The sequence below is a fragment of the Vibrio sp. 10N.261.52.C2 genome (assembly GCF_041471425.1).
GTDB lineage: Bacteria > Pseudomonadota > Gammaproteobacteria > Enterobacterales > Vibrionaceae > Vibrio > Vibrio crassostreae_C.
Window position 1 is genome coordinate 57,672 of record NZ_JBFROH010000012.1, and the last position, 57,671, is coordinate 115,342.

The 57,671-nt window shown below is 46.3% G+C and carries 52 protein-coding genes and 1 riboswitch (2 of these 53 cut by a window edge); of the genes, 25 read left to right on the forward strand and 27 right to left on the reverse strand.

The features are described from left to right. Positions 1 to 465 carry the 5' portion of a RadC family protein gene (gene radC / locus AB4307_RS04285; protein ID WP_048607667.1) on the reverse strand. 210 nt of this gene lie to the left of the window's left edge, so only the first 465 of its 675 coding nucleotides appear in the window; its start codon is at positions 463 to 465; its stop codon lies beyond the left edge, outside the window. A 224-nt stretch (positions 466 to 689) separates the two neighbouring features. Here radC and coaBC point away from each other — a divergent pair, with 224 nt between their 5' ends. The 3 genes from coaBC (at position 690) to lpxL (ending at position 3,681) form a co-directional block, all read left to right on the forward strand. Further along, a complete protein-coding gene (gene coaBC, locus AB4307_RS04290; protein WP_065584549.1) occupies positions 690 to 1,931 on the forward strand; it encodes a bifunctional phosphopantothenoylcysteine decarboxylase/phosphopantothenate--cysteine ligase CoaBC in 1,242 nt (413 codons plus the stop codon). Positions 1,932 to 2,070: 139 nt separating this feature from the next. After that, positions 2,071 to 2,661 carry a nucleoid occlusion factor SlmA gene (gene slmA, locus AB4307_RS04295; protein ID WP_004741428.1) on the forward strand — a complete coding sequence of 197 codons (591 nt, stop codon included), beginning with the start codon at positions 2,071 to 2,073 and terminating at the stop codon, positions 2,659 to 2,661. A gap of 39 nt (positions 2,662 to 2,700) precedes the next feature. Then, a complete protein-coding gene (gene lpxL, locus AB4307_RS04300) occupies positions 2,701 to 3,681 on the forward strand; it encodes an LpxL/LpxP family Kdo(2)-lipid IV(A) lauroyl/palmitoleoyl acyltransferase (protein ID WP_371725378.1) in 981 nt (326 codons plus the stop codon). Between the two features lie 77 nt (positions 3,682 to 3,758). Here the strand turns inward: lpxL and pyrE are convergent, their stop codons facing one another. Then, positions 3,759 to 4,400: an orotate phosphoribosyltransferase gene (gene pyrE / locus AB4307_RS04305; RefSeq protein WP_017059267.1), complete on the reverse strand. Its 642-nt coding sequence runs from the start codon at positions 4,398 to 4,400 to the stop codon at positions 3,759 to 3,761. 107 nt (positions 4,401 to 4,507) lie between these two features. Further along, entirely contained in the window at positions 4,508 to 5,224 is a 717-nt protein-coding gene (rph, locus tag AB4307_RS04310; RefSeq protein WP_009847983.1) for a ribonuclease PH, read from the reverse strand. Between the two features lie 248 nt (positions 5,225 to 5,472). Here rph and AB4307_RS04315 point away from each other — a divergent pair, with 248 nt between their 5' ends. Then, the gene (locus tag AB4307_RS04315; protein ID WP_017059268.1) at positions 5,473 to 6,339 is read left to right on the forward strand and encodes a YicC/YloC family endoribonuclease; all 867 of its coding nucleotides are present in this window, start codon (positions 5,473 to 5,475) and stop codon (positions 6,337 to 6,339) included. Between the two features lie 404 nt (positions 6,340 to 6,743). On the opposite strand, the gene cspE is transcribed toward AB4307_RS04315, so the two are convergent. The 3 genes from cspE to AB4307_RS04330 form a co-directional block, all read right to left on the reverse strand. Beyond that, entirely contained in the window at positions 6,744 to 6,956 is a 213-nt protein-coding gene (gene cspE, locus AB4307_RS04320; RefSeq protein WP_004735656.1) for a transcription antiterminator/RNA stability regulator CspE, read from the reverse strand. A 310-nt stretch (positions 6,957 to 7,266) separates the two neighbouring features. Continuing rightward, positions 7,267 to 7,692: a phosphate-starvation-inducible protein PsiE gene (locus AB4307_RS04325; RefSeq protein ID WP_017062464.1), complete on the reverse strand. Its 426-nt coding sequence runs from the start codon at positions 7,690 to 7,692 to the stop codon at positions 7,267 to 7,269. A gap of 221 nt (positions 7,693 to 7,913) precedes the next feature. Then, complete coding sequence (locus AB4307_RS04330; RefSeq protein ID WP_372131247.1) at positions 7,914 to 9,284, reverse strand: NCS2 family permease; 1,371 nt, start codon at positions 9,282 to 9,284, stop codon at positions 7,914 to 7,916. Positions 9,285 to 9,342: 58 nt separating this feature from the next. Continuing rightward, positions 9,343 to 9,442: riboswitch (purine riboswitch) on the reverse strand. Between the two features lie 348 nt (positions 9,443 to 9,790). Between AB4307_RS04330 and gmk the strand changes: the two genes are divergently transcribed. From gmk to recG, 4 genes are all read left to right on the forward strand, one after another. After that, positions 9,791 to 10,414, forward strand: a complete 624-nt coding sequence (gene gmk, locus AB4307_RS04335; RefSeq protein WP_017062466.1) for a guanylate kinase — start codon at positions 9,791 to 9,793, stop codon at positions 10,412 to 10,414. Between the two features lie 119 nt (positions 10,415 to 10,533). Further along, complete coding sequence (gene rpoZ, locus AB4307_RS04340; RefSeq protein WP_009848003.1) at positions 10,534 to 10,806, forward strand: DNA-directed RNA polymerase subunit omega; 273 nt, start codon at positions 10,534 to 10,536, stop codon at positions 10,804 to 10,806. A gap of 39 nt (positions 10,807 to 10,845) precedes the next feature. Continuing rightward, on the forward strand, positions 10,846 to 12,972 hold the full coding sequence (gene spoT / locus AB4307_RS04345) for a bifunctional GTP diphosphokinase/guanosine-3',5'-bis pyrophosphate 3'-pyrophosphohydrolase (RefSeq protein WP_017062467.1): 2,127 nt from the start codon (positions 10,846 to 10,848) through the stop codon (positions 12,970 to 12,972). A gap of 177 nt (positions 12,973 to 13,149) precedes the next feature. Beyond that, positions 13,150 to 15,228, forward strand: a complete 2,079-nt coding sequence (recG, locus tag AB4307_RS04350; RefSeq protein WP_017066313.1) for an ATP-dependent DNA helicase RecG — start codon at positions 13,150 to 13,152, stop codon at positions 15,226 to 15,228. A 276-nt stretch (positions 15,229 to 15,504) separates the two neighbouring features. Here the strand turns inward: recG and envZ are convergent, their stop codons facing one another. Both envZ and ompR read right to left on the reverse strand, forming a co-directional pair. Continuing rightward, entirely contained in the window at positions 15,505 to 16,800 is a 1,296-nt protein-coding gene (envZ, locus tag AB4307_RS04355) for a two-component system sensor histidine kinase EnvZ (RefSeq protein WP_102398527.1), read from the reverse strand. A gap of 142 nt (positions 16,801 to 16,942) precedes the next feature. Next, positions 16,943 to 17,662 carry an osmolarity response regulator transcription factor OmpR gene (gene ompR, locus AB4307_RS04360; RefSeq protein WP_008218409.1) on the reverse strand — a complete coding sequence of 240 codons (720 nt, stop codon included), beginning with the start codon at positions 17,660 to 17,662 and terminating at the stop codon, positions 16,943 to 16,945. A 178-nt stretch (positions 17,663 to 17,840) separates the two neighbouring features. Here ompR and greB point away from each other — a divergent pair, with 178 nt between their 5' ends. Both greB and AB4307_RS04370 read left to right on the forward strand, forming a co-directional pair. Then, a complete protein-coding gene (greB, locus tag AB4307_RS04365) occupies positions 17,841 to 18,323 on the forward strand; it encodes a transcription elongation factor GreB (protein WP_017062470.1) in 483 nt (160 codons plus the stop codon). Between the two features lie 663 nt (positions 18,324 to 18,986). Then, on the forward strand, positions 18,987 to 21,317 hold the full coding sequence (locus tag AB4307_RS04370; RefSeq protein ID WP_372131249.1) for a Tex family protein: 2,331 nt from the start codon (positions 18,987 to 18,989) through the stop codon (positions 21,315 to 21,317). A 126-nt stretch (positions 21,318 to 21,443) separates the two neighbouring features. Here AB4307_RS04370 and AB4307_RS04375 read toward each other — a convergent pair whose 3' ends face one another. Together AB4307_RS04375 and bioH are read right to left on the reverse strand one after the other, a co-directional pair. Continuing rightward, the gene (locus AB4307_RS04375; protein WP_017066129.1) at positions 21,444 to 21,917 is read right to left on the reverse strand and encodes a hypothetical protein; all 474 of its coding nucleotides are present in this window, start codon (positions 21,915 to 21,917) and stop codon (positions 21,444 to 21,446) included. A 353-nt stretch (positions 21,918 to 22,270) separates the two neighbouring features. Continuing rightward, positions 22,271 to 23,047 carry a pimeloyl-ACP methyl ester esterase BioH gene (gene bioH / locus AB4307_RS04380; protein WP_017063077.1) on the reverse strand — a complete coding sequence of 259 codons (777 nt, stop codon included), beginning with the start codon at positions 23,045 to 23,047 and terminating at the stop codon, positions 22,271 to 22,273. Between the two features lie 93 nt (positions 23,048 to 23,140). Between bioH and AB4307_RS04385 the strand changes: the two genes are divergently transcribed. The 4 genes from AB4307_RS04385 to cysQ all read left to right on the forward strand — a co-directional run bounded on the left by AB4307_RS04385 (position 23,141) and on the right by cysQ (position 26,253). Continuing rightward, a complete protein-coding gene (locus AB4307_RS04385) occupies positions 23,141 to 23,854 on the forward strand; it encodes a ComF family protein (protein WP_372131251.1) in 714 nt (237 codons plus the stop codon). Positions 23,855 to 23,963: 109 nt separating this feature from the next. Further along, complete coding sequence (nfuA, locus tag AB4307_RS04390) at positions 23,964 to 24,548, forward strand: Fe-S biogenesis protein NfuA (protein WP_004741449.1); 585 nt, start codon at positions 23,964 to 23,966, stop codon at positions 24,546 to 24,548. 289 nt (positions 24,549 to 24,837) lie between these two features. Then, positions 24,838 to 25,389 (forward strand): ADP compounds hydrolase NudE, encoded by a 552-nt coding sequence (gene nudE / locus AB4307_RS04395; RefSeq protein WP_017062476.1) that lies wholly within the window; start codon positions 24,838 to 24,840, stop codon positions 25,387 to 25,389. Positions 25,390 to 25,425: 36 nt separating this feature from the next. Further along, positions 25,426 to 26,253: a 3'(2'),5'-bisphosphate nucleotidase CysQ gene (gene cysQ, locus AB4307_RS04400; protein ID WP_017062477.1), complete on the forward strand. Its 828-nt coding sequence runs from the start codon at positions 25,426 to 25,428 to the stop codon at positions 26,251 to 26,253. A 119-nt stretch (positions 26,254 to 26,372) separates the two neighbouring features. On the opposite strand, the gene gspN is transcribed toward cysQ, so the two are convergent. The 12 genes from gspN to gspC form a co-directional block, all read right to left on the reverse strand. Continuing rightward, positions 26,373 to 27,152, reverse strand: coding sequence for a type II secretion system protein N (gene gspN / locus AB4307_RS04405; RefSeq protein WP_372131253.1), 780 nt, complete (start codon positions 27,150 to 27,152; stop codon positions 26,373 to 26,375). A gap of 1 nt (position 27,153) precedes the next feature. Continuing rightward, a complete protein-coding gene (locus tag AB4307_RS04410) occupies positions 27,154 to 27,642 on the reverse strand; it encodes a type II secretion system protein M (RefSeq protein ID WP_017062479.1) in 489 nt (162 codons plus the stop codon). A gap of 20 nt (positions 27,643 to 27,662) precedes the next feature. Further along, complete coding sequence (gene gspL, locus AB4307_RS04415) at positions 27,663 to 28,892, reverse strand: type II secretion system protein GspL (RefSeq protein ID WP_372131255.1); 1,230 nt, start codon at positions 28,890 to 28,892, stop codon at positions 27,663 to 27,665. Then, the gene (gspK, locus tag AB4307_RS04420) at positions 28,861 to 29,910 is read right to left on the reverse strand and encodes a type II secretion system minor pseudopilin GspK (protein ID WP_017062481.1); all 1,050 of its coding nucleotides are present in this window, start codon (positions 29,908 to 29,910) and stop codon (positions 28,861 to 28,863) included. The genes gspL and gspK overlap by 32 nt, the downstream gene beginning before the upstream one ends. Beyond that, the gene (gene gspJ, locus AB4307_RS04425) at positions 29,894 to 30,661 is read right to left on the reverse strand and encodes a type II secretion system minor pseudopilin GspJ (protein WP_017063073.1); all 768 of its coding nucleotides are present in this window, start codon (positions 30,659 to 30,661) and stop codon (positions 29,894 to 29,896) included. The genes gspK and gspJ overlap by 17 nt, the downstream gene beginning before the upstream one ends. Then, positions 30,648 to 31,043 (reverse strand): type II secretion system minor pseudopilin GspI, encoded by a 396-nt coding sequence (gene gspI / locus AB4307_RS04430; RefSeq protein ID WP_017070114.1) that lies wholly within the window; start codon positions 31,041 to 31,043, stop codon positions 30,648 to 30,650. The genes gspJ and gspI overlap by 14 nt, the downstream gene beginning before the upstream one ends. After that, a complete protein-coding gene (gspH, locus tag AB4307_RS04435; RefSeq protein WP_372112718.1) occupies positions 31,030 to 31,623 on the reverse strand; it encodes a type II secretion system minor pseudopilin GspH in 594 nt (197 codons plus the stop codon). The genes gspI and gspH overlap by 14 nt, the downstream gene beginning before the upstream one ends. Positions 31,624 to 31,702: 79 nt before the next feature. Beyond that, complete coding sequence (gene gspG, locus AB4307_RS04440) at positions 31,703 to 32,146, reverse strand: type II secretion system major pseudopilin GspG (RefSeq protein WP_017062485.1); 444 nt, start codon at positions 32,144 to 32,146, stop codon at positions 31,703 to 31,705. A gap of 88 nt (positions 32,147 to 32,234) precedes the next feature. Next, complete coding sequence (gene gspF, locus AB4307_RS04445; protein ID WP_102320993.1) at positions 32,235 to 33,455, reverse strand: type II secretion system inner membrane protein GspF; 1,221 nt, start codon at positions 33,453 to 33,455, stop codon at positions 32,235 to 32,237. Position 33,456: 1 nt separating this feature from the next. Next, positions 33,457 to 34,959: a type II secretion system ATPase GspE gene (gene gspE, locus AB4307_RS04450; protein WP_017070112.1), complete on the reverse strand. Its 1,503-nt coding sequence runs from the start codon at positions 34,957 to 34,959 to the stop codon at positions 33,457 to 33,459. Further along, the gene (gene gspD / locus AB4307_RS04455; protein WP_372131257.1) at positions 34,959 to 36,983 is read right to left on the reverse strand and encodes a type II secretion system secretin GspD; all 2,025 of its coding nucleotides are present in this window, start codon (positions 36,981 to 36,983) and stop codon (positions 34,959 to 34,961) included. The genes gspE and gspD overlap by 1 nt, the downstream gene beginning before the upstream one ends. Positions 36,984 to 37,024: 41 nt before the next feature. Further along, positions 37,025 to 37,906: a type II secretion system protein GspC gene (gene gspC / locus AB4307_RS04460; RefSeq protein WP_017062489.1), complete on the reverse strand. Its 882-nt coding sequence runs from the start codon at positions 37,904 to 37,906 to the stop codon at positions 37,025 to 37,027. A gap of 331 nt (positions 37,907 to 38,237) precedes the next feature. Between gspC and hslR the strand changes: the two genes are divergently transcribed. From hslR to AB4307_RS04480, 4 genes are all read left to right on the forward strand, one after another. Then, positions 38,238 to 38,624, forward strand: a complete 387-nt coding sequence (hslR, locus tag AB4307_RS04465; RefSeq protein WP_372131259.1) for a ribosome-associated heat shock protein Hsp15 — start codon at positions 38,238 to 38,240, stop codon at positions 38,622 to 38,624. Positions 38,625 to 38,642: 18 nt separating this feature from the next. Continuing rightward, complete coding sequence (gene hslO, locus AB4307_RS04470; protein ID WP_017063067.1) at positions 38,643 to 39,536, forward strand: Hsp33 family molecular chaperone HslO; 894 nt, start codon at positions 38,643 to 38,645, stop codon at positions 39,534 to 39,536. Between the two features lie 337 nt (positions 39,537 to 39,873). Then, on the forward strand, positions 39,874 to 41,499 hold the full coding sequence (gene pckA / locus AB4307_RS04475) for a phosphoenolpyruvate carboxykinase (ATP) (protein ID WP_017062492.1): 1,626 nt from the start codon (positions 39,874 to 39,876) through the stop codon (positions 41,497 to 41,499). A gap of 154 nt (positions 41,500 to 41,653) precedes the next feature. Then, positions 41,654 to 43,624, forward strand: coding sequence for an AsmA family protein (locus tag AB4307_RS04480; protein ID WP_372131261.1), 1,971 nt, complete (start codon positions 41,654 to 41,656; stop codon positions 43,622 to 43,624). A 44-nt stretch (positions 43,625 to 43,668) separates the two neighbouring features. Here the strand turns inward: AB4307_RS04480 and AB4307_RS04485 are convergent, their stop codons facing one another. Genes AB4307_RS04485 through AB4307_RS04495 form a run of 3 tightly spaced genes read right to left on the reverse strand, consistent with a single transcriptional unit; the run spans position 43,669 to position 45,968 of the window. Continuing rightward, positions 43,669 to 44,604 carry a bifunctional GNAT family N-acetyltransferase/hotdog fold thioesterase gene (locus tag AB4307_RS04485; RefSeq protein WP_372131263.1) on the reverse strand — a complete coding sequence of 312 codons (936 nt, stop codon included), beginning with the start codon at positions 44,602 to 44,604 and terminating at the stop codon, positions 43,669 to 43,671. Between the two features lie 16 nt (positions 44,605 to 44,620). Further along, complete coding sequence (dtd, locus tag AB4307_RS04490) at positions 44,621 to 45,055, reverse strand: D-aminoacyl-tRNA deacylase (RefSeq protein ID WP_010433531.1); 435 nt, start codon at positions 45,053 to 45,055, stop codon at positions 44,621 to 44,623. Further along, complete coding sequence (locus AB4307_RS04495) at positions 45,027 to 45,968, reverse strand: virulence factor BrkB family protein (protein WP_372131265.1); 942 nt, start codon at positions 45,966 to 45,968, stop codon at positions 45,027 to 45,029. Before AB4307_RS04495 ends, dtd begins: the two co-directional genes overlap by 29 nt. Before the next feature lie 42 nt (positions 45,969 to 46,010). On the opposite strand from AB4307_RS04495, the gene AB4307_RS04500 reads away from it, so the two are divergent. Then, on the forward strand, positions 46,011 to 46,652 hold the full coding sequence (locus AB4307_RS04500; protein WP_029235101.1) for a DUF2959 domain-containing protein: 642 nt from the start codon (positions 46,011 to 46,013) through the stop codon (positions 46,650 to 46,652). A gap of 31 nt (positions 46,653 to 46,683) precedes the next feature. Further along, positions 46,684 to 47,214, forward strand: a complete 531-nt coding sequence (locus AB4307_RS04505; RefSeq protein WP_171732302.1) for an AAA family ATPase — start codon at positions 46,684 to 46,686, stop codon at positions 47,212 to 47,214. 144 nt (positions 47,215 to 47,358) lie between these two features. Here the strand turns inward: AB4307_RS04505 and typA are convergent, their stop codons facing one another. Further along, complete coding sequence (typA, locus tag AB4307_RS04510) at positions 47,359 to 49,194, reverse strand: translational GTPase TypA (RefSeq protein WP_372055335.1); 1,836 nt, start codon at positions 49,192 to 49,194, stop codon at positions 47,359 to 47,361. 562 nt (positions 49,195 to 49,756) lie between these two features. Between typA and glnA the strand changes: the two genes are divergently transcribed. The 5 genes from glnA to gepA all read left to right on the forward strand — a co-directional run bounded on the left by glnA (position 49,757) and on the right by gepA (position 57,411). Next, entirely contained in the window at positions 49,757 to 51,166 is a 1,410-nt protein-coding gene (gene glnA / locus AB4307_RS04515) for a glutamate--ammonia ligase (protein WP_017059221.1), read from the forward strand. A 214-nt stretch (positions 51,167 to 51,380) separates the two neighbouring features. After that, on the forward strand, positions 51,381 to 51,950 hold the full coding sequence (locus tag AB4307_RS04520) for a DUF4124 domain-containing protein (RefSeq protein ID WP_372104542.1): 570 nt from the start codon (positions 51,381 to 51,383) through the stop codon (positions 51,948 to 51,950). 168 nt (positions 51,951 to 52,118) lie between these two features. Next, the gene (gene glnL / locus AB4307_RS04525) at positions 52,119 to 53,195 is read left to right on the forward strand and encodes a nitrogen regulation protein NR(II) (protein ID WP_372131267.1); all 1,077 of its coding nucleotides are present in this window, start codon (positions 52,119 to 52,121) and stop codon (positions 53,193 to 53,195) included. Between the two features lie 121 nt (positions 53,196 to 53,316). After that, positions 53,317 to 54,720, forward strand: coding sequence for a nitrogen regulation protein NR(I) (glnG, locus tag AB4307_RS04530; protein ID WP_372131269.1), 1,404 nt, complete (start codon positions 53,317 to 53,319; stop codon positions 54,718 to 54,720). 108 nt (positions 54,721 to 54,828) lie between these two features. Next, positions 54,829 to 57,411, forward strand: a complete 2,583-nt coding sequence (gene gepA, locus AB4307_RS04535; RefSeq protein WP_372131271.1) for a phosphodiesterase GepA — start codon at positions 54,829 to 54,831, stop codon at positions 57,409 to 57,411. An 83-nt stretch (positions 57,412 to 57,494) separates the two neighbouring features. Here gepA and hemN read toward each other — a convergent pair whose 3' ends face one another. Then, positions 57,495 to 57,671, reverse strand: the end of a protein-coding gene (gene hemN, locus AB4307_RS04540; RefSeq protein ID WP_372131273.1) for an oxygen-independent coproporphyrinogen III oxidase. Its footprint extends 1,215 nt past the window's final position; the window shows 177 of its 1,392 coding nt (coding positions 1,216-1,392); its start codon lies beyond the right edge, outside the window; it ends in the stop codon at positions 57,495 to 57,497.

Here is a 57,671-nt window from a genome sequence, read left to right on the forward strand (position 1 = left end):
CCGCGGGTAAACCGATGCGGCATCGATGGTTCCTTCAAACATCACCTCGTCCTTTATTACCCTATTTTGGTTATCGAGGAACAATATATAGAAGGCTTCTCGCTGGCGATCACGCAACATGCTCGAAAGATAAAGCTTGGTATGACTTGGGCTAGTGAGTGCATCCCCACGAGATAATGTCTCTGCTAGATAGCGCTGTGTCATCTCTAACACGGCCTGCAATTGAACATATTTGGCCTGCCCCATCCCTTTATGAGCACAAAACTCTTCCTGTGTTGCTGAAAAAAGATGACGGAGCGAGCCAAAGTCTTTGATCAACTTGTCAGCAAGTTCCAACACGTTCATTCCTTGTGTCCCAGTTCGCAGAAATATCGCGAGCAGTTCCGCATCACTCAAGGAATCAGGCCCTCGACTCAATAACTTTTCTCTCGGCATCGATTCAGCAGGCATTTTATCTATTGGCATATAAAAGCTAATCACTTGTCATGAACACGACCCACCACCTTAATGAGATTGAAATCAGAGATCCTTTGATAGAGATAAAAGGAAACGAGTCACTAGCAAAACCATGTAATTGATAAGTTTGATAACACCAATTTGATGAGCGTCAAATCTGTTCTAATTCTGCTTCTAGGCACTAATCCTTTGTTCTGATATCGTAAGTCCCAGAGAAATTAAGGAACAGAATCATGCAAACATTGGTTAATCAACTGGATAACGCTGACCTACAAGGCCTGGCTGGGAAAAAAATCCTACTTGGCATTAGTGGTGGTATCGCTGCGTATAAATGTGCCGAACTGACTCGACGCCTAATTGAACGTGGAGCACAAGTACAAGTCGTGATGACGAATGCAGCCAAGGAGTTCATTACTCCTCTCACCATGCAAGCCGTCTCTGGAAGGCCAGTGTCTGATAGTTTGCTTGATCCTGCTGCTGAGGCTTCCATGGGGCACATTGAGCTCGCAAAATGGGCTGATTTGGTATTACTAGCGCCAGCAACCGCTGATCTGATTGCGCGCATGACAGCGGGCATGGGTAACGACCTACTGACCACTTTGGTTTTAGCAACCGATGCGCCAGTTGCGGTATCTCCGGCAATGAACCAACAAATGTACAGCCACCCTGCGACTCAAGAGAACATTGCGACACTAAAACGTCGTGGTTGTGAAGTTTGGGGGCCAGCGGCTGGCGAGCAAGCGTGTGGTGATGTCGGTATGGGTCGTATGTTAGAGCCAATGCAGCTCGTGCACCGCTGTGAAGACTTCTTCCAACCTAAGCCACTTGCTGGCCGTTCTGTGCTTATTACTGCAGGCCCGACTCGTGAAGCGATTGACCCGGTGCGTTACATTACCAACCACAGCTCGGGCAAGATGGGCTATGCACTGGCTGAAGCAGCCGCGAAACAAGGCGCAACAGTGACTCTAATCAGCGGTCCTGTTTCATTAGCAACGCCAAATAAAGTTAATCGTATTGATGTCGACAGCGCACAACAGATGTTTGATGCCGTTACTGCTAACGCTTCTCAACACGATATTTTCATCAGCTGCGCCGCAGTTGCCGATTACCGCCCTGAGACCATTGCAGACCAAAAGCTTAAAAAGGTCGACGGTAAAGACGACATGACCATTCAAATGGTTAAAAACCCAGATATTGTCGCTTCTGTCGCTTCAATGACCGAAGGTCGCCCATTTACTGTCGGCTTCGCAGCAGAAACTCAAGATGTTGAGAAGTACGCACGCGGTAAACTGGAAAGAAAGAACCTCGATATGATCTGCGCCAACGACGTCTCAGTTGAAGGCCAAGGCTTCAATAGCAGTAGCAATGAGCTGCACCTTTATTGGAAAGGCGGCGATAAATCTCTGCCACTGGAAAGCAAAGACACACTTGGTTTCCAGATCCTCGATCAGATCCAACAGCTTATTAATGTATAAACGCACAAATTTGCTCTGATAATCTGCTGACACCTCTCGATTCTGTTGACCTAGGGCTTACAAAACTAGGAAACAGAATTGAATGGTGTTTATAATCCTTCTTCACTCAATCCTCATCTTTAGGAAAGGAAGTAAATAGATGGCTGGTACTCGAAAATCAAACCGTCGTGAAGAAATCCTACAAGCTCTCGCACAAATGTTGGAATCGACCGAAGGTGCTTCTCGTATCACAACGGTAAAGTTGGCCAAGCAAGTGGGTGTTTCTGAGGCTGCGTTATACCGCCACTTCCCTAGCAAAGCTCGTATGTTTGAAGGCCTGATCGAGTTCATTGAAGAAGCGTTGATGTCTCGAATCAACCGTATTCTGGATGAAGAGAAAGACACGCTAGAGCGCATACGCCTAGTGCTACAACTTATCTTAGTTTTCTCAGAACGTAACCCAGGCCTGACTCGAATTTTGTCTGGTCATGCTCTAATGTTTGAAAATGAACGCCTGCGTGATCGCATCAACCAACTTTTCGAACGCATTGAGACGCAACTTCGCCAGATCCTGCGTGAAAGAAAGCTTCGTGAAGGGAAATCATTCCCGGTTGATGAGAAAATCTTAGCCGCTCAACTGCTCGGTCAAGTTGAAGGCAGCTTGAATCGATTTGTTCGCTCAGACTTCAAATATCAACCAACAGAAAACTTTGATGCTTATTGGGCACTGCTAAGCGCTCAGATTAAGTAGCAATCAAATTAAGTGGCAATCAAATCTTAAGTGATGGTTATGACGACGAAAACTTCTTCAGCAAACGGCACAGCACAACACGTGATTACTAAGCCGCCTTTTACTCTAGCTCTACTTCACCCTAAATATTGGGGTGTATGGTTTGGTTTTGGGTTATTGGCGCTTATTGTTAACGTTCTCCCTTATCGCCTCTTACTGCTGTTAGGCCGATCGTTAGGCTCTTTGGGTGCTCGCTATGGTAAAAAGCGCGTCGCGGTAGCAACACGTAACTTGGAGCTCGCCTTCCCAGACAAGCCAGCAGATGAAGTCGCGGCAATGGTCAGTGAGAACTTTAAGAACACAGGTATGGCACTCATCGAAACCGGCATTACCTGGTTTTGGCCGACGTGGCGCTTCAAGCGAATCTTAGTAGATAAAGACACTCAAATGCTGCGTACACATAAAGCTAACGGCAAAGGTGTTCTGCTGTGTTGTGTGCATGCCTTGAACCTAGAGATCACTGCGCGAGCAATGGCTGTTCTCGGTATTTCAGGTTTAGGTGTTTATCGCCCGCACAACAATCCGGCTTATGAATTCATTCAATACCGTGGTCGTACTCAAAACGGCAACCGCCTGATTCACCGTAAAGACGTGAAGCGTATGATTCGAATCCTGCGTCAGGGTGAGATCCTTTTCTACCTTCCGGATCATGATTACGGCCGTAACAAAGCAGTGTTTGTGCCTTTCTTCGCGGTAGAAGATGCATGTACTACAACAGGCACTAGTATTCTGGCTTATACGAGCCGATGCGCACTTGTTCCGGGTTCTGGTTTTAGAAATGCCGATGGCAAGTATGAGATCATGGCCGATGAATCGATCGAAGATGACTATCCACAGAAAGATGAGAAAGCGGCTGCCGCCTACATGAACCGCTACCTTGAGAAGATTATCTTAAGAGCACCAGAACAGTGGATGTGGCTGCACAAGCGCTTTAAGACCATGGAAGACCCAGAAGTGGAGCGCGGCATTCGTTATAAATAATGAATACTGAACCAAAAGAAAAGGGGCTGATGAATCATCAGCCCCTTGTGCATTCTATAGTCTAATTACGAGTAGTATTAGATGCCGTATTGAGCGCGGTACGCTTTTACTGACTCTAGATGTGCTGCGTCTGTGCCTTTCTCTTCAAGGAAAGTCACCAAGTCAGTCAGGCTAACGATTGAGATAATCGCACAACCGAAGTCACGCTCAACTTCTTGAATCGCAGACAGTTCGCCTTTGCCCTTCTCTTGACGGTCGATAGCAACAAGCACGCCCGCTAAATCAGCGCCATTTGCTTGGATGATTTCCATCGACTCACGAATCGCAGTACCTGCAGTGATCACGTCGTCCACTAACATGATGCGACCTTCAAGCGCGCTACCGACAAGGTTGCCACCTTCACCGTGGTTTTTCGCTTCTTTACGGTTGAAGCAGTAAGGCGTGTCTACATCGTGGTGATCCGCTAGTGCAACCGCTGTCGTCGTTGCAATTGGGATACCTTTGTATGCAGGACCAAATAGTACATCAAACTCAATGCCAGAATCAGCCAATGCTGCTGCGTAGAAGCGACCTAAGCGCGCTAGGTCACGACCTGTATTAAACAATCCAGCATTGAAGAAGTAAGGGCTCTTGCGGCCAGACTTTAAAGTAAACTCACCAAACTTAAGTACTTCTTTCTCTAGTGCAAATTCAATAAATTCACGTTGATATGCTTTCATGCTCATCCTCTATGTTTACTCAATAAAACTTAACTTACGCCCTGTACCACCCTTTCAGGTTTTACAGACAAAAAAATAGCCCCCAAATTGGGAGCTATTAAAAATGACTAGTCGGCCAACGCAGCTTTCTGCGCTTCGACGATATCGGCAATGCCCTTATTAGCCAGGGCTAAAAGCTGCATCAGCTCTTCGTGGCTGAACGGTTCGCCTTCTGCTGTGCCTTGAATCTCAATCATCTTACCGTCTTCCGTCATTACAACGTTCATGTCGGTATCGGCTGCTGAGTCTTCAACGTACTCAAGGTCACACAGTGCTTGTGCACCAACGATGCCCACTGAAACTGCCGCTACGTGGCCTTTCATTGGGTTCTTTTTCAGTTTGCCGCTTGCTAGTAGGCTGTTGATAGCATCAGCCATTGCAACGCTTGCACCTGAGATAGAAGCAGTACGAGTACCGCCGTCTGCTTGGATAACATCACAATCGACAGTGATCATAATTTCACCCATTACTTTCAGGTCAACAACAGCACGTAGGCTACGAGCGATCAGACGTTGGATTTCCATCGTACGACCACCTTGCTTGCCGCTCGCCGCTTCACGACGGTTACGAGTGTGCGTTGCACGTGGCAGCATGCCGTATTCAGCCGTTACCCAACCCTTTCCTTGGCCTTTTAACCAACGCGGTACGTTTTCTTCTACCGTCGCATTACATAGAACTTTAGTGTTGCCGAACTCAACTAATACAGAACCTTCAGCATAAGCTGTGTAGTTACGAGTAATTTTAATTGGACGAATTTGATCTACAGCGCGGTCATTTGGACGCATTGGTATCTACCTTATTAACAGTCTGAAGTGATTTACTATCGAAAGAGTGCATCACCTAAGAAAGGGGTGAGACAGTTTTGATTGGGGCAAGATTATATAGCAGTTTATCGTGCAAATCTATTTACCGTTCAAAGCTATTTATCACGAAAGGCTATTTACAGTGAAAAGCGACAGGCTTCGAGAGCACACCATATCGTGATACTATGCGTGCGCGTTATTTTCAGAATGATAAAAGACAGGAAAATTCGATGATTTATAGTATGACCGCGTACGCACGCAAAGAAGTAAAAGGCGATTGGGGCAGCGCAGTATGGGAAATCCGTAGTGTAAACCAACGCTACCTAGAAACTTACTTCCGTATGCCTGAACAGTTCCGTGGTTTAGAGCCAATCTTGCGTGAGCGTTTCCGTAAGCGTCTTGCACGCGGTAAGGTTGAATGTAACCTACGCTTTGAAGCAAACCCTGCTGCAAAGGGCGAACTAAGCATTAACGAAGGTTTGGCTCAGCAAGTAATCAATGCTGCGAACCAAGTAATGACGATGACAGGTGAAGACAGCCGTTTGAACCCATTCCAAGTCATGAATTGGCCTGGTGTGATGGAAACGCCAGAGCAAGACATGGATGCCATCAACAAAGACCTACTTGAAGCATTCAACGATGCTATCGCAGAGTTCATTGATGCTCGTGCTCGTGAAGGTGAGAACATGAAGGCGCTAATCGTACAGCGCTTAGATGCAATCACTGAAGAAGTAGTGAAAGTTCGTGCACGCATGCCTGAGATCCTAGAGTGGCAACGTGAGCGTCTTCTTACCAAATTTGAAGATGCGAAAATCGAACTTGAAGGTTCTCGTGTTGAGCAAGAGCTTATCCTACTTGCGCAGAAGTCAGACGTAGCAGAAGAGCTAGACCGTCTAGATTCTCACGTGAAAGAAGCAAATGCAGTACTGAAGAAAGGTGGCGCTTGTGGCCGTAAGCTAGACTTCATGATGCAAGAGTTCAACCGTGAGTCAAACACGCTAGCGTCTAAGTCTATCAGCACAGACATCACAGCATCAGGCGTAGAGCTTAAGGTTCTTATCGAACAGATGCGTGAGCAAATTCAGAATATTGAATAACAGTTTGTCAGTAACACGCTGAATAGCCATTAACTGAATCAGTGTTGATTAACTAACAGTGTTGATTAGATCAAGATAAGCTCCTAGTTTTAGGGGCTTTTTTTGTGGATACAATAATGCCAATCACCGTAAGTAAATGAGCAAAAATCGGAGATCAGAGAGTTGAACCGGAAAAGTAACTTAGAACGAAGTATAGATTGTGGATTGCGATAAGGGGGTAACGAAGTAGTGGGTATAACGAAATAATGGGATAACGAGAGTAAAAAGGTATTAAGGGTATTTCAGAGGGAAATAAAAATTTCTAAACAGGAGATAATAAGTTAAAGCAGAAGAGGTATAGAAAGTGAAGATTAAGCTGGGAAAGTGGCGCAAGTTGCTATTGCAACTTGCGCCGACTTAAAATCTTATAGAGCTACAACGTTTGCAGCTTGAAGACCTTTTTGGCCTTGCTCTACTTCGAAAGACACTTGTTGGCCTTCTTTAAGAGTCTTGAAACCTTCAGAAGCGATTGCACGGAAGTGTACGAATACGTCAGCGCCGCCGTTGTCTTGAGTTAGGAAACCGAAACCTTTCTCTTCGTTAAACCATTTTACTACGCCGTTTGTTTTGTTAGACATGATGTGTCCCTTATATAAAAATAAAAAATTAATCGCCAAAAGTGCGATGCGCTGAAAGCTTGAATTATTTAATGTATCTATGAAGCCAAGGGAAACACTGAGAATAACAATGAAGCAATACTAAGGGTTTTACTTTACAACTGATGTTTCATTTAATAACTCTGAAAACAGAGCGAGGCCATTCTTGGTGATCTGGGTCGGGTTGTAAAGCTTTATTTGAAAATAATTGATGTTTTTTTGTTCGGTTGGCTTGAATTCAAGCCCAGCTAGGTCGCCGGGCTTGATTTGTAAGACTTTGATCTCAAAAAATTTACTCGTCCGGCTGCTTAGTTCTGAGATCGACATATGGCCAGTAATGGTGACCGACTCGAATCAACAGAGTTGCTGCTGCTAAGATAAATGCCGCTAAAGATAACCAAACGATCAATACCGCATCGAGTTCTTTCATGCCCAAAGTGATGTAACGAGCAATCGCCATCATCGCGATATAGATTGGGTATCGCACTGGGATCTTACCGTTCATCACAAACTGCTGAACCATCGCCAACACTTCTAAATAGATAAACATCAGCAGAATGTCGGTCAATTGCACTCGGCGTTCAGCGAAGACATGCATGAACTCTTCGACCATCGCAAACAAGGTCGCGAGCGTGATCGCCACCAGCAATACCGCTTCCATAATGTGGAATACTTTTAAAAACGGCTTACTAAAAGATTTAGGTAAGTGAGAAGGCATAGTCACTCTTCAAAAAATAATTAATCCAGTCTCTACAATAGCATGCATCAATATAAGTCGCGTACTGTCAAAGCACCGACTTTAGGCTAACGCCATTAACTCATCGGTAACCAACATTAAGAAGCAACGGTAAAAAGCAACAAATACAAAAATGGCCCCGCATTCACTGCAGAGCCATCTGTTTGTCTTTTACTTAGCGACTTCTTAGTGACTAATTAGCCTTAAAGCAGAATCAGGTAAGTTAAGAACACCACACACAGTCCGTAGATAAGCGGGTGTACTTCTTTGCGCTTACCTGCCACAACCATTGTGAATGCGTAGCTGATGAAGCCCATCGCCATACCGTTCGCTGGAGAGAAGCTTAGCACTGTGAACATGATGGTAAAGAAGGCTGCAATGCGTGACTCTTTCTTTTCCCAGTTGATCTGACCAAGACGACCTACCATGTAGATGCCGACTACTACCATCGCCGGTGCAACCATTGCAGCCGAGAAGATAGAGAAGATTGGGTATAGGAATAGCGAGATTAGGAACAGACCAGCCACCATGACTGCTGCCAAGCCCGTTTTCGCACCTTGAGAAGAAGCGATGCCAGACTCAGAGAATGCGGTAATTGATGTGGTACCAAGAATAGAGCCAATCACAGTACCGCCCGCATCTGCTACTAGAGCCGATTTCGCGTTTGGCACCTTACCGTCTTTATCGATGATGCCCGCATCACGGCCAACGCCGACAATGGTGCTCAAGCCATCAAAGAAATCGACAATCAAGAATATAAGTACGATGAACAGTAGGTCGAACATTTTCTCTGGCGTGAAAGCAGAGAAATCAAAGATAGCGCCGAAGCTGCCAGCCATGCTTGGTGGCATAGCAATCAACTGCTCTGGGATTGGTGCGTTTGAAGTGCCCATGAAGACGTCAGCAAGAATCGTCAACACGATAGCAGAAACGAATGAGATGAACGTTGCTAGCTTGATGTCACGAACCATACAACCCAGTGCGATGAAGATGCTCACGTAAGCGATGATCACTTTTGGATCAGAAATGTCGCCTAAGCCTACCAATACGAATGGGTTAGAAACGATGATGCCCGCATTCTTAAGACCTAAGAAAGCAATGAACAGTCCGAGAGACACGGTAATCGCCAACTTCAAATCTTCAGGAATCGATTCAATCATCGATTTACGAATATTGGTCAATGAGAACGCAAGGTACAAAATACCAGATAGGAAGATACCGAACAGCGCTTCATTCCAAAGCACGGCAACAGATCCACTTAACAGCAGACCTTTGAAAAAGCCGTTCATACTCATGCCCGGCGCTAGCATTACAGGGTAGTTGCCCCAAATGCCCATAATTAGGGTTGCGATTGCCGCAGACAGAGCCGTTGCAGTAAACACGGCACCTTTGTCCATGCCTGGAATATCACCCAAAATTGCTGGGTTAACCGCCAGAATGTAACTCATCGCCAAGAAAGTAATGAAACCCGCATACAGCTCAGTGCCAATCGTGGTTTTTCTTTCAGTGATTTTAAACATCGAATCAAGCGAGCCAGAGGTGTTCTGGGCTTTCAGGGTGGAATCGGTACTCACAACAAAACCTTTGCAATAAATTAAGAATTTGGTGATTCAAATGCTGTGAGAATAGAGAGGTCTCTACACTAAAAACTGTAGTCACCAAGGTAGGCTCGGTAGTAGAAACATCTAGTCCATATCACTAGATATATACAGCATTTAATCGTTTGCGCGGATTGTAAGGATTGAGATTAAAACTTCAACAAATTTTGTCCAGATCACATAAAAAAGTACCGATGACGAGTCATTACATTTATACAAAGATCTTTGAGAAGATCATTTGCTGATAAATAACGATCAAGCCAGTTGTTCTCAATCATCTAAATATGCTACTCTTCGCCTCCATTTTTCTGACCTAATTTTCACCAGTTGCTTCTATTAGTTTTACTCGTTATCTCTTTATAGACGTAACCAACGGCACAATTAGTAGATGCGCCATCGGAACAAAAATTAGAGTCAGTGCTATCTTTTAAAGTGTAGGTTTATTGCCTTCACTCAATCCAACCAACAGTGGAAATATACAGATGGGCAAAGGTACTCTTTACATCGTATCTGCACCTAGTGGCGCAGGTAAGTCGAGCTTGATCTCAGCAATGCTAGAAACCAATCCAACCTACGCAATGAAGGTATCTGTTTCACACACCACTCGCGGTATGCGCCCTGGTGAAGAAAATGGTGTTCACTACCACTTCGTAGAGAAGCATCATTTTGAAGACCTTATTACTAAAGGTGAATTCCTAGAGTACGCTGAAGTGTTCGGCAACTACTACGGTACTTCACGCGTTTGGATTGAAGAAAACCTAAACCGCGGTATCGATGTATTCCTAGATATCGACTGGCAAGGTGCTCGTCAGATCCGTGAACAAATGCCTCAAGCGAAGAGTGTATTCATTCTTCCACCATCAAATGGTGAGCTAGAGCGTCGTTTGAATGTTCGCGGTCAAGACAGCGACGAAGTTATTGCGAAACGCATGAGCGAAGCAAAATCAGAGATTTCTCACTATGCAGAATATGATTATGTGATCGTGAATGACGACTTTGATGCAGCCCTAATGGACTTCAGAGCTATCATTCGTGCGGAGCGCTTAAAAGAAGATAAGCAAGCAGCGAAATACAGCGGCATGCTTACTGCTTTATTAGCGGAATAATCTAGATCCCCTAGATTTTCTATTGAGATAAGTATACGGTGATCTAGAAAGTATCTAGTTAAACTTGTATACTTTCTCGTCATCAAAAATTTATTAGTTAATTACTATTTGGAGTCCTCATGGCACGCGTAACTGTTCAAGACGCTGTTGAAAAAGTTGGCAACCGTTTCGACCTAGTTCTTATTGCGGCTCGCCGCGCACGTCAAATGCAAACTGGCGGTAAAGATTCACTAGTGCCTGAAGAAAACGATAAGCCAACGGTTATCGCTCTTCGCGAAATCGAAGAAGGTCTTATCACTAAAGACGTACTAGATGCTCGTGAGCGTCAAGAGCAACAAGAGCAAGAAGCAGCTGAACTTGCAGCAGTAAGCAGCATCGCTCACACTCGTTAAGAACGTCATTCGAACTAATTAACCTTCCGGGCCTTTAATTTGTATCTATTCGATAGCCTCAAAGACGTTGCCCAAGAATACCTAACAGAGCCTCAAATTGAGGCTCTGCGTCAATCTTATGTGGTAGCGAGAGACGCCCATGAAGGGCAAACCCGCTCAAGCGGTGAACCATACATTATCCACCCTGTAGCTGTTTCAAGAATCCTGGCAGAAATGCGTCTGGATATCGAAACCCTGCAAGCTGCTCTGCTTCATGATGTCATCGAAGACTGTGATGTCACTAAAGAAGATCTAGAGGAAAAATTTGGCAATACCGTTGCTGAATTGGTTGATGGTGTATCTAAGCTGGATAAGCTTAAATTTCGTGATCGCAAAGAAGCGCAAGCAGAGAACTTCCGCAAGATGGTTCTCGCCATGGTGCAAGACATCCGCGTTATCTTGATCAAATTAGCTGACCGTACTCACAACATGCGCACGCTTGGGGCACTTCGTCCTGACAAAAAGCGTCGTATTGCTCGTGAAACCCTAGAGATTTATTCTCCACTAGCTCACCGTCTTGGTATTCATAACATCAAGACCGAACTAGAAGAGCTGGGCTTTGAAGCCCTCTATCCTAACCGTTATCGCGTACTTAAAAACGTAGTGAAAGCTGCGCGTGGTAACCGTAAGGAAATGATCCAACGTATCCATAGCGAAATTGAAGGCCGCCTTGAAGAGGTCGGTTTGCCTGCTCGCGTACTTGGTCGTGAAAAAAACCTGTTCTCCATCTACAACAAGATGAAAACTAAAGAGCAGCGCTTCCACACCATTATGGACATCTACGCTTTCCGCGTCGTGGTTGATACCCCAGATACTTGTTATCGCGTACTTGGTCAGGCTCACAGCCTGTACAAGCCTCGCCCTGGCCGCATGAAAGATTACATTGCGGTACCAAAAGCCAACGGCTACCAATCTCTGCACACGTCAATGATCGGCCCTCACGGGGTGCCAGTTGAGGTTCAGATCCGTACTGAAGATATGGATCAAATGGCAGACAAAGGTGTCGCAGCGCACTGGTCTTACAAAGGCAACGGCTCACGCAGCAGTAATGGCACAACCGCACAGGTTAAAGCACAACGTTGGATGCAGAGCTTACTTGAGCTGCAACAAAGCGCGGGTAACTCATTCGAATTCATTGAAAACGTTAAGTCTGATCTGTTCCCAGATGAGATCTTCGTGTTCACGCCGAAGGGTCGCATTGTCGAGCTTCCGGCAGGCGCAACAGCGGTCGATTTTGCTTACGCGGTGCATACCGATGTCGGCAACATGTGTGTAGGTGCTCGTGTAGACATGAACCCTTACCCACTCAGCAAATCGCTGAAGAACGGTCAAACTATTGAGATCATCAGTGCTCCGGGCGCACGTCCGAATGCAGCATGGCTCAACTACGTAGTGACCTCACGCGCACGTACAAAGATCCGTCAGGTTCTGAAAACCATGCGTCGTGAAGAGTCGATCACGCTAGGCCGTCGTTTACTGAATCATGCACTTGGCGAACACTCTATTGGCGATATCGGCCAAGAGAATATCGACCACGTATTGTCTGATCTTCGCCTAGACAATGTTGAAGACTTACTGGCATCGATTGGTCTTGGTGAGCTGATGAGTATCGTTATTGCTCGTCGTCTACTGGGTGATGCTGACGAACTGACTGAAGTGGAAAACAACAGCGACACACCAAGGAAGAAATTGGCTATCCGTGGTGCTGAAGGTCTACTACTGACGTTCGCTAACTGTTGTCACCCAATTCCAGATGATCACATCATTGCCCATGTATCGCCAGGTCGTGGCCTTGTGGTTCACCGTGAAACGTGTCCAAACGTTCGTGGTTACCAGAAAGAACCAGACAAATACATGGCGGTTGAATGGTCTGACGATTACGACCAAGAGTTCACTGCTGAACTTCAGGTTGATCTGCAGAATCACCAAGGTGCACTGGCTGAGTTAACTAACGTTATCTCGAAAACAGGCTCGAACATTCACGGTATTTCAACTGAAGAACGTGATGGACGCCTGTACACAGTGACTATCTTGCTGACCACCAAAGATCGTGTTCATCTTGCAAGTATTATGAAAAAGCTACGTGTGATGCCACACGCGCTGAAAGTAAGACGTCGTAAGAACTAACGTTTAAACTTGATAATAGTTTTGCCAAGAATTTAAATCCCCTTAATGCTTTATCGCTTAAGGGGATTTTTATAACCGTAATCCTAGTATTTACCGCGCTCCCTCCCATTCCTGCCTGTACAAAAATCCAGTAAAATGCTTGAATAGATCATCTCTCTTACGTTTATGAGCCTTGTTATGTCACAGCTTTTATCTGCTATCCCTCTCAACTCTTTATCTGGAGTCGGCGCTAAAGTCGCAGAGAAACTGGAAAAGGTTGGGCTTAACAACGTACAAGATCTGCTTTTTCACCTCCCTTTGCGCTATGAAGATAGAACACGTATCTACCCCATCGTAAAACTGCACGCGGGCTTATGGGCTGCAGTGCAAGGCAAGGTCATGCATGTCGATACCATTTTCGGTAAACGTAAGATGTTGGCGGTAAAGATCAGCGATGGTAACGGCACCATTACCCTACGCTTTTTCAACTTCACCGCAGGTATGAAGAACAACTTTGCTGAAGGCAAACAAGTGCATGCCTACGGTGAGATCAAGCGCGGTAACATGGGGCTGGAGATTGTCCATCCCGACTACAAATTCTTTGCGCCTAGGCAACAGCCAGATGTTGAAGCCAATCTGACTCCGGTGTACCCAACCACCGAAGGGCTAAGACAAGTCACGCTGCGTAATCTTACCGATCAAGCCTTAGAGCTAATCGACAAGGCCGCAGTTAACGAGCTTCTCCCATCAGGTTTATACGACCACCAAATTACCCTCGCACAAGCACTGCATACCATTCACAGGCCGCCCCCGGGCATTGACCTAGAGCTGTTTGATGAAGGCAAGCACCCTGCGCAACTGCGCCTAATTATGGAAGAGTTACTGGCTCAAAACCTGTCTATGTTGTCTGTTCGTAGCAAAGGGCAGCAAGACAAGGCAATGCCTTTTCCTCCAGTAAACACCCTTAAAGATAAGCTACTGGCTCAGCTGCCGTTTTCACCAACCAATGCCCAAGCACGAGTGACCAAAGAGATCGAAGCTGACCTTGAAAAGCCGCACCCAATGATGCGTTTAGTGCAGGGCGATGTAGGCTCAGGTAAAACTTTGGTCGCTGCGCTTGCGGCTGTTCGCGCATTGGAACACGGTCAACAAGTAGCACTTATGGCACCCACTGAACTACTCGCAGAACAACACGCGATTAACTTTGCCAACTGGTTTGAGGCAATGGGTATTCAAGTTGGATGGCTAGCAGGTAAGCTCAAAGGCAAAGCTCGTGAAACTGAACTAACACGTATTGCCAGTGGCGAAGCGCAAATGGTGGTCGGTACTCATGCCCTGTTCCAAGAGCATGTCGAGTTCAAAAACCTTGGTTTAGTGATCATTGATGAGCAACACCGATTTGGTGTCCACCAGCGATTAGAGCTACGTGAGAAAGGCGCAAAGCAAGGCTACTACCCCCATCAGTTGGTCATGACCGCTACCCCAATCCCACGAACGTTAGCAATGACGGCCTATGCCGACCTCGAAACTTCGATTATTGATGAACTGCCACCGGGACGAACCCCAATTCAAACCGTGGCAATTCCTGATACCAAGCGCGATGACATTGTTGAACGTGTGAAAAATGCGTGTCTCAATGAAGGCAAACAAGCCTACTGGGTATGTACGCTAATTGATGAATCCGAAGTATTAGAAGCGCAAGCCGCGGCCGACACTGCAGAAGAGCTGCAACGCAAACTACCAGATGTAAAAATTGGCTTGGTGCACGGCCGAATGAAACCCGCCGAGAAACAGGCGGTGATGAGAGAGTTCAAAGAGAACAAGCTGCATCTATTGGTTGCGACAACCGTGATTGAAGTGGGCGTGGATGTTCCGAATTCGAGCTTAATGATCATCGAGAACCCAGAACGTCTTGGCCTAGCGCAACTGCACCAACTGCGTGGCCGTGTCGGCCGAGGTTCGGTCGCAAGTCATTGTGTATTGTTGTATCACTCTCCGCTGTCTAAAACCGCTCAGAAACGCCTAGGTGTGCTACGTGAAAGTAACGATGGCTTTGTGATTGCACAGCGCGACTTAGAAATCCGTGGCCCCGGTGAATTGCTCGGTACCAAACAAACTGGCTTGGCTGATTTCAAGATCGCCGATCTAATTCGTGACCAACGTTTGATACCTGAAGTGCAGCGTATTGCGCGTCATATTCACGATAGCTACCCAGACAATGCTAAGGCGATCATCAACCGTTGGTTGGGTGAACGCGATGTTTACTCTAAGGCGTAGTTAACACTAAGGCGTAGTTAACACTGAGACCGTGTTCAAACGTAAAAAAGGCTTCCTCAAGGAAGCCTTTTTAGTGTGCGTTACTTTCATCAAGCAAGAGCGAGATTCCCTATTCGCTCGTTCCTCACGATAGGGAATGACGATCAAAGTAAACTTTCATCATCAAAGTCCATGGTTAGCAATTCGTCATCCTCGGAGAGGGAAGAATGACCGAGTCGGGGATCTCTTAACCGTTCCCCGAACCGAACTTATCGTCATCAAACGGACCGATGATAACTAGGGCTTAACCGGGAAACTGATCTGCGCTTTTAAGCCACCTTCACTGCGGTTATTGACCACAACAGCACCTTGATGCTGGCTAACGATACGTTTCACAATTGCTAAGCCCAAGCCCGTTCCTTCGCTACCACGAGCCGTGTCACCACGCGTGAAAGGTTCAAACAGCTTTCCGATCTGGTCTTGTGGAATACCCGGCCCGTTATCTTCTACCGTCACCCAAGCAAGCTTGTTATCCGCCGTCATACCAGTTGATACCTTGACCCAACCATTACCGTAACGCAGCGCATTCACCACCAAGTTGCTCACAGCACGCTTCATCGCGATCGGATTACCTAGCGCTGGCTTCATCGATTCTGGAATATCGGTTTCAATCTGAACCTCGTAGCCACCCTCAGAGCTCGATACCTCACGAGCAATATCATCGACAAACACCGCTTGGAATGAATCTCGGTCGACAGGCTTTAGGTAATCCATGAACTGGCTGATGATTTCATTACACTCTTCGGTATCACTGATAATCCCCTCAGCTAAGTAGGCATCCTCTGGTGACATCATCTCAGTCGCTAAGCGAATACGCGTTAACGGAGTACGTAAATCATGGCTGATACCCGCCATCAACAAGGCGCGGTCTTCTTCTAGCTCTTGGATGCCTTTCGACATCTGGTTAAAGGCTCGAGTTACCGAGCGAATCTCTTGTGCGCCTTGAACTGGCAATGGCGGTGGAATATCACCTCGCCCGACACCTTGCGCCGCTTTCTCTAGCGCTATCAACGGACGGTTTTGCAATCGGATAAACAGCCAACCACCTGCGACAATCAACAGCGCCATGATCAGACTGTTACGAAACAGTGGTGCAAAATCCTCTTCTTGCAGCTCTGATAACGGAATACGAATTAAAGAGTTGGGTAACTGCGCAATGTCCATCCAAAGCACATAGCTCTCTTTACCCAAGATCAGCCGCACTTCAGTTTCAGAACCCAGCTCCTTGGTCATCTCCTCACTCATCAGGTCGATTGCGACCGCATGGTAATACTCACCCGCCGCTTCGCTGCCCTTGGCGTGAACGGTTACCCCGAGCTGTTCAAGCACACGCTGACGCAATGGCGCATCGATCTCGATATCACTGCCTTGGTCCAATACCAGGTTTAGCTCGTGAGCCAAAATCTTATTAAACTGCTGCAAACTTGGCATCAACGCATAGTTAAACACCGCGTAATAAGAAAAAATTTGGCTAGCGACCAATAGCGTTAAGAAAAGCACTATCGACTGAGTAAAGGAGCTACGTATACGCATGGGGTACCCGAATAAAGAAAGTGTTATATGACTATAACTCTAAACCATTGTGCTGAATAGAAAACGGGCCATCGCATATTAATGAGATGACCCGTAAGATTCACAGAATCGATAAAGCTACTGTAGAGCTTATTAAGCTGAATTACACAGCTTTGCCATCTGGAACGAATACATAACCCAAGCCCCACACCGTTTGGATGTAGCGAGGTTTGCTTGGATCTTCTTCAACTAGACGACGCAGACGTGAAATCTGAACATCGATAGAACGTTCCATTGCTGAATACTCACGGCCACGAGCCATGTTCATCAGCTTATCGCGAGACATTGGCTCACGAGCATTCGTTACCAAGGACTTAAGAACCGCAAATTCTCCCGAAGTAAGCGGCATTGGCTCTTCACCGCGGAACATTTCGCGAGTACCTAGGTTCAAACGGAATTCACCAAATTCAACCACAGACTCTTCTGTACTTGGTGCGCCCGGCGCTTCAATGACTTGGCGACGCAGTACCGCTTTAATACGAGCAAGCAGTTCACGTGGGTTAAATGGTTTTGGCAGGTAATCATCAGCACCCACTTCCAAGCCCACAATGCGATCCACTTCATCACCCTTTGCTGTAAGCATCAGGATTGGTAGCGAGTTGTTTGCGTTTCGTAAACGACGACAGATCGATAGACCATCTTCGCCCGGCAACATTAAATCCAATACCATCAAGTGAAAATTTTCACGGGTTAACAGGCGGTCCATCTGCTCACTGTTTGCCACGCTACGCACTTGAAAGCCCTGCTCTGACAGATAGCGTTCTAACAGTGCACGTAAACGAGCATCGTCATCGACCACTAAAATTTTGTAGTTTTCTTGCATGTAATGGTTCCACCTATTAAAGCTTAAACCTAAGGTTAAGCATTCTTGGTAAATTGTATATTGGTATAAGACATTAAAAATGTAACATTATTGGAGAAAAAGTCGCCTAAATAATTGTTAACGTATGTTGCCTTTCTATATATTCTATCTTAGATCATCATTTCATTAAGTCAGATTTATGAAAACCAAACTTATCACCCGAGAAGGTTATAACAAACTCAAAGCAGAACATGACCACTTATGGCACGAGAAGCGTCCAGAGATCACCAAAATAGTCACTTGGGCTGCAAGCCTAGGAGATCGTTCAGAAAACGCAGATTACACCTTCAATAAGCGTTTGCTTCGTCAGATTGATCGCCGAGTGCGTTTCTTAAGAAAGTTCCTACCTGATGTCACGATCGTGGATTACTCACCTCAACAAGAAGGTAAGGTCTTTTTCGGTGCTTGGGTCGAAATTGAGAATGATGATGGGGAAATTAAGAAGTTTCGAATTGTCGGCCCAGAAGAGATCTACGGCGATGCTAAAGGCTATATATCTATCGACTCACCAATGGCTAGAGCTCTGCTCAAGAAAGAAGTAGATGACGAGTTTACGGTAAAAACACCGGAAGGCGACAAAGAGTGGTTCATTAACTCGATTCGCTACGCAGACAACGAATAACCAAACTTAATAAACACTTAGCGATAAACTGAGTGTTCAGCAAACCCAAACTCCAGATAAAAGAAAACCCCGCAAGGCTTTCGCCTAGCGGGGTTAAGTCTCTATCGCAGCAATCCGGCTACTGTTTATCTCTTCGAGATAAGGTGCTCCCTGCATCTTTCCTTGATAGTGGCTAAATCCTTTAACCAATTTCCTTTTTGTTCATCGCCATCCTAGCGGTGTCCATTCTAGCCTGTCATCCTGACTGGCGAATCTCATCCAGAGATTATCACTTCCTTGCTGACCACTCATCCTAAGTAATCAAATCTTCATCCTGAAGATACCTAGTCCATTAGGCTTTTTCCTGTTCCTGCCAACTCCCTGTCGACAAGTTAAATATTACGGCAAATGGCCGTGTTTCCTAGATAGTCTTAAAAAACATTTCAGGTGAGAAATACGCCCACAAACACACAATCAAATAAAATCAGCAACTTAGTGTAACATCAAGACGATTTCATCGGTCTAAAGCGACTTAGTCTCACATCACTTGTAAGAGATCTCGCACAAAGCGGGTATCACAAACGGAAATTCGACTTCTGACAGGATAATTACACAGTCATAGCTAGAAAAAGCGTACGCTCACCCCCATGTATTTGTCACGATATTAAATAAGAGATTCATCGGATGAGCCAAGCTATCTGTCGACTGATTGCTGAAGAACTGAATGTTCGTTCAGAGCAAGTCACTGCCGCAGTAAACCTAATTGACGACGGTAACACCGTTCCCTTTATTGCCCGCTACCGTAAAGAAGTTACGGGTGGCTTAGACGATACCCAACTACGTAACCTTGATAGCCGCCTTTCATACCTTCGCGAGCTAGACGATCGTCGCCAAACGATTCTTAAGTCGATTCAAGACCAAGGAAAACTCACGCCAGAACTCGAGCGTGATATCACTCAAGCAGACAGCAAGACTCGCCTAGAAGATTTATACCTACCATACAAACCAAAGCGCCGTACCAAAGGTCAGATCGCGATTGAGGCAGGTTTAGAGCCACTTGCCGATACGTTATGGAATGCACCACAGCACGATCCGGAAACGGAAGCCGCTAACTTCATCAGCAGCGATAAAGGCATTGCCGATACCAAAGCTGCACTCGATGGCGCACGCGCGATCATCATGGAGCGCATTGCGGAAGACGCAAACCTGCTTGAAAAGATTCGCCAACACCTAAATCGTAATGCAGAGCTTGGTGCTCGTGTTGTGGCTGGCAAAGAGAACGAAGGTGAGAAGTTCAAAGACTACTTCGAGCATAACGAAGCTCTGAGCAAAGTACCGTCTCACCGTGCACTTGCCATGTTACGTGGCCGCAATGAAGGCTTCCTAACACTGGCAATGAACGCAGACCCAGAGCAAGAAGAAGGTGTACGTGGTTCATACTGTGAGAACATTATCTCTGATCACTACGGCATTACTCTGAGCAGTGCTCCTGCGGATGCTTGGCGTAAGCAAGTGATTAGCTGGGCATGGCGCATCAAGGTTTCTATGCACATGGAAACTGAATTGATGGGCGCAATGAAAGAGCGTGCAGAGATCGAAGCGATTGAAGTATTCGCAACCAACCTAAAAGACCTACTCATGGCAGCGCCAGCTGGTCCTCGAGCAACCTTAGGCTTGGACCCAGGTTTACGCACCGGTTCGAAAATCGCTGTCGTGGATTCAACCGGTAAGGTTTTGGCAACAGAAACTATTTACCCTCACCCACCTCAAAAGCAATACGACAAATCGGCACACGTGGTTGAGCAGATGGTTCGTCAATTCAATGTTGATTTGATTGCGATTGGTAACGGTACGGCTTCACGCGAAACCGACAGCTTTGTGGCTGACGTAATTAAACGCGGCAACCTAAAAGCGCAAAAGATCATTGTTAGCGAAGCGGGCGCATCGGTTTATTCCGCGTCTGAGTTAGCTGCAAAAGAATTCCCGAACATGGATGTATCAATTCGTGGTGCGGTGTCTATTGCTCGTCGTCTGCAAGATCCACTGGCAGAGCTAGTGAAGATTGACCCTAAATCGATCGGTGTGGGCCAATACCAACACGATGTGAGCCAAACTATGCTCGCTAAGCGCCTAGATGCGATTGTCGAAGACTGTGTAAACGCCGTAGGCGTTGATGTGAATACAGCGTCTGCCGCGCTACTTACTCGCGTAGCCGGCCTTTCTAGCACCATCGCTCAGAACATCGTGGATTTCCGTGATGAGAATGGTCGCTTCGAAGCACGTACTACGCTAAAGAAAGTCGCTCGCTTAGGGCCAAAAGCCTTTGAACAGTGTGCTGGTTTCCTACGTATTATGGATGGCAAAAACCCACTGGATGCATCATCGGTTCACCCAGAAGCTTACCCAGTAGTGAAAAGCATCGCTGAGAAAAACCACAAAGACATCAAATCTCTGGTGGGTAACACCGACTTCTTACGTGGTTTGCACGCGGTTGATTACACCAATGAAAACTTTGGTGTTCCAACGGTCACCGACATCATCAAGGAGCTGGATAAGCCGGGACGCGACCCTCGCCCTGAGTTCAAGACTGCAACCTTCGCCGATGGCGTAAACAGCGTTTCAGACCTAGAACCAGGCATGATTCTAGAAGGTGTGGTATCGAACGTGGCTAACTTTGGTGCCTTCGTTGATATTGGTGTTCACCAAGATGGCTTAGTTCATATTTCAGCACTCACCGATCGCTTTGTCTCTGACCCACGTGAAGTGGTTAAAGCGGGCGACATCGTGAAAGTGAAGGTGATGGAAGTGGATGTTCAGCGTAAACGTATTGCACTGAGCATGCGTATGAAGGACGAGCCTGGACAAGACAACCGTGCTCAACGTTCAAGTGCACCTCGTACACAAAACCGCTCGAATCAAAACTCGCAAGTTGGCCAACGCCGTCGTGAAGAGCCGCAACAAAACGCTGCAATGGGTGGAGCATTCGCTGCCGCTTTTGCTAAAGCGAAAAAGTAATCCATTAGCTCATCTAAAAAGCTGATGTGCTTAAAACAGAAAACCTGCATCCCTTAGGGTATGCAGGTTTTTTTATTATGTGTTCAAAAAAGACATCGAAGCTTGGTTGACTCGTAAACTTTTGATTTATAAGACCACCAACATCTCTGATGGAGCATGAGGCGCAACAGCATGACCATAATGATACTTTATGACCTTACGTCGTTTCTCCATCTGTCCTTCCTGAATCGCCGCATCTAAAACATGCTTTGGCAGGCGGAAACGCATGGTATAACCTTTGCCTTGATCAGCACTGTATGTTTTCAGTGCCAATAAGCTGAACAGCCGATCAAAAGGGTCTTGTGGCTCTTCTTGGCTAACCGAATTGGCCTCTGACTCGTTCTCCATTTCATAACCTGGATGGTCTGAAGGATCCCAAGCCGACTGCTGCCTTCGTTTATCGTCTGATTTTACCTTACGCTCTGCATTGGTTCTCGCCAATGCTACTGCGGGAGCAATAGGTTCTCGGACTCTATTATCACGCGCAACTTGCTCTGTTTGCACATTAACGGACGGGGCGATTAGTGGCACACTCACTGCAGTTGCAGGTGACACAATCATCGCGAACTCTCCTCAAGAATCGCCCATCAATATTGCCATAACACTGTTGTACCGAGAACGCACAACAGGCATAGCCCAACTTAGCGCAATCAGCTCTGGAGAGAGTTAGGTCTGAGTATCATGCAACACGTTGGTGTTATACCAATCGTAGTAAATAACTGATCATCCTAGCTTGTTAAAATGCTCGATAACGGCGTTAGATTTTTTGATTGTAGAATAACTACTTATCGAAACTACTTGTCAAAAAAAAGCTGCCTTGTTCTCAAGCCTTTTACCTACGCTATTTTTGAACACTTACTTACTGTGATTGGTATTAGCTTATATATCGACCAAGCCGGATATATATTTAGCAATTATTTTTGTGCGAAGCTGACAAGCTCACTGCAAAAGGCATCCGCTTCGGTCATAAACGGTGCATGCGAAGACTGGGTAAATATGTATTGCTCGGTATGAGGCAAGGCTGTGCCTAAGTCTTTCGCAACCTTGATTGGCACCAATCCATCTAATCGACCATACAAGCGTAGCATTGGTACTGAAATCTCAGGCAGTTGTTCACGCAGATCGACATCCGACAACATCTTTAATCCTGCCAATAATGAGTCAGGGTTCGGCAACGGGCGAGACAGCACCGCTTGCTTGAGTTGTTTTACATCTTGCCTTGCTGAAGGGCTGCCCATGGCTTGCAATGCCATAAAGCGTTCGATGGTGGTTTGGAAATCTTCAACCAGTTGCTCGGTGAATGCGCTTAATACGTTGGGCTGAATGCCTCGCCATAACACGGGCTCTTTTGCAGCGGCGAATTTGGGAGAACTGGCGACAGTCACCAGCTTGCTCACGTAATCTGAGTGATGGAGAGCCATGTGCGTTGCGACCAAGCCTCCAAGTGACCAACCCACCCAAATCGCTTGCTTTGGTGCTTCGGCCAAAAGCTGCTGAGCAATCTCTTCAAGATCTTGAGCGTGGCAGTGCGCGCTGTGTCCATACCCTGGTAAATCGACAACATGCACTCGAAAATCAGCTTGTAATGCATTAACGGTTTGTTGCCATACCGCACCGTTCATTCCCCAGCCGTGAACCAGTACTAAATCAGGCCCTTGCCCAGAAACATGCCAATATAACGCGTCACTCATTCTCAATATTCCCTACTTTTTCCATCAGCGATAATCCGCGCTTTTCAGTATGGTGAGCAAAAGGAACACCATAACCCAAAAGCATCACGAGCTATGTTATCCGATTGGCTACAAAAACACACACCACGTCTGGTCACACCTCAATGCCACCTGTGCAAACTTGATAAACTGCCCAGTGATACACATCCTCGATGGTGCAATTCTTGTCTCAAACTCTTTCAGCCAGTACCACGCTGCCAACGATGTGGTTTAAAAACACTGCTCACAGTAGAGCAGTGCGGACAGTGCTTATCTCAACCTCCACCTTGGCATCGCCTCTACTGTGTCGGCGATTACACCTTCCCTACAGCAGGTTACATTCAGCAAATGAAGTACGCTGATAAGTTTTGGTTTGCACGTGATCTATCTAAGCTATTGGCATCACGTATCGAATATCCTGCTCCGCTGATCACCAGCGTGCCGCTGCATTGGCGTCGATATACTCATCGCGGCTTTAATCAAAGTAAGCTGCTAGCCGACCACACGGCTCAAGAGCTTGGCGTTGAAAGTGATGTGCTCTTTCGTCGAATTCGCTCAACGGCTTCCCAGCAGGGGCTGACTAAATCCGCACGATTACACAATCTAAAGAGCGCTTTTGCGCTGCGAAAACAAGACGTTCAAGGAACTATCCCCTCTCACGTCGCGATAATTGATGATGTTGTAACCACCGGCAGTACTGTGTATCAATTATGCCAATTACTACTTGAAGTGGACGTTAAAAGGATTGATATTTACTGCATCTGCCGCACTCCTGAGCCCTCTGGATAAAAGCTGTGAATCACTACTTGTACAGCAATCCAACAAAAAAGGGCTGAATTACAAATCTGACAGGAGTAGAATGGCGCTAATAACCTACAAATCTACTCAGGTATTCGTCGTGTCAAATATTACTATTACAGAAACAGCTCAAACTCACTTTGCCAATCTGCTGTCACAGCAGCCTGAAGGTACAAACATTCGTGTGTTCGTGGTAAACCCAGGCACACAAAACGCTGAGTGTGGTGTTTCTTACTGCCCAACAGATGCTATCGAAGCGTCTGACACAGAGCTTAAATTCGAAGCTTTCTCTGCATACGTAGATGAGCTAAGCCTACCGTTCCTAGATGAAGCTGAAATTGACTTCGTTACTGACAAAATGGGCTCTCAGCTAACGCTTAAAGCACCAAACGCTAAGATGCGTAAAGTCGCAGACGATGCACCACTTCTAGAACGTGTTGAATACGCAATTCAAACACAAGTTAACCCACAACTTGCTGGTCACGGCGGTCACGTTAGCTTGGTAGAAATCACTGAAGACGGCGCAGCTATTGTAGCATTCGGTGGTGGTTGTAACGGTTGTTCTATGGTTGATGTAACGCTAAAAGAAGGCATCGAGAAAGAACTTCTTCAACAGTTTGAAGGTGAACTGACTGCTGTTCGTGATGCAACTGAGCACGATCGTGGTGAGCACTCTTACTACTAATCACTGATTTAGTGTTAGTTGTTATTTGAAAGGTTGATGCGCAAGCATCAACCTTTTTTGTTATGTGGATAAGCAAGTTAGGACTATCGCGTTCTCTCTATACTCTTTTGCTATACAACCATATTTTCACCTCGTTACCATCTTGAGTAAGGTATTCAAGTGATCGTAATCGATTCCTGCTTCAATAATTTTCGGATATGAAAACTCGGATCTAGGAACTCAAGGTCATTTCCCCTATATTAGAATGACTTTATAAGAAAGAATTCCAATGAGCTAAGGAGCGAGCGCAATGACGAAAAGGACCAAGCCAGAGATTTTGGCTAAACAAACTGTCGCTCAATCAAGACTATTCTCTATCGAGTCTCTCGACTTACGCTTTTCAAACGGCGAAGAGCGCACTTACGAACGCATGAAGCCCAGCGGGCGCAACGCAGTGATGATGGTTCCTATTACTGAGCAAGGCGATATTCTATTAGTACGTGAATATGCAGCGGGAACTGAACGCTACGAACTTGGCTTTCCAAAAGGGCTGATTGATCCAGGTGAGCAGCCAAACGAAGCCGCCGTTCGCGAACTCAAAGAAGAGATAGGCTTCGGTGCCAACAAGCTTACTCCGCTGAAGGAAGTGATCCTTGCACCCTCTTACTTCTCTAGCAAAATGACGCTGTTTATTGCAGAAGACCTCTACCCAGAAAAGCTAGAAGGTGATGAGCCAGAGCCTCTCGATATTGTGCGCTGGCCACTTGCTCAAGCCGAAGAACTGTTAACACATCTCGATTTCTGTGAGGCTCGGAGTATTACAGCCCTGCTTTTAAGCCTTCGTGTATTAAACAATAACTAGAACATTCAGGCTCGCTCTAAGAGTAAGAGAACATTTATGCCAATAACAAAAGATTTGTCTCACCTCCTACCCTCTGTCATTGAGATTGCTCGCTCTGCTGGTCAACTCATCTTAGAGATCTACGAGAAAAAGGATTACGAAGAGTTCATTAAGAGTGATGACACTCCAGTAACCAGTGCCGATCTTGCAGCACATAAGCTGATATTAAAAAAACTCAGTGAATTGACGCCTGATATTCCCGTATTATCCGAAGAAGACGCCGACATCAGCCTAGAGCAACGCTCTCAATGGGATCGCTACTGGTTAGTTGACCCACTGGACGGCACCCAGGAGTTCATCGCACGAAGTGGTGATTTCGCGACAATTATCGCCCTAATCGAGCATAACAAGCCAGTGATGGGCGTGGTATACGCACCCGTTTCAGGTGTGAGCTATTACGCTTACAGTGGCAAAGGCGCTTGGAAGATCCCAGACCTTAATGACAGCGTGAAAATCAAAACGCATCGTCACGAGCTGCCAAACCAGTCAATCGCCATGGCGATCAGCCGTCGCCAGGACATCAATCGCATCACTAGCCGTATGAGCTCAGCATGGAATTATGATTTGGTTCCTCTAGGCTCAGCAGCGCTTAAGGCCTGTTTAGTCGCAGAAGGCGCTGTGGATTGTTATCTGCGCCTTGGACCAACCGGAGAGTGGGATACCGCCGCAACGCAGTGCATTGTTGAAGAAGCTGGCGGACGTATCTTAAGTACTCAACTAGAACCGCTTTCGTACAATGAAAGAGAAACGCTAGAAAACCCGAACTTCATTGTACTCGGTGATGCAGATTTACCGTGGGTAGAAATTTTGCAAGGCAAAGACTAGGCGAGTTTGCTCCCTTTAACTGTCAGATATCCTCTAGATTCTCAGAACAAACAAAACGGGCACCTCAGTGAGGTGCCCGTTTTTTATATCTCGTAATTTAGTGACCCTTAGCCGTTTAGCTAAAAACGACCTTGATAAGTAAACTGGTACTTACCTTGGCTATCAGGATTACCCAACCATTTAAGCTGATTTTGCATCGTTGGCGGGAATTCAACACCCGGTTTAAACCACGCTGCAGATGTGTAGCGCTGGTTAGATGTTAGACTCGCTGAGAACTCACTGTCTACTTGAGTGCTCTTCTGAACGCCTTTGGCTGCAATTGTACTGTCTTCACAGGTTATGTCCGCAATCACAGGACCAAGGTCTAACGAACCAACAGGTGAATCGACTGCAGCACCAGACCAAGCCACAGTACCTTCACCAGACTGACACCAAGGTTGAGCATGAACCGCATGCTTGATCGTCAGCTCAACCTGTCCACCAATTGAAACCGGGACTGGAATGACTGGAGCATATTTCATCACGTTAGCAGCGGGCATTGATGCGACTAAGTTTTCCGCATACGCACCACTCATGCTGTACCCAACACGCCCTTTTCCTGACAAGTTCATGTCGCTATTACGACCAAAACGAACCGCTAATTCAGCTTTGGCTTGGAAGAGTTTAGAGAACTGAAAGTCCCACTGTACTGAACCGTAATTAACACGCTGCCAGGCGATATTATTGGCGCTGCCCTGCCAAACCGTTCCTTCAACACCTTCAATATTCAAGCCACGCACAGCCGGTGCATGTTTGAGTACAAAAGAGGCCGGTAGATGCAGCAACAGACTAACCGAGAAAAAGACAATAAAGATGCCGCCAAAAAGTAAACCTAACTTCAAAGATAAACCGCGTTTCACATTAACCTCGTTTAAACTGTAGTCGGTTGACCTCAATAACCCCTGGGTTATCGGAGCGATCAATGTCCATAAACTCAACTTCGACACCCTGCTTCTCTTTCAAGTATGTCAGCCAATCTAAGAACTGATTAAAAGGCACAGGTTTCACCCAGACTTGCAGCATCTCGCCACGTGGTTGCACACGTATCAGCTCGATATTAAAGCGACGCATAGAAGCAGGCACAGATTGATTCAGAGGTTGACTGGCACTAATGCCGCCACTGCCTCGTAGTTCAACCACTTCATTGGCTTTATTGGTTACCCAAGCCAGTAGTTGCTTCTCGCTTTGAATGCGGGTCTGCGCAAGTTCAGCTCGCTGACTGAGTGGCTGGATTAGCCCCCAATAAACGACACCGACCACCAATAGAATTGAGCAACCAATCACTAGTCGTTGCTCTCTTTGACTTATTGAAGTCCACCACGCTTGGAGTGGCTCAATCATATTTCTCATCACTGATCTCCTTACGCAGGTTATTGATGGGGTTTAAGAGTAAAGCTGCCAAATACGGCATCACCATTACGATTCAATGGCCCTTGCTCAACGGTAAACTTCTCTTCAAGTTTCACTCGCGCAGTCTCGAAATATTGGAAGTCAGTACTTTTCGCTTCCAATCTCACCTCTGAGCGGTTGCCGTCGTAGCGAATACTATTCACTTCGATGGCTTTCACTTGTCCTAAAGTTTCTGGCAGTAACGCTAGCCATCCAAGTAAGGAATCACCATCACCCGAGCCACCATACTTCTTAGCTTCGTCGTTCATCTGGCGCTTAAGGTAGCTGACCGTCGGAATACGTTGCTTGCCCGGAAGTACGCTTCTAAAAATACGTTCACTCTCCGTTCGGTACGCTTCGGCTTGTGCTTCGTACTGCTGAACCTTTAAGGCTTGCTGAGTGACGATCACCGCCACCAGCAAACAAGCTGCGATCGCTACTTTTTGCCATACACGCCAGTATTTACTGAATGAAGATTTGGTTTTAAAGGTGCCAGTCAGTAAGTTTACGCCACTTGTAATGGCTTGTTGGCTCAGTAAAGACATCACCAGTTCCGCAGGTTTAGCTTGCCACTCAATGCCACTTTGCAGTTGAACGTCATCACTTGGCAGTGCGGTGTAGCTAAAAATCGTTGGTGATTGCTCTTCGTCATCTAAGGCAACCCAATCGCTTTGTAAGAACATCGCTAGCCACGCCTCATTGATCGACACTGCTTGATAGTTGCTTTGACGCAATAACCAATGTTGGTCGATCTGCAGCGCACTGATGCCCTGATCTTCTAAAGGCAACGCTAAGGTATCAGGCAATACTTTACGAAAGATAATGTTCGCTTCGCGGAAAGTATCCAGCGCCTGCTTAAGCCAATCACGTTCCACACCACACACTGTCGCGTGCGTTGCGTCTTTCTCTAAAATAGTCAGGTGTAAGTCTTCGATATCTTGTGCGACTTCGTCTTCTAATAAAAACGGCAGCATAGAATCGAACTGGCGAGCAGCACCTTTCGGGATCTCAACACGCTTAATTAAGCATTCATTTCCCGGCAATAAAGCGATACAGCTACGCTTTTCAGCGTAAGGCGTTAACTCATCCAGCTGCTCCCAGCTAGACAGTTCGCCACTTGCTATCACTTCTTGTTGGCTTGTCGACCAAACTAACCACTGCACAGGGCTTTGTGGTTCGCTACTCAGTCGAACGGTCAGAAACTCGCTCACTGATTCCTCCAAAACGACGGCGTACTACCGTCACTGTTTCTCGATTACTACTATAGAAAAGCGTCCGTATACGTACACGTGACTGCTCAACTAATACCTCTGCATCTAGCTCAAAATAGGCGCTATCTACAGTTAAATATGCTTTCGCTTTTTTGCTGACTTCGGCACTCACACCCACAATAGCAGGCTCAGCCATAAACGCATCCACCGTATCCCAACCATCGAATGGGCGTTTGTCTATCAGCTGTTTGGCATCCGATTCACTTAAGCCGGGGGCAAACATCGCTTCCAATAACGGCGCCTGCTTTTCCGTAAGAGTATTCACATTCAAACGGAAATCGTCGCTCGGCAGAGCACAAACAAAGGGGCGAACCTTATTCATCACCTCACCAGTGACTTGATAAACCGAGCGTAGCTCGGACTCATCGGCCATTAAGCCATTCGCTGCCAAATAAGATGGCTTCATCGCCTCATAAGTACTGTCTTCTACACCAGCTGAAGAGGTGGTTCGGGTATCACTATCAACAAATTCCCAGCTTGAATGTGCAATAACCTCGGCCTGATAAGGCTCAACATCTTGGTTTTCCAACAAGGTTTGCCAAACCGTAATTAAATAAGGTGTTTGGTTACTTGAAGTCGTCGCCACACCAGCCAACGCATTGAGATTAAAACATGCCTGAGCATCAACAATACGGCCTTTAACTTGACCATAATCCAACGGGTATACCTGTTCTTCTAACGCCCATGGTTGACTCAAGTTGACGGTATCACTGTCTTTGTAGCTTTGCCTAATGCCGTCTTGCACCAGCGCTTCGACACCAATGCTGTACCAGTAAGCCTGTTGGTAATTCAGTTGATTGCCCACGCGCTTAAATTGAGTAAACAGGCGTTCCGACATACTGCCTGCGATGGTTGCCATTATCGCCAGTAGCATCAGGATAATGATCAGCGCAACACCTCGCTGCTTGCGCCCCATGGCAGACCTTGTCAGTGCAAACTTATTAGTTCGATGAGTCATTATTCCCCTCATTACTACTTGAAGAGTCACTGTTTGAAGAATCATCGGCCTGATCTAGCGTGCCACCAGGGGTGAGATAAATACGCTCTATCTCACCATAATCTTTCAAGGTTAGCTTTAACCTTACCGCTTTCGGTAGCGATTTGTCGGCTTGCCACTCTTTCCCCCAGCGGCTTCCGTCATAAAACTCGAATTCCAAGCTTTCAACATCATCAAGCAAAGGCGTAATCACACCTTCTTGTCCTGCAGGAGTATCGGGGTAGCGCCACCACACACGCTCAAGCGTTTCTTCTTTAATGCGGTAACCCACTTTGGTGACTTCTCCGCGAGGAAACTGCTGCTGTGGGTTATGCCAGCCAAGGCGAGTAAACATGATGCCAACGCTGTCGGAATCCAGTAAATACTCTTTAATTAAGATCAGCTTAGATGATGCTTCTTCACCGTTGGTACGAAATTGTCGCACCGCCATCTGGCGAAAATCATTATCTAAAATGACTAAGCTACGTTGCAGTTGATTTAAACGAGCACTGCGCTCGATTGAAAGCTCGTTGCTGCGCTGAACCTGATTGACTACCTGATAAGCCGCCATGCTTAACGTGGCAAAGATAGCGATCGAGACCAAAACCTCAATTAAGGTAAAGCCTCTCCCTTTCGAAGATAGTCCTTGTTTACGAGGCACACGCTTATTGGCGGACATGCTCTTACTTAGCGACTTGCTCTGAGCTAACGACACGCTTTTACTTGACCACATAGCTGCGCACCGTGACCACTGGAGAAGCTTGTTTACTGGTTGCCACACTCACATCAAACGCCTTTAATAAATCATCGCTAGTATCGATTGGCGTGACCTTCCAAAACCACTCTCTCTCGGCCAACTCTTGTGTGCCCTGCGCTTTTTTTAGCTTCTCAGGATGCAACATCACCAAAGCCATTTGATTATCAACGACCATAGCCGCGAAGGTTTTTTCTTCTAGATAACTGAGGGTATTGATGTGCTGAGTGACAGCACGAATCACACTGATCGCCGCAGTCGCAAAGATAGCGAGTGCAACCAATACCTCAAGCAGCGTCATTCCTCGAGAACCAAGGGGCATACCACGAGAACGATAAGGAGAACGGTTATTCCTCTTCATCTTCTTCTCCCGGTTCTAGCAGTCGAATCACACCATTGTCCAATACTCGAATACGCCAACCATCTTGTATGGTGTCTCCGGTATTTGGATAAAACGACAATACAAATGGCGTCATTTCAGCACTCGACAAGATGTAGATCTGTGGTGGTTTCGGCTTCTTTTCCTCTTCAAGATCAGCAAACATATCTTCATCAAACAAGCTTCCTGGATTGAACAACCGATCATCGTCTTCCCATGCGCCACCACCTAAGGTCAGTGACAAGGCGAGTTCTTCCGGTAGTTCAGTTAAAGAGGGGATTTTTTCAAAATCGACTTCTTGCCAGCCTTCAGACTTAAGCGCCATCAGTACATAGGTCGATTTCTTTTCATCAATACGAACGCCAAAATCTAAGCCGCTCAAAATCGCCTCTTCATTGAGTAATTGAACTCGCTGATAAAAGCTTTGAGCGTATTTTTTTGCAACATCTTTGCTATTGGTAGGAATGGTCGCGATCACCGCGACCGCCGTTACTGACAGTAATACCAACACCAAGAGAATTTCAATCAAGGTGAAACCTGGCTGTGTTTGCTGAGTTTTCACCTTGTAGACTCCATCTGTTTACGTCCTACCATCAATAACGTTTCAAACGACAATAACGAATCAAACAATAAGCTGAAGCTTATTGGAAATCCTGCATGTTCCAGTTGCCGATATCCGCAGCAATACCTTCACCACCTTCTTGGCCATCAGCACCAAGAGTGAAAATATCAATAGTGCCGTTATCACCAGGGCTTAGGTATTGGTACTCGTTACCCCATGGGTCGTTTGGCAGACGCTTGATGTAGCCACCGTCGCGGTAGTTACGAGGCTCTGGGCTGCTTGGCTTAGAAACCAATGCATCAAGACCTTGATCCGTTGTTGGGTAAACGCTGTTATCCAGTTTGTACATATCTAGCGCGTTCTCTAGCGCCACAATATCAGTGATGGCTTTTTGTTGGTCAGCCTTCTCTTTGTTACCCAATAGGTTAGGTACAACAAAGCTCGCCAATACGCCAAGGATAACCACAACAACCATCACTTCTAATAGGGTAAAGCCTGATTGTTTCTTCATTCTGTTTTTCATTATTTTCTCCAAATTACAGACAGCGAGTTGAAGGTAATAATGTCCTTCTTCTCGTTAATCCAAAAACTAACGTCTTATGAGCAGTTGATTAACCACTCATCAAATTATTCATTTCAAGCATCGGCATCAGAGTCGCCATCACAATGAACAGCACTAAGCCTGCCATCAAAGCGATAAGTGCTGGCGTAAAGATACCTAACGCGATATTCACGGTCGATTCAAAGCTTTGATCCTGGTTATCTGCCGCTCTTGTTAGCATTTGCTCTAACTGACCACTCTGCTCACCACTGGCGATCATATGCAGCATCATTGGAGGGAAGAGTTTGGTTTGATCGAGCGCTTTACGCAGGCTTGCCCCTTCTCTAACACTGTCTGACGCCTGCAGTACTTGTTGCTTCACATGGTGATTCGACATTACATCAACCGCAACCTTCATCCCCTCAAGGATAGGAATCGCACTCGAGGTACAGATAGAGAGTGTTCGTGCAAAACGAGAGGTATTAATTCCTTTCGCGATCTTGCCGATCAGTGGAATGCTTAATAGCTTGCGATCCCAACTCATGCGAACACCCGGCTTTTTCAGAGCGGTCTTAATCAACACAATCACACCGATGATCAACAACAGTAATTGGATGCCCCAATTCTGGATAAATTCACTCGATGCCAATAAAAATTGTGTCGATTGAGGAAGTTCTTGGCCCATTTGGATAATCGGTTCAACGATCTTAGGTACCACGGTTGCCAGCAGGAACGAAACAATCGTCACCGCAAACACCACCAGCACCACAGGGTAGATCATCGCTTGCAGCAACTTAGAGCGCATCTTCTGACGGTTTTCTGCGTAATCAGCCAGTCGCTCCAATACCGCATCTAAGTGACCCGATTTCTCACCAGCCGCGACCATGGCTCTAAACAGTTCATCAAAGATATGTGGGTAATCAGCCAAGCTATCGGCTAGCGAATAACCTTCCGTTACCTTCGAACGAACCGCCAGTAACATGGTTCGAATACGTGGCTTTTCAGATTGCTCCGCCACGGCTTTCAAGCACTCTTCTAGCGGCATGCCTGATTGCACCAAGGTGGAAATTTGGCGAGTAATCAAAGCAAGGTCTGGCGTGCTGATACCACGCTTAAAGCTGGTCGAAGGCTGTGCACCTTTCGTCGTTTTAGCTTTAGCTTCGGTCATCTCAACCGGCATCAAGCCTTGTTCTTTTAAGCGCTGGCGAGCCTGACGAGCATTATCTGCTTCAATTGAGCCCTTTTTGCTCTTACCCTTGGCATCCAGCGCTTTGTATTCAAATGCCGCCATACTAGACTTCCTTGGTCACACGCATCACTTCTTCTAAGGACGTTACCCCTTTCAGAACTTTGCTCAAGCCATCATCTCGAATACTTGGTGTTGTGCCACGAATTGCTTTCTCAATCGCCTGTTCGCCAGCCTCACTGTGAATCAGTTCTTGTACCGAATCGTCAATCATCAATAGCTCATGAATACCAGTACGACCTCGATAACCCTTATGGCCACACTCTTCACAACCTTTGGCATGGTAAAGCGTCAGGCTTTCTTTCTTCTTCAACCCAAACAGTTTCTTCTGCTCTTTATCGGCTTCATAAGGTTCTTTACATTCGTTACATAAAGTACGAACCAGGCGCTGAGCCAAAACACCCAGCAGTGAAGAAGAGATCAAGAAAGGTTCAATGCCCATATCACGCAGACGTGTAATCGCACCAACGGCAGTATTGGTATGCAGAGTCGACATCACTAAGTGACCGGTCAAAGAGGCTTGGACAGCGATCTCTGCGGTTTCCAAATCACGGATCTCACCAATCATGACCACATCGGGATCTTGACGAAGAATGGCACGTAAACCACGCGCAAAGGTCATATCAACCTTAGGGTTCACTTGTGTTTGACCAATGCCATCGATATCGAATTCAATCGGGTCTTCAACGGTTAAAATGTTTCGTTCATTGCTGTTGAGTTCTTGCAGGCCTGCGTACAGGGTCGTCGATTTACCTGAACCTGTCGGGCCGGTCACCAAGATAATGCCGTGTGGGCGCTGAATCAGCTTACGGAAGTTTTCATGGTTTTCTGCTGTCATACCTAAACTGTGCAAGTCTAGACGAGTGGCGTTTTTGTCCAACAGACGCATTACCACACGCTCACCGTGCGAAGAAGGCATGGTTGAAACACGAACATCAACCGCTCGGCCACCAATACGCAGAGAGATACGGCCATCTTGTGGCACGCGTTTTTCCGCAATATCTAGTTTAGCCATAACCTTGACACGTGAAACCAATAGCGGAGCCAGTTTACGGCTTGGCGCTAGAACATCACGCAGCACACCATCAACTCGGAAACGGATACAAAGTGACTTTTCAAAGGTTTCGATGTGTATATCCGAAGCACCCTCTTTGATCGCCTCACCCAGCATCGCATTGATTAACTTGATGATTGGCGCGTCGTCTTCTGATTCAAGTAAGTCTTCGTCTTGAGGCAGTTCTTCCGCTAATGAGAAGAAGTCATCACTATCAGCACCAATGTCTTCCATGAGCTGACGAGCTTCTGACGAGTCACGCTGATAAGCATCGGTCAGTTTTTTATCAAACTCATCGAGAGTAATCGCTTGTGGCGTGAAACCATTTTTCACCACTCGACTCACTTCAATGATCGCCGCCGATTTCAGTGGCTCAACATAATAAAGTATCGGTGCGCGCTCTGGATGTTGGTATTCCAACACCATCTTGTAGCGATTCGCAAAGCTAAACGGCAAGCGCTGATAAGTACGTGCCGCCCCTACCAATTCAGCCATTATTCTGTTTCCATCTGATCAATGAAGGCTTGAAGTTCAGCCGGGTAATTCATGCTTTCGCCAAATTTAGGCAGTACTGGAATATTATCGTCATCCATCAGCTTCAGGCCCTGCTCTGACTTATACAACTGCTCAGCACGAATAAAGTTGTATTTACGCTGAGTAATACCATCGGCCGTCATACCATCACGAATAATGGTCGGCTTGATGAATACCATTAGGTTCTTTTTCTCAACCTGAGTACTGGTTGATTTGAACAGGTGTCCTAGAACAGGGATATCGCCCAAGAACGGCACCTTAGATTCACTTTCCAGCGCTCGCTCGTCAATCAAGCCACCCAGCACCAGCATTTGACCGTCTTGAACAATCACTGACGTATTTAGCTGACGCTTAGCAAAACGAACATCTACTGCCCCGTTTGCGCCTAACACGTTCGATACTTCTTGTTCTATTTGCAGCTGAACTGAGTCACCTTCATTGATTTGTGGCACGACTTTTAGCTTGATACCCACTTCTTTACGTTCAACCGTTTGGAATGGGTTATCGTTACTTGAGCCTGCGGTCGAGCCAGTTAAAACAGGCACCTCTTCGCCCACAATGAACGACGCTTCGCCGTTATCCATCACGGTGATACTTGGAGAAGATAGGATATTTGAATTTGAATCGGTCGCTACTGCACTGATCAAGGCAGTCCAGTCACCCATCACTACGCTCATTGCCGCGCCATTAACGCCAGAAAGAGCAGAAGCTAACGTTGAGTAGTCACCGGATTCTGTGGTCGTTTCATTACGCAAAAAGGCGCCATTATCATCATAGACTGCGGTGGTCGTTTCAGTGTCTTTCGCTTCTTCTAAACCAACCATTACGCCACCGATTGACGCACCTGTGTTGCCATACTGAATCACAGCACCAGTATCAAGGTTACCCCATTGCACACCAAGGTTAATGCCATCACCCTCTGCCATCTCGACAATTAGGGCTTCAATCAATACTTGAGCACGACGAATATCCAACTGTGCGATCACATCTTGAAGCGCATTCATGATGTCCGGTTGTGCGGTAATCACCAACGAGTTGGTATCACTGTGAGCTGAGATCACCACTTTGTCACGTTGAGATGAGCTACCTTTAGTTGATGTTTGCTTCTCTGATTGCAGGTTGTCCGACACGCCTTTCAGCACATCGACTAAATCTTCTGCTTTGGCGTATTTAAGGTAAATTACTTGGTTGTTGCCCTTGGTTGCCATTTCCACATCAAGCTGTTCAATCAACCTTCTTAAACGGCTACGTACCTTAGGGTCACCTGAGATAAGGATCGCATTGGTACGTTCATCGGCAACTAATTTAGGTTGTAGGAAGGCTGGTGTGTTTTGGGCATCTGTGGTTTTGCTTAGTGCATCAACGATACGTACCATTTCTGCCGCAGAAGCATTCTTTAGCTCAACGACTTCAATCTCTTTATCACCCGCTTGGTCAACACGCTTGATGATTTCAGCTAAACGGTTTACTACCGCCGCTCGGCCTGTAATAAGGATGATGTTGGCTGGGTCGTAGTGCACAACGTTACCCGCGCCTGCATTGTCGTTTAGTTGACGAAGCAGAGGAGAAAGTTCACGCACCGAGACATTACGAACCGTCACAACACGTGTCACCACGTTGTCGCCTTTGATCGTATCACTGTCTCCAACGACTGGAATTGCCGATGTTTTCGAATCCTTGGCTTTGATGATCTTAAGAACACCCGAGTCCATTTCAACGACCGCGTAGCCATACACCTCTAATACGTTTAAGAAGAAGCTGTAATATTGCTCTTCATTGAGTACGTCATAACTGCGCACATCAATTTTCCCGCGTACCGAAGGGTCAACGATGATGGTCTTCTCTAGGTTGCGGCCAACAATATTAATAAACTCTTGAATGTCAGTGCCCTTAAAGCTGGCACTAAAATCACTCGCTATGGCTGCGGGTATGCAGATTAAGCTTCCTGCCAATAACCATGCACTTTTCTTAAACCAATGCTTCACGTACTTCTCCTACACTTTCGTCCTTCGTTAGACGCAAAGTTTTAAAATTCAATAAACACTTCATGTTGTTGACCATCTCTCTCGACCACCAGATTTAGCTCTGTTAGTTCTGAGATGGAACGGAATATGTTGCCCATAGCAGCAGGGTCTGTCAGGTCTTGTCCATTTAACTGAGTGGCAATATCTCCGTTTTGGAGCCCAACAGAGTTAAAAAGTTCTGAATCTTTGCCAGGGCTCACACGATAACCGATCACTTTATCGTCACGCTTCACCTGAGACAGTCGAACATATTGGAAGATTTGTTGCGGATCTTTCATTATCTTCGCTTTAATTTCATCAAGCTTCTCTTCTGCTGAAGCCGGATTATTACCACGAACCGAAGAAGAGCTACGAGGTGGCGCAGGCGCTGATACAGCCAAACGCTTGTACTCAATACCTTCAAGCATCAAGGTTTCGTCTCGTCCTGAGTTATCAATGATAACGCGGTCGATTAATACCGCTTTTAACTTGGCTCGAGTGCCTTCAATCTCTTCATTAATTCCGTAGGTCGCTTGCGTGCCGCGATTGGCGATCACCGCTAAGCTCAGTTTTGGATTCGAGCTCGCGACTGCACCCACTAAAACGAGGTTTAATCGCGTCTTAGGCGCATCTTGGATAACTTGCTGTTCAACCACAGCGGGCGTGCTTGGGTTGTAAGCACCAAACATGTTGCTCTGCTGCAAAGAAGAGATATCAAGGGTCGATTGAGGTGCTGAAGACGATGAAGCCGTTGCTGTCCAAGGCGCGATAGTCTGCTCAGCAGGTTCGATAAACCATGCAAGCTGCCCTAAGATCCATGCGGAAGCTGCAATCAATACACAACAGGTCGCTAAGCTTAGTTTCTGCTGAAGTACAAATCCATTCTCTAATAAGCGGCTCAACATAGGAGAATTCCCTACGCGATTTTTGAGCTCTAAAAAGTTCACTTTCCTAGTCCCTTTTCATGACGACAAACGCTGCAAATCATTAAACTTTCAGCTTTTTTATTCATTCGTTCGATACCAAGCTTATTTAAGCAATAAGATCCTGAACTATATCATAGCAAATCGATAAATCGGCATAACATGGCTATTTTGTATTATGACTTGAAAAAAATGCCAACCGCCTCCACTTTAAGCTTCTACTTAATGTGATAAGCATCATCAAAAACATGTTGCGCACTGTTCGTTACAGTTAAACCGCATTCATTTCTCACTTAATAAGGCACAGCCCTATATGAAAACTGCTAATGAAGCTGTCAGACTCGATAAATGGTTGTGGGCAGCTCGTTTTTACAAAACCCGGTCTATTGCTCGCAACATGGTCGATGGTGGCAAAGTCCACTATAATGGTCAGCGCAGCAAGCCAAGTAAAATTGTCGAACTTGGGGCCGTGATTACACTGCGCCAAGGTAATGAAGAAAAGACGGTAACGATCAAGAAAATCTCAGCCCATCGTGGTGGAGCCCCGATCGCTCAAACCCTCTATGAAGAAACCACCGAAAGCTTGGCAAAAAGAGAAGAGTTTGCACAACAGCGCAAGCTAAATGCTCATAGCCCAGCACCAGAACGTCGCCCAGATAAAAAGCAACGTCGTGACATCATCAAGTTCAAGACTCAATAAGCTAGAAGGAATAGCCAAATGGCAGACCCAATGTCTACAAGTAATGTTTTAAATCGCTACCTATTTGAAGACCTATCAGTACGTGGTGAATTGGTACAGATGGACGAAGCGTACCAACAGATTATTTCTAGCAAGGAATACCCAGCTCCAGTACAAAAGCTGTTGGGTGAGCTACTGGTTTCAACGACGCTACTAACGGCGACCCTAAAGTTTGAAGGTTCTATCACGATGCAGCTGCAAGGTGACGGCCCAGTATCTCTAGCAGTTATCAATGGCGATCACGATCAGAAGATCCGTGGTGTTGCTCGCTTTGAAGGCGATATCGCAGACGACGCAGGTCTACACGCCCTAATGGGTAAAGGTCATCTAGTGATCACTATCGATCCTAAGAAAGGTGAGCGTTACCAAGGTATCGTTGGTCTTGAAGGTGACACGCTTGCACAAGTGCTTGAAGGCTACTTCGCTAACTCTGAACAGCTTAAGACTCGTCTATGGCTGCGCACTGGCGAGCATGAAGGAAAAGCACACGCTGCAGGTATGTTGCTACAAGTAATGCCTGACGGCACCGGTACTCCAGACGACTTCGAGCACCTAGAGCAACTAACAGACACCGTGAAAAACGAAGAGCTATTCACTCTAGAAGCGAACGAACTGCTTTACCGTTTGTACAACCAAGAGAAAGTACAGCTATTCACACCACAACCGGTTGAGTTCTTCTGTGGCTGTTCACGCGATCGAAGTGCAGCAGCAATCATTACTGTTGCTCAAGAAGAGATCTACGACATCCTAAGCACCGAAGGAAGCGTTGGTCTACACTGCGATTACTGTGGCACAAACTACTCGTTCGACAAGAATGATGTTGATGCACTGTACGCAGAAGCAGCAGATAAAGGCAGCAATACGGTTCATTAATTTACGGCGTACCAAAAACACGTAATTTACCCCAAAAAGGTCAGCCCTCAGCTGGCCTTTTTTGTGATCAAAATAGCGCAAACTCCGTAACATCTCGTAATAAAATCACCGCTTAATTTTAATCAATTAATAATGTTCTCGCCCCTAGCGCAAAGGTTTGCGTACAGGATAGACTAGTTGGGCCAATATGTGACGAGACGCTTAAAACCCCATGGTTAATATGGATATTTTTTGAGCTATATCCCTGTTTCCCCCGAGTCTCGTTGCTAGCATGGTGAGCAGATAACAATAAAAAATTAATACAAAATCCCTACAAAATATCCTACAAGGAGCACCTATGACCGTTATGGAACATACAAAGGCTGCACAAATTGATCTAACTAAGCACGGACTGACTGGCGTTACTGAAGTTCTTCGTAATCCTAGCTACGAGCAGTTATTCGTTGAAGAAACACTGCCAGGTTTGGAAGGCTACGAAAAAGGCGTAGTAACGGAACTAGGCTCTGTTGCGGTAGACACTGGTATCTTTACTGGCCGCTCACCAAAAGATAAGTACATTGTTAAAGATGACACGACCCGCGATACCATGTGGTGGTCAGATCAAGGCAAAAATGACAACAAACCGATTACAACTGAAGTATGGAATGAGCTGAAAGAGCTTGTGACAACTCAGCTATCTGGCAAGCGCCTGTTTGTCATCGACGGTTATTGTGGTGCTAACCCTGATACGCGCTTAAGCGTGCGTATTATCACTGAAGTAGCGTGGCAAGCGCACTTCGTTAAGAACATGTTCATTCGTCCAACTGACGAAGAGCTAGCAACGTTCGAACCTGATTTCGTGGTAATGAACGGTGCTAAAACAACTAACCCTAACTGGGAAAAGCAGGGTCTAAACTCTGAAAACTTCGTTGCTTTCAACCTAACAGAGCGCGTTCAAATCATCGGTGGTACTTGGTACGGCGGTGAGATGAAGAAAGGCATGTTCGCAATGATGAACTACCTGCTTCCTCTGCAAGGCATTGCTTCAATGCACTGTAGTGCAAACGTCGGCGAGAAAGGCGATGTAGCCATCTTCTTCGGTCTATCTGGTACAGGTAAAACTACGCTTTCAACCGATCCTAAGCGTGAGCTAATCGGTGATGATGAGCACGGTTGGGATGACGATGGTATCTTCAACTTCGAAGGTGGTTGTTACGCGAAGACGATTCGTCTATCTAAAGAAGCAGAACCTGAAATCTACAATGCAATCCGTCGTGATGCACTACTAGAAAACGTAACAGTTCGTGGTGATGGTTCTATCGATTTTGATGACGGTTCAAAAACTGAGAACACTCGTGTTTCTTACCCGATTCACCACATCGATAACATCGTTAAACCAGTATCAAAAGCCGGTCACGCTCAAAAGGTTATCTTCCTGACTGCTGATGCATTCGGTGTACTGCCACCCGTTTCTAAACTGACTCCAGAGCAAACGAAGTACCACTTCCTATCTGGCTTCACTGCAAAACTAGCGGGCACTGAGCGTGGTATTACTGAGCCAACGCCAACGTTCTCTGCTGCATTTGGTGCGGCATTCTTAACTCTCCACCCAACTCAGTACGCTGAAGTGCTTGTGAAGCGTATGGAAGCAGCTGGCGCTGAAGCTTACCTAGTGAACACAGGTTGGAACGGTACTGGTAAACGTATCTCTATCCAAGATACGCGAGGCATCATCGACGCTATCCTAGATGGCTCAATCGACAACGCTGAAACTAAGGTTATCCCTATGTTTAACCTAGAAGTGCCACTAGCGCTGCACGATGTTGACCCAGCGATCCTTGACCCACGCGATACGTACACTGACCCTCTACAATGGGAAAGCAAAGCGAAAGATCTAGCCGAGCGCTTCATCAACAACTTTGACAAGTACACAGATAACGCTGAAGGTAAGTCACTGGTTGCAGCTGGTCCTCAACTGGACTAATCCAACCATCTGCTCGGGCTTAGCCAAAAGCAAACGCCCAATTTAAAATGATATTTTTGTAGCAAGCCCCTCTTATGAGGGGCTTTTTTGTTGATGCTTGACCCTTTTTGTTCCACTCTGTTTTAAGACTATTGAAATTTAAGGCTTTCAGGGAATGAAAAAGGTATTCATGGTGTTCGGCATTGTGTTGGCTATCGCCGTTGCAACTATCGCAGCGCTGCTATTAAGCCTGCAGACCCAATACCGTGCGGATGTTGCCAACTTTTTTATCAAACATACGATTGAACAACCTGTATTCATTGAAGATGTTGAGTATCAGGCGCCTTATCACATCACCTTAATGGGCATTACCCAAAGCCAACCAGAAAAGCAAACACCTCTGTATATCGACAAGATCGATCTTTGGTTCAGCCCCAGCTCGATGACAGAGGCCAAACTGGTCTTTGAATCTGTTTTGATCAGCGGACTCCAGTTAGAGGCAGACGATCTAAAAACACTGACTTCTTTATTTACCCAACCAAACATCAAGCTCCACCAGCTGGCCATCAACAATCTCGACTTTTCGACGCCAGAGTTTAATGCGCGAGGCATCGACCTACAGATCTCCGCCCCAACGTGGAACAACGATAACTCGCTGCTACCTTATGGAAAAACCCAACTCTCTGCCTCACAACTGTATTGGCAAGGTGAGGCATTCGATAATCTGTTGATTGATCTAGACCTCAAGCCGAGTGACAGCACCCTTTATGGTGCTTCGTTTGACTGGCGTGGCGCCAAGATTTCTGGGCAAGCTGAACAATATCAACAAGATTGGTCGTTGGTGAATGTGACCGTCGATGGCTTACGACTCAATCAGAAACAGACCCAAAACCTACTAAGCAAAGAGTGGGATGTTGCAGGCATTAAGATTAATCACATCAATAGCTTAGATATTCTGCGTAGCGACGTAGAGTGGCAAGATGGCCACCTCGCTGCCTTTGATGCCTCATTAGAAAATATCCAACTGCCTTTTGAAATCTGGAAACAACAGAAAGCCATTTTTTCTCTACAGGCAGAAGGAGTGACCATTGATGATGACATGTTCATCGAGCCAAGCCTCAAGCTCAACCTAGAAGCAAACCGGATTCTGATTGAGGATTTCTATACTCAATTCCTGCAGGGCACTGTTCAGCTCAATGGCGAAGTCGCCCCTAGCAGCATTCAATTGGCGCAGCTCGACCTGCAAGGCATCAAGTGGATTACCGAAAACCAAGATAGCCCTCTACCGGCCGCTCGCCTATTGCCTTGGCTCACACAGCTCCAGAACGTCGAGATTAACCGACTTAATATAGAACGCAGCCAACTTATCCAACTAGCACAAACGCCTTACTGGCAGGTCTCTGGATTACATGTCGAGGGGCATCAAGTTCAACTGCTGCAAGATAGAATACTGGGCTTGTGGCAAGGGAAGCTGATGGCGAGCGCCAATGATGCCAGCTACCAAAATATTCTCAGCGCACAGCCTGTGGTTGAGATGAATAGCGAACAAGGAAAATGGACGCTGACTCGTCTGTTTGCACCACTCAGGAATGGCTACATTGAAGCCAATGCAACGCTCGATTTTAACCAAATCAGCAAGCCATGGAGCTTAGATATTTCTGCCGATGGGTTACCCATTGCGCCTATGCTGCAGCGACTTGAATTACCACTCGATGCAACCGGCTATGGCGAGTTTGAACTTCAAGCCGCAGGTTTATATGGCGACTCACTGATGCTCGGTTACTCAACCACAGGGCAACTCACTGGCAGCGTTCGCCAGGGTGTGATGACCTTTAATGACAAGCTTTCTGAAACATCGACTGATAACGTGTTTGAAATTCCAGAGCTTAATGCGCATTTTGACCGTGGGCGCTTCACTCTCGAACCGATGCACATTATTGGTACGTCAGCAGCAGAGCAAGGCGAAAAAAGGGTTCAAACGCTCAATGGCGAGGCTTCTGGAGAACTCGACTTGCTTAAAGCCGAGCAACACACCCTCTCGATTACCCTATCGGACCCATGCCATCAAATCTCAGGAAAGCTCACCCAAGCTGAGTATTCGGAGATTAACGACTGCCAACAAAAAAACGCCACTCCTCAGGAGTAGCGCTTTCAATCAATAATTCTATCTATCATCAAGCGAGCGTGAAGTTATTCACTCGCCTTGCTATCCGTCGATAGTATTTTCTTATAATCAGGGATCAGCATATAGGTTCCCGTAAACTCTACCGCTTCCACATCGCCGCTATGAATGGTCACGTGAATGATGATACGTGCCTTTCTTCCTGACGCAAGGCGGTCCAAGTCACCACTGATCCCATCCAATGAAGTAGAGGCAACAGGGTTTTGCTCAACCGGGTGACGATAACGAATATTACTGTCTGCCAGCACGATATCACCGGTCAACCCACGCTCTTTCATCAATAGCCAAGTCATACCCCAACCAGTTAAGGTCGCTAAGGTAAAGGCAGATCCTGCAAACATGGTGTTATGAGGGTTCAAGTTAGGATTCAGCTGAGCACTACACTCAAATTGGTAACCCGTGTATTGGTTAATTTTGATACCCATCTTGTCACTGATCGGAATTTGATTTTCCCAGCGCTGTTGTAGCTCATTACACCATTCAGGCTTACGCAGTACATCAGCCATCGGATCAAGGTGCTTCACCATCTGCTGATGACGAACTGGACCACGCTGGTCATTAATTTCACCACGACGCTCAAATTCGTTTTTCTCATAGAATGAGATCGCATCTTCACGTGCATTACACACTAAGCGCTTAGCACCTTCTTGGCGAGCCAATGACTCAAGTGCGACTAGAATCAACGAACCCATGCCTTTACTTTGGCGAGATTTCTTCACCGCCATATAGCGGATCTGACCTTCCAGATCTGGGGTGATATACAGACGACCAATCGCCATCGGGCGACCACGACCATCGACAATCATGCGATGGTGACTCATGGCATCATATTCATCACGCTCGGAACCTACCGGCATTCGCCAAGGTTCACGCAGCATCTGCCAACGAAAATGGTAATACTTGTTCAGTTGATTTTCGGTGGTCGGTGTTATCAGTTTAAACATGCTTATCCTTTTAAGTTTAAACCTGCAGCCAGAATGTTACTGGGCCATCATTAACCAATGACACTTTCATGTCGGCTGCAAATCGGCCACGTTCCGTTGGCAATACTGATTCACATTGGTTAGAGAAATAATCGTAAAGACGCTCCGCATCTTCAGGGTTTGCTCCACGAGAAAAGCCCGCTCGAGTTCCCTTTTTTGTATCGGCTGGCAGTGTGAATTGAGAAACCACCAACACTTTACCTTCAACCTGTTTTACGTTGAGGTTCATTTTTCCGTCTTCATCTTCAAAGACACGATAAGTTGTTACTCGTTCCATCAAACGTTTGGCTTTGGCTTCGTCATCACCTTTTTCTACGCCTAATAGAACCAATAAGCCTTGTTCAATCTCACCAACTACTTCGCCATCAACTCGAACGGCAGCTTCACTTACTCTTTGAATCAGGGCTATCACTGTTGTTTCCTTGTTCTGGAATTTCATCGTTATCCGCTGAGTGTACCATTTCTTGCGAGTCACTCCACTGTTCCTGCTCACCCAATGCAGCGGTCACCTCAGCACCCACCAGCACAATCAACCAGCACAAATAAACCCAGACAAAAAGAATTGGTATTGCCGCCAATGCGCCATAAATCAACTGGTAAGAAGGGAATTGAGTAATGTAGGCCGCGAAGCCTTTCTTACTGAGTTCGAACAACAGAGCCGCCACTAGAGAACCTGCAGCCGCATGAGAAAAGTGTATCTTTTTGTTGGGAACCAACAGGTACAGACCGAAAAACGCAAAGAAAGAGAGAATCAAAGGAAGTTTGCGAATCACGGTGTTAAAGGCGCCAGACACCACTTCGTTTTGCAACAAGCTCAATGATGTCACATAAGAAGTGGCTGCAATGCTCGCCCCAACTAAAATAGGTCCAAGCGTGAGCACCATCCAGTACATTGAGAACGACAATACCGCACGTCGCTTCTCATTAACACGCCAGATGTAGTTTAGGTTCTTATCGATATTCGAGATCAACATCAGCGCTGCAATGAATAAGAACACACTACCGACCGCCGTCATTTTTCCGGTATTGGCAACGAACTCTAACAAGGCACCGTGTACGGCATCCCCAGACGCGGGAACAAAGTTGGTAATAACGAAGTTTTGAATCACGATACCAACATCAGCAAAGATGGAGAATGACGACAAGATAGAGAGCAGAACCGTCAACATCGGTACGATCGAGAGCAAAGTAATGTACGCCAAGTAGCCCGCATTCACGTTGACTCTATCATGCGTCATTCGCGCCAAAAGATAGCGAGAAAACTGAATACTGAGTGTGGCGACCTTTTTTATCTTCAACTTGTAACTCCCTTGTAACTCGTTCATAGTCCTAATTAATATTCCGTTACTTAACTATAGGAAACTAGGATGCCTTATTTAATAGTTATAGTCCTCTCTATTTTTACTCTTACTGGATGCCAGTCAGCTTATTACTCCGCCATGGAGCAAGTGGGTTACCACAAGCGTGACATTATGGTCGATAGAGTGGAAGACGCTAAAGAGTCGCAGCAGGATGCTCAGGAAGAGTTTACCAGCGCACTTGAAGCCTTGAGTAGCCTGACTAATTTCAGTGGCGGCGACCTTGAAGACATGTACAACCAAATCAACGATAAATACCAAGACAGCGAGAAAGCCGCGCAAAATGTCAGTGACCGCATTGCTGCGATTGAAGATGTGTCGGATGCGCTGTTTGAAGAGTGGCAGAGTGAGTTAGATCTCTACACCAGTGATTCACTGCGCCGCTCGAGCGAGCAAAAGCTTCGTGAAACTAAATTGTCTTACCAAACGATGCTGTCAGCAATGAAGCGCGCCGAGAAGAAAATGGACCCAGTGCTCAATACCCTTCGCGACAACACGCTTTACTTGAAGCACAACCTCAATGCGAGTGCTGTCGGCTCGCTGCAAGGTGAGTTTATGAGCTTAGAAAAAGACATCGCCTACGCAATAGAACAGATGAATGCTGCGATCGCCGAATCGGATAAATTCCTTGCTCAACTAAACCAGAAATAACGCCCGTAGGCACAAATAAAGATAAGCCCGTATGAACCCAATCATTATTACTGGCGGCCCTGGCGCCGGAAAAACCACATTGATCAATGCTTTGGGTGATGCGGGTTACCCCACCTTCGCTGAGTCCTCTCGCCAGTTAATCGAACAGCAGAGTCAACTTGAGAACGGTATCTTACCTTGGTTAGACCTTCCAGGCTTTGCTCGCCTATGTTTAACCGTCATGAGCGAACACAAAGACCAAGCCAGTCAGCATCCTGTTGCCTTTCTCGATCGCGCCATTCCAGATATCTGTGGCTACTTGGCTCAGGCGAAACTAGAGATAAACACAACCTACCGAGAAGCGAGCCAAGGTTATCACCCCCAAGTGTTGTTCTGTCGCCCTGAGGCTTCAATTTATGTACAAGATGATGTGAGACCTTATCCGTTTGAGGAGGCGTTAGAGATTCACCACGCGTTAGAAAGAGTCTACCAAGAACTTGGTTATGAGGTGGTTGAAGTGCCGTTTATGCCAGTCGAAGAACGGCTTCAATTCGTTGAGCGTTACTTAGGTATCAAAAGCTAGATCCCCAACTCGGTCGTTCCTCCCTCTTGGGGATGACGAAATCTCGTTTAACCGTATCTAAACAAACTAAAAAACAAAAGCCCCGAGCAGCTAGGCTACTCGGGGCTTTCTTATCTACTTAGCTAGAAGCTAGTCAGCTGGCAATTAAGCCTTAGCTGGACGTGCTGCACGCTTACGTTCGTTTTCAGTAAGAAGCTTCTTACGGATACGAATGCTTACTGGCGTTACTTCTACTAGTTCGTCTTCGTCGATGAACTCAAGAGCTTGCTCTAGAGTGTGACGGATAGGTGGCGAAAGAACCTGTGCTTCATCAGTACCAGATGCACGAACGTTCGTTAGCTGCTTACCTTTCAGACAGTTTACTGTCAGGTCGTTTGAACGGTTATGAATACCGATAATTTGACCTTCGTATACTTCATCCGCGTGCTCAGCAAATAGACGACCACGTTCTTGTAGGTTGAATAGTGCGTAAGTCAGAGCTTTACCAGTTGCGTTCGAGATTAGAACACCGTTGTTACGTTGACCGATTACGCCGCCTTTGTGAGGGCCGTAGTGATCAAATGAGTGGTAAAGAAGACCAGAACCAGACGTTAGAGTTAGGAACTCAGTTTGGAAACCGATAAGACCACGAGAAGGCATCATGAAGTCCATGCGAACACGGCCTTTGCCATCTGGAGACATATCAGTTAGCTCACCTTTACGTAGACCGATGTTTTCCATGATGCCACCTTGGTGCTCTTCAAGCACGTCGATAGTCACAGTTTCAAACGGTTCAGTTAGGTTGCCATCTTCGTCTTTCTTGATGATAACTTCTGGACGAGATACAGCTAGTTCGAAGCCTTCACGACGCATGTTTTCAATCAGGATAGACAGGTGAAGTTCACCACGACCTGAAACACGGAAGCGATCCGGGTTATCAGTTTCTTCAACACGTAGTGCAACGTTGTGTACTAGTTCTTTTTCTAGACGCTCAAGGATGTTACGTGAAGTAACGAACTTACCTTCTTTACCCGCGAACGGAGAAGTGTTTACTTGGAACGTCATTGTTACTGTTGGTTCGTCAACAGAAAGCGGAGTCATTGCTTCAACATTGTTTTGGTCACAGATAGTGTCTGAAATCTTCAGCTCACCAAGACCAGTGATTGCAATGATGTCGCCAGCGTTAGCTTGCTCAACTTCGTGACGGTCAAGACCTAGGTAACCAAGAACTGTACCTACTTTACCGTTACGTTTTTTGCCTTCTGCATTTACGATAGTTACTTGTTGGTTTGGTTTAACAGAACCACGAGTAACACGAGCAACACCGATAACACCTACGTAAGAGCTGTAATCAAGTTGCGAAATTTGCATTTGTAGTGGACCGTCAAGGTCAACTGCAGGCGCGTCTACTGTATCAACAACAGCTTGGAACAATGGTTCCATGTCTGTACCAGTTTCGCCTTCTTCCATCGTTGCCCAACCGTTTAGAGCTGAAGCGTAAACAACGGTGAAGTCTAGTTGCTCATCAGTAGCACCTAGGTTGTCGAAAAGGTCGAATACTTGATCCATAACCCAATCAGGACGAGCGCCTGGGCGGTCAATCTTGTTGATTACAACGATTGGCTTAAGACCGTGTGCGAAGGCTTTTTGCGTTACGAAACGAGTTTGAGGCATTGGGCCATCAACTGCGTCAACGATAAGCAGAACAGAGTCAACCATAGACATGATACGCTCAACTTCACCACCGAAGTCCGCGTGTCCCGGGGTATCTACGATGTTGATGCGGTAATCATTCCAGTTGATTGCTGTGTTCTTAGCAAGGATTGTAATGCCACGCTCTTTTTCGATGTCATTCGAATCCATGACACGCTCTTCAGCTTCACCACGAGACTCAAGAGTGCCTGACTGTTGTAGCAGTTTATCAACCAAAGTCGTTTTACCGTGGTCAACGTGCGCGATGATCGCGATATTTCTTAACTTATCAATCTGTGGAGTAGACATGGATTCTCGATTCACTCATAAAAGTAGCCGTCACTTATCTCAAAAGTTTGGATAATAACCGCTAGCTTGATTTAAAAAACGGTCAATAATATACCAGATTCTAGACAAAAACCCAGAAATATGTGATCTGAACCAAGGCTTTTTTCTTTATTAGCGATTCATATCCGCTTAACTTTGATTCAGTACAGTGTTGAGCAGCGAAATTCGTAGGACTCTAAAAAAGTATCACCTGCGAGTGGCGAGCCAAATCTCCCGCAAAATAACAAAAGTGGATTGACAACTTAGGCAATTCATTGCTGAATGGTGCTCGCTTATGTCTCATATTGGTGCATAGACAAACGGTTGCACCAATAAAGTGCAGATAGAGATCATTTTGGTGCAAAAACCAGATTAAGCAAAATCGCAAAACAAGTAAATCATTGAAATTAATGGAATAATTTTTTTGGCACGTTTTTGGCAATAGATAAATCAGCATCGATTAATGCACTTATAGACATTAATCAATGCTAGTTTCAACCGAATCGAGCTAATACCGAATTAATAACACTGGAGGTTATCCAAGATGTCAGTAGAAAATGTACTATCCCTGATCCAAGAGAACGAAGTTAAATTTATCGACTTACGTTTTACTGATACAAAAGGTAAAGAGCAGCATATCTCTATTCCTTCTCACCAAGTTGATGCAGACTTCTTCGAAGAAGGCAAAATGTTTGACGGCTCTTCAGTAGCTGGTTGGAAAGGCATTAACGAATCTGACATGGTAATGATGCCAGACGCAGCATCTGCTGTACTGGACCCATTCACAGAAGACGCAACGCTAAACATCCGTTGTGACATCCTTGAGCCTGCAACAATGCAAGGCTACGACCGTGACCCACGCTCTATCGCTAAACGTTCTGAAGAGTACCTACGTTCTACAGGTATCGCAGACACAGTTCTAGTTGGTCCAGAGCCAGAATTCTTCCTATTTGACGACGTTAAGTTCTCAAACGACATGTCTGGTTCTTTCTTCAAGATCGATGACGTAGAAGCAGCTTGGAACACAGGTTCTGACTTCGAAGGCGGTAACAAAGGTCACCGTCCTGGCGTTAAAGGCGGTTACTTCCCAGTAGCTCCAGTAGATTCATCTCAAGACATCCGTTCAGCAATGTGTCTAGTAATGGAAGAGATGGGCCTAGTTGTTGAAGCTCACCACCATGAAGTAGCAACTGCGGGTCAAAACGAAATCGCTACTCGCTTCAACACGCTAACAGCGAAAGCTGATGAAACTCAAATCTACAAGTACGTTGTACACAACGTTGCTCACGCATTTGGTAAAACAGCGACATTCATGCCTAAGCCACTAGTTGGTGACAACGGTTCTGGTATGCACGTTCACCAATCTCTAGCAAAAGACGGCGTTAACCTGTTTGCTGGTGATAAGTACGGCGGCCTATCTGAAATGGCTCTTTACTACATCGGTGGTGTAATCAAGCACGCTCGTGCAATCAACGCGTTTGCTAACCCATCAACTAACTCGTACAAGCGTCTTGTACCTGGTTTCGAAGCACCTGTAATGCTTGCTTACTCAGCACGTAACCGTTCTGCTTCTATCCGTATCCCAGTAGTACCAAGCCCTAAAGCACGTCGTATCGAGCTACGTTTTGGTGACCCAGCAGCTAACCCATACCTATGCTACTCAGCAATGCTTATGGCTGGCCTTGACGGCATCAAGAACAAGATTCACCCAGGCGAAGCTATGGATAAAGATCTATACGACCTTCCTGCAGAAGAAGCAGCTGAAATCCCAACAGTTGCAGAATCTCTACAAGAAGCTCTAGCAGCGCTTAGCGAAGACCGTGAGTTCCTAACAGCTGGCGGCGTATTCTCTGACGATTTCATCGATTCTTACATCACTCTGAAATCTGACGACGTACAACGCGTGAACATGGCTACACACCCACTTGAGTTTGAACTGTACTACTCAGTTTAATCTCCTGTAGAGATAAGCCATTTCTTACTGCAACCTTGTAAGAATCGCTGACTAAATATTAGGCTCGCCTCGCAGGCGGGCCTTTTTTATATTCTCCCTCCCCCCGCTTCCTCGTACCATACCTTAGACAAAAGCCCTCAGAGGCTGTCGCGCTAAATACAATAAAACCAACGCCAAACGTGAAATCACCTAGCGGTGAAAAGAGGCTAAAGATATGAAAAACATACTGTTCCTAATCGGGTTAACAGTCGCGCTCTCGTGCTCTGCTCAAACAGTGTATACCTGGATAGATGAAGATGGCGTGCTCCACTTTAGTGATAACCCTAGCGCTCAAGATGCCGAGGCTCTTCGCCTGCCAGATGTGCAAGCTTCAGCACCCGCCCCTAAATTTGAGGCCTCAACTCCGGTTGACGCTGCTGCTTCCTCTACAACTAAAACGGCAACGCCAGCCAAAACTCAGGCAGAAACCGAAACCACAAAGCGCGAGGTTCCTACTCAATTAGCCCTCACCATGCTGACTCCAGTTCATGATCAAACCATTCGCAACAACCGCGGCTTAATCCCGATTCAGATAGAGCTCAACCGAAAACTTGGTATTGGGGAGCAATTACAATTGATGCTTGATGGCCGTCGATATGGCGCCCCACAGACCCAGCCTATTTGGGAATTAAAAGGTATCGATCGAGGTACTCACACCATTGCAATTCAAGCACATAGAAGCGGCAAGCTTATTGCATCTACTAGTCCAGTCACCGTGTATTTACATCGAGCGACGCTCAAGTAGGCCAATGTGTTAAAAGAGGCCAAATAACCTCTACTTTTCACCTAATCGAAGCAGCTTTCAGCGACTCTAATGAATTATCTTTAGCTTCTGGTTGATATGCGCCATACTTGAACTTAGCCACGCACCAATTTGGTGCAGTGAGAAAAACACCAGTTCAAGGACGAAATAGTGAATCGATCAGCCAAAAGCGACAGCATAGATACACACCATCTTTCCAGCGCCATTCTCGACAATATGGTGACTTCGACATTAATGCTCGATGAGCAATTGTATGTCCGATACGCAAATCCGGCGGCTGAGCAGCTCTTTTCACAGAGCGCACGACGCATCGTTGATCATCCACTGAGCCAACTTATCCAACACGCTTCACTTGATTTGGCGCTTCTGACGCAACCGCTACAAAGTGGCCAGAGCATTACCGACAGTGACGTTACCTTCGTTGTTGATAACCGCCCACTGATGCTTGAAGTCACGGTTAGCCCAATATCTTGGCAGCGAGAGACGCTGTTATTGATTGAGATGCGCAAGATAGACCAGCAAAGACGCCTTAGCCAAGAGCTCAACCAACATGCACAACAACAAGCGGCTAAGTTGCTGGTACGCGGGTTAGCACATGAGATCAAAAATCCACTCGGTGGCTTAAGAGGTGCGGCGCAGTTACTTGGGAAAATGCTTCCTGATCAGTCTCTTAATGAATATACGCAGATCATTATTGAGCAAGCCGACCGCTTAAGAGCATTAGTCGACCGTCTGCTTGGCCCACAGAAGCCGGGGACTAAATCAGAAGAGAACCTTCACCAGATACTTGAGAAAGTCAGGCAGCTCGTAGAGCTCGAATCGGGTTCAACGCTCGCCATCGAAAGGGATTACGACCCGAGCCTACCGGACATCTTGATGGATTCGGCACAGGTTGAACAAGCGATGCTCAATATCGTGAGCAATGCAGCGCAGATTCTAAAGACTCAAGATTCTGGCAAAATCACCATTCGCACCAGAACGGTGCATCAAGCAAATATTCACGGGCAGCGACACAAACTCGCAGCTCGTATTGAGATCAGCGATAACGGTCCGGGCATCCCCGATGATTTAAAAGACACGCTGTTTTACCCAATGGTCAGCGGACGAGAAGGTGGAACAGGGCTGGGGCTATCGATTTCTCAAAACCTGATCGATCAACACAATGGGAAAATTGATGTTGAAAGCTGGCCAGGCAACACCACATTCACGATTTATCTACCGATTTAGGTCATAAGAACCTCGCTATTGGACAGCGAGATGAAAAGCTTAGCTCGGTAACACAAAGATTAAGACATCATAAAAACAACAATGATTATCACAATAGATTTGGCTGCAAAGGAATTGAATTATGAGTAAGGGATACGTTTGGGTCGTCGATGACGACAGCTCTATCCGCTGGGTAGTAGAGAAAACACTTTCATCTGCGGATATTAAGTGTGAAACATTTGCTGATGCTGAGAGCGTATTACTTGCTCTTGAGCGCGAAACACCAGACGTTTTGGTGTCCGACATTCGCATGCCTGGCATTGACGGGATTGAGCTGTTACACCAAGTTCACCAGCGCTCTCCCGACCTGCCAGTGATCATTATGACCGCGCACTCAGACCTCGATGCGGCGGTGAATGCTTATCAAAAAGGCGCCTTTGAATATCTACCAAAGCCGTTCGATATTGATGAGACACTGACTCTAGTAGAGCGAGCCATCGCACACAGCCAAGAGCAGAAACGCGAGCAAGCCAGCGAAGTAGCCGAAGAAACCAACGCACCAGAAATCATCGGTGAAGCACCGGCAATGCAGGAAGTTTTTCGAGCTATTGGCCGTTTGTCTCGTTCATCCATTTCGGTTCTTATTAATGGTGAATCGGGAACTGGTAAAGAATTAGTCGCGCACGCGCTGCATCGTCACAGCCCAAGAGCTAAAAAGCCATTCATTGCGTTAAACATGGCGGCAATCCCTAAAGACTTGATCGAATCAGAGCTGTTTGGCCACGAGAAAGGCGCCTTTACCGGTGCTAACAGTGTTCGCCAAGGACGATTCGAACAAGCCAACGGCGGTACTCTGTTTCTTGATGAAATAGGCGATATGCCACTCGATATTCAGACTCGACTACTGCGCGTGCTTTCTGATGGCCAATTTTATCGCGTAGGTGGGCATTCTGCGGTTAAGGTTGATGTTCGTATCGTTGCAGCAACCCACCAAGATCTTGAGCGCTTGGTGCATGACGGTGGTTTCCGTGAAGACCTTTTCCATCGACTGAACGTTATCCGAATCCATATTCCGGCACTGCGCGAACGTAAACAGGACATTGAAAAGCTGACTCACCACTTCCTAGCATCCGCCGCTGAAGAGCTTGGTGTAGAAGTGAAGACACTGCACTCTGAGACCATCATGAAGCTCAACCAGCTAAATTGGCCGGGTAACGTACGTCAGCTTGAGAACATCTGTCGTTGGCTCACAGTCATGGCGAGCGGCAGTGAAATACTCCCTTCAGACTTGCCTCCAGAACTGTTGGAAGAAAAAGTGGTGACGACCTCAGGGACGGGAGACAACTGGCAACAACTGCTCGCTAATTGGGCAAAGTGTGCGCTTGATTCAGGAGAAAAAGAGCTGCTAACTTATGCTCTGCCAGAATTTGAACGTATACTGCTAGAAGCTGCACTCCACCACACTAATGGTCATAAACAGGATGCAGCTAAGGTTTTGGGATGGGGAAGAAACACCCTAACTCGTAAACTCAAAGAACTGTACTAGACCTTATATGATTCTCGATGCAGCTACTTTTTAACCAAAAAAGTGTCGCTTGGTTTGAATAGTGTCGGTACAATTACAGTGCGCTATTCACCAAAGTTGTAGCTAAAGATGTCTTTGAAAACACAAATTACTTTGAGAACCGCAGTGGTTCTGCCATTCGTGATGATTTTTCTGTTCACTATGGGTGTAATGGTTTTCACTCAAAAGCTAAGCTACAAAGAGATGGTGAGTGATGTTAGTGCACGCCAGCTGACATCACTGACTGACAATGTTCATCAAAGCCTGTCTAATTTTTTAGAAAAGCCATTTCACGCCAACCTCTCGCTCAGCCATAACATCGGCTACCACCATCTTTATCAAGCAGGCAATCTTAGTAAGGTCCAAGACTATATTTTTTATACGTTTTCAGACCATTACACTGCTGTACCTCAACTCGATGCGATCGGCTTTGGTTCTGAAGATGGTAACTACGTCGGTTTCCGCAAAGAAGCCAACAAAGGCTACACCTTGATGGTGCAAGACGAACGCACCAATGATCAGCTGGTCATTTACCGTGGCAGCAAAATTAGTGAAGACATTCGATCGGTGATTTCAGGTTACGATCCTAGAATCCGTCCTTGGTACACACCCATTGCGACACAGAAAAAACCGTTATGGTCACCAATTTATGCCAATGCTGACGAACGTCAAGAAATCACCTTATCTGCTCTAGCGCCTATCTATGATGATAATGAATTCAAAGCCGTCGTAGTCAGCGACATCAAAATCAATACCTTCAATGCGTTTCTCAGAAAGCTCAAAGATAGAACGGATGCCTCTGTTTACATCATCGATAAGCAGCAACGCTTGGTCGCGCACTCAGGCGGAGGCAGTGTCGTTTCATGGGGCACAGGACAAACCAACAAAGGGCAACGCAAACTAGCAACAGAGAGTGCTAATCCAGTCATACGTGAGAGTGCTAGCTACGTAGAGCAATTCCACCTAATCGAGAATTTGGGCGAGCAGCGCTTTAGTTTTAGCCTAGACAACGAACGCTACTTCAACCAAATCACCCCATACGAAGATGAGCACGGGCTCACGTGGTTTATTGGGGTGTCGATCCCTGAAAGCAATCTGCTCGGTGAATTGCCAGAAAATCAAAGAAACAGTTGGTTGCTTGGGCTAGCACTGAGCTGCATTGGGGTCATTGCAGGATTAATTGCCTTTAATCGCGCAACCCAACCCATCACCTCGACAGCGGATGCGGCAAAACGCCTTACTAAGGGCGATTGGGACACGAGCATGCCAAAAACAGGGCATATATATGAAACCAGCATGTTGGTCGAGTCATTCAATGAAATGACCAACAACTTAAAGGCTTCGTTTCATGCATTACAGTCTCAACTTACCTATGACTCATTAACCAAGCTATACAGCCGTGAAGGCTTTATTGACGCTGCCAAGAAACACCCCGACAACGAAAAAGGCACACTGTATTTGATTGGTATTGATCGCTTCCGAGACATCAATGACAGCCTAGGTCATTACAATGGCGACCAGCTACTTATCATTGCGGCCGCTCGTTTAAGAGGCACACTGCCATCCGAATACCTACTAGCTCGCACTGGTGGTGATGAGTTTGCCATCTACGCGCCAAACGTAACGCAAAGCGATGATGTTCAGCTGCTGACTAACCGCTTACTTCAAACCTTCGCTTCCCCATTTTCAATGGAATCGGAAAGCGTGGTGATTAAGGTATCGATGGGGATAGTGAATGTCTCGAATCTTCACGACATTACACTCCTGCTACGCAGCAGCAGCATTGCATTGAGCAATGCGAAACAAGACAAAACCAGTGTCTGTATTTATAGCCTTGAAATGGGCAAAGCATCGAGACATCGCACCAAGATGTTAGCGCGGATGAACCGAGCGATTGAGCTTCAACAGTTCGAACCGTTTTATCAGCCTATTATTGATCTGGAATCTGGCTCGACCATAGGAGCAGAAGCTTTAGCTCGCTGGATAACGGATGAAGGGGTGATCTCGCCACTCGAGTTCATTCCTCTCGCGGAAGAGAGCGGGCTCATTGACGATATCGGAAAACAAATTCTGCATAAGTCGTGTCGAGATACAGCCATCGCGATTGAGTCAGGAAAATGGAGCAAGGACTTCTCGATTCACGTCAACCTGTCGGTCGTTCAGCTAAGCGAAAGTGGCTTTGTGGAACAAGTAAAAGGCACGTTGCGAGACACAAATCTACCAGCAAGCAACCTGACACTAGAGATCACCGAATCACGCATCGTCGACAACGACCCGACCATCATCGATAACATGCTGACTCTAAAAGCACTAGGGATATCAATTGCGATTGATGACTTTGGTACCGGCTATTCGTCACTGGCTTATTTACACAAACTGCCATTTGATTGCTTAAAGATCGATCGCAGCTTTGTCAGCAAACTTGATAAAGAGAACCTAGATAGCTCCATCGTCGCGGCCATCGTTAACATCACTAAGGGCTTCAAAGTAAGCTTGGTGGCAGAGGGCGTTGAAACACAGCAACAGGCTGAACTTCTCAAGCAGCTGCAGTGCCCGCTTGCTCAAGGCTTCTTATACAGTCGCCCAGTTCCGTTTGACCAATGGCCTACCGACCTCATCAACTCCAAGCAAAGTGCCAAGGTCAAACAAAATACCACTGAGAGTCTCACCTAAACCAGGCAGAAATCGAATGAGTCAGATACAAAAATGCCAGCATGATGCTGGCATTTTTTATTGTTCTATTCTCTATCGAGCGATTAGATAACGCGAGAGAATTGCTGCTGGCGAGCCTTTGCACGTAAGTATTTATCAAAACACATACAGATGTTACGGATCAGCAAGCGGCCACGCAGAGTAACGCGGATTTCTTTGTCATCGACTTCAACCAAATCATCGTTGATGAAGGTTTGTAGAAGCTCTAAATCTTCTTTGAA

Excerpts from the sequence above, each read along its gene's own strand:
- coaBC (WP_065584549.1), top strand. The coding sequence starts at position 690 with ATGCAAACATTGGTTAATCAACTGGATAACGCTGACCTACAAGGCCTG.
- slmA (WP_004741428.1), top strand. The coding sequence starts at position 2,071 with ATGGCTGGTACTCGAAAATCAAACCGTCGTGAAGAAATCCTACAAGCT.
- lpxL (WP_371725378.1), top strand. The coding sequence starts at position 2,701 with ATGACGACGAAAACTTCTTCAGCAAACGGCACAGCACAACACGTGATT.
- pyrE (WP_017059267.1), bottom strand. The coding sequence starts at position 4,400 with ATGAAAGCATATCAACGTGAATTTATTGAATTTGCACTAGAGAAAGAA.
- rph (WP_009847983.1), bottom strand. The coding sequence starts at position 5,224 with ATGCGTCCAAATGACCGCGCTGTAGATCAAATTCGTCCAATTAAAATT.
- AB4307_RS04315 (WP_017059268.1), top strand. The coding sequence starts at position 5,473 with ATGATTTATAGTATGACCGCGTACGCACGCAAAGAAGTAAAAGGCGAT.
- cspE (WP_004735656.1), bottom strand. The coding sequence starts at position 6,956 with ATGTCTAACAAAACAAACGGCGTAGTAAAATGGTTTAACGAAGAGAAA.
- AB4307_RS04325 (WP_017062464.1), bottom strand. The coding sequence starts at position 7,692 with ATGCCTTCTCACTTACCTAAATCTTTTAGTAAGCCGTTTTTAAAAGTA.
- gmk (WP_017062466.1), top strand. The coding sequence starts at position 9,791 with ATGGGCAAAGGTACTCTTTACATCGTATCTGCACCTAGTGGCGCAGGT.
- rpoZ (WP_009848003.1), top strand. The coding sequence starts at position 10,534 with ATGGCACGCGTAACTGTTCAAGACGCTGTTGAAAAAGTTGGCAACCGT.
- recG (WP_017066313.1), top strand. The coding sequence starts at position 13,150 with ATGTCACAGCTTTTATCTGCTATCCCTCTCAACTCTTTATCTGGAGTC.
- envZ (WP_102398527.1), bottom strand. The coding sequence starts at position 16,800 with ATGCGTATACGTAGCTCCTTTACTCAGTCGATAGTGCTTTTCTTAACG.
- ompR (WP_008218409.1), bottom strand. The coding sequence starts at position 17,662 with ATGCAAGAAAACTACAAAATTTTAGTGGTCGATGACGATGCTCGTTTA.
- greB (WP_017062470.1), top strand. The coding sequence starts at position 17,841 with ATGAAAACCAAACTTATCACCCGAGAAGGTTATAACAAACTCAAAGCA.
- AB4307_RS04370 (WP_372131249.1), top strand. The coding sequence starts at position 18,987 with ATGAGCCAAGCTATCTGTCGACTGATTGCTGAAGAACTGAATGTTCGT.
- AB4307_RS04375 (WP_017066129.1), bottom strand. The coding sequence starts at position 21,917 with ATGATTGTGTCACCTGCAACTGCAGTGAGTGTGCCACTAATCGCCCCG.
- bioH (WP_017063077.1), bottom strand. The coding sequence starts at position 23,047 with ATGAGTGACGCGTTATATTGGCATGTTTCTGGGCAAGGGCCTGATTTA.
- AB4307_RS04385 (WP_372131251.1), top strand. The coding sequence starts at position 23,141 with ATGTTATCCGATTGGCTACAAAAACACACACCACGTCTGGTCACACCT.
- nudE (WP_017062476.1), top strand. The coding sequence starts at position 24,838 with ATGACGAAAAGGACCAAGCCAGAGATTTTGGCTAAACAAACTGTCGCT.
- cysQ (WP_017062477.1), top strand. The coding sequence starts at position 25,426 with ATGCCAATAACAAAAGATTTGTCTCACCTCCTACCCTCTGTCATTGAG.
- AB4307_RS04410 (WP_017062479.1), bottom strand. The coding sequence starts at position 27,642 with ATGAGAAATATGATTGAGCCACTCCAAGCGTGGTGGACTTCAATAAGT.
- gspK (WP_017062481.1), bottom strand. The coding sequence starts at position 29,910 with ATGACTCATCGAACTAATAAGTTTGCACTGACAAGGTCTGCCATGGGG.
- gspJ (WP_017063073.1), bottom strand. The coding sequence starts at position 30,661 with ATGTGGTCAAGTAAAAGCGTGTCGTTAGCTCAGAGCAAGTCGCTAAGT.
- gspI (WP_017070114.1), bottom strand. The coding sequence starts at position 31,043 with ATGAAGAGGAATAACCGTTCTCCTTATCGTTCTCGTGGTATGCCCCTT.
- gspG (WP_017062485.1), bottom strand. The coding sequence starts at position 32,146 with ATGAAAAACAGAATGAAGAAACAATCAGGCTTTACCCTATTAGAAGTG.
- gspF (WP_102320993.1), bottom strand. The coding sequence starts at position 33,455 with ATGGCGGCATTTGAATACAAAGCGCTGGATGCCAAGGGTAAGAGCAAA.
- gspE (WP_017070112.1), bottom strand. The coding sequence starts at position 34,959 with ATGGCTGAATTGGTAGGGGCGGCACGTACTTATCAGCGCTTGCCGTTT.
- gspC (WP_017062489.1), bottom strand. The coding sequence starts at position 37,906 with ATGTTGAGCCGCTTATTAGAGAATGGATTTGTACTTCAGCAGAAACTA.
- hslR (WP_372131259.1), top strand. The coding sequence starts at position 38,238 with ATGAAAACTGCTAATGAAGCTGTCAGACTCGATAAATGGTTGTGGGCA.
- hslO (WP_017063067.1), top strand. The coding sequence starts at position 38,643 with ATGGCAGACCCAATGTCTACAAGTAATGTTTTAAATCGCTACCTATTT.
- pckA (WP_017062492.1), top strand. The coding sequence starts at position 39,874 with ATGACCGTTATGGAACATACAAAGGCTGCACAAATTGATCTAACTAAG.
- AB4307_RS04480 (WP_372131261.1), top strand. The coding sequence starts at position 41,654 with ATGAAAAAGGTATTCATGGTGTTCGGCATTGTGTTGGCTATCGCCGTT.
- AB4307_RS04485 (WP_372131263.1), bottom strand. The coding sequence starts at position 44,604 with ATGTTTAAACTGATAACACCGACCACCGAAAATCAACTGAACAAGTAT.
- AB4307_RS04495 (WP_372131265.1), bottom strand. The coding sequence starts at position 45,968 with ATGAACGAGTTACAAGGGAGTTACAAGTTGAAGATAAAAAAGGTCGCC.
- AB4307_RS04500 (WP_029235101.1), top strand. The coding sequence starts at position 46,011 with ATGCCTTATTTAATAGTTATAGTCCTCTCTATTTTTACTCTTACTGGA.
- AB4307_RS04505 (WP_171732302.1), top strand. The coding sequence starts at position 46,684 with ATGAACCCAATCATTATTACTGGCGGCCCTGGCGCCGGAAAAACCACA.
- typA (WP_372055335.1), bottom strand. The coding sequence starts at position 49,194 with ATGTCTACTCCACAGATTGATAAGTTAAGAAATATCGCGATCATCGCG.
- glnA (WP_017059221.1), top strand. The coding sequence starts at position 49,757 with ATGTCAGTAGAAAATGTACTATCCCTGATCCAAGAGAACGAAGTTAAA.
- AB4307_RS04520 (WP_372104542.1), top strand. The coding sequence starts at position 51,381 with ATGAAAAACATACTGTTCCTAATCGGGTTAACAGTCGCGCTCTCGTGC.
- glnG (WP_372131269.1), top strand. The coding sequence starts at position 53,317 with ATGAGTAAGGGATACGTTTGGGTCGTCGATGACGACAGCTCTATCCGC.
- gepA (WP_372131271.1), top strand. The coding sequence starts at position 54,829 with ATGTCTTTGAAAACACAAATTACTTTGAGAACCGCAGTGGTTCTGCCA.